Source organism: Mesorhizobium sp. CA7, assembly GCF_020165015.1.
GTDB lineage: Bacteria > Pseudomonadota > Alphaproteobacteria > Rhizobiales > Rhizobiaceae > Mesorhizobium.
In genome coordinates, this window is sequence record NZ_JAIUHH010000006.1 from 53647 (window position 1) to 108447 (window position 54801).

A 54801-nucleotide genomic window follows, 5' to 3' on the forward strand; every position below is an offset into this window, starting at 1 on the left:
GAACCCGACGCGCCTTATCTCGGGGCCGGCTTCCGCGCGCCAGCTCTCGCCGACGCCCAGCTGATCGAGCAAGGCAAGGCTGGTGCCCGACATGAATTCGCCGCAGACCTTGCGGCGAGGAAATACCACCTTCTCCACCATTGCCACCGACCAACCATGTTGGGCGAGTGCAATGGCGGTGGAACTTCCGGCAGGACCGGCACCGATGACAATTGCGTCGTGCATCATTTCGTGTCGAGCGTGCTCGCGCCGACAAAACCTTGCGTAAACAGGCCTCTGCGGCGCTCCATCACGGGCGTTCCACCTGACAGTTGCCACAATTGTGAAAGTTCCGTGCCGCGAAAACCGGCGCGCACACTTTGCGCTGCATCATTCAGCGTCACCGCGCAGGCGCCGATCAATCGCAGGAACCGTGTCGCCACAAGCGGCACCTTGGCTCTCAACGGCTCCGTGGCGACGAGCATCGGGGCCATCGTCATCATCCGAGAAAACAGCTCCTGCAGGCGCATGTCGTCGAAGTGGTGGAGGATAAGGTTGGCGCAAACAAGGTCGAAGGGCCTGTCCTGGGTCCAATCGAACAGATCCGCAGTCACGGGCTGCGCCCGCCAGCCCAATTCAGCGAAAGAGCTGCGCAAGTCCTCGCCTATCAAGCCGATCCTGTCGACCATGACGATCTCGACGTCGGGCCAATGGCGCGCCATCAGCCGCGCCACCGCCAGCATGAACTTTCCGTCGCCGGCGCCTATTTCGAGGATGCGCAGCGGCGGCTTTTGCACGTTTTGCCGCATCAGCGATGCCATGATCCTGGCCTGGAACATCAATGCATTGATGCGAACGAGATCGCGACGGGATGCAATCGCACGGGGATCGTCAGCCGGGAGGCCGTCAAGGAGTTCTGGCTCCAGATGCCGGACGTCTATGTCGGTCATGCGATGGATCGGAAATCTAGCTTCAGCCGACAATCCGGCAAATAGAATTCGGGTCGTATCTTCATGGCCGCGCGCTGCTGGTCGCGGAACCCGCATTTGAACCCAACCCGGATAGCGAAGAAAGTCGGTCCCTTCATGCGAGATCGGAGGCTGATATCACAGTTTGCTAATGAGAAATATCGGCACCGCGCAATAAAATGCTCTATGCAGGCGTTTACCTTAGGAACGCTTCTCCAATTCGCAGACCTTATGAGCCCGATTGCGCTCATGCTCGGAGCTATTTTGTCCCCTCAAGCGTATCTGAACGGCATTGCCACTTGTGTCCCCGAACATGACGTGCATCGGTTCTTCCTCGGCTATGGAGCCTCGCTGCTTGAAAACGACGCGCAGCGCCTTGCGCTCTTCGAGCGAATGGTCGCTCTGGCCGGGATCGAACATCGTTATTCCTGCTTTGCGCCTGCCGACGATCCGCGCGGCGGGGCAATCGACCGCGACGGCACCTCGGTCAGAGGCTCGTTCGCCAGCACCGCAATGCGTATGCGGATGTACGAAGCCGCCGCACCGGAGCTCGCGCAAAGGGCCGTCGACAGACTTCTGGCCAACGACGACCGCTCGCTGATCACGCATTTGATCGTGACGAGCTGCACCGGCTTTTCGGCGCCCGGCATCGACCTCGAGCTGGTGCAGCGATGCGGCCTGTCGACGTCGGTCGAGCGCACCATCATCGGCTTCATGGGATGCTATGCCGCCATCAACGCCTTGAAGCTGTCGCGCCACATCGTGCGATCGGATCCGAAGGCCCGCGTGCTGATCGTCAACATCGAATTGTGCACGCTGCATTTCAAGGAAGCCACGGAGCTCGAAAAGCTGATCTCGTTCTGTCTATGGGGCGACGGTTGCGCGGCCTCGCTGGTGACAGCCGAGCCGCACGGCATCCTGCTCGAAAGCTTCCACGCGATCGTGGCGGCGGAACGCAAGGAGCTGATGAGCTGGAATATCCGCGACGACGGCTTTGACATGGTGCTGTCCGGGCAGGTTCCCGGTGCCGTCCGTGAGACGCTGCGCAACGAGCATCCGGCCATCCTCGGCGGCAGGCCCGCCAAGGAGATCGATTTGTGGGCGGTCCATCCCGGCGGCCGCTCGGTGCTCGACGCGGTCGAGCGGGCACTCGAACTGAAGCCGGCCGCGCTCGCCGCATCGCGCGAAGTGCTCCGGCAATACGGCAACATGTCGTCGGCCACCGTAATGTTCGCGATGGCCGAAATGCTGAAGGAGCCGTCGGGCTTGCTCGGCTGCGGCATGGCGTTCGGGCCGGGATTGACCACCGAGACCATGATGTTCCGGACTGCCTGATGAAGTCGAACGCCATGCGGCACCGCGTCCGTGCTTTCGCAGCCCGTTGGCTGGTGCCCTACCTGCCGTATCCGCACTTCATGTGTGTGGCACCTCTTGACGCCGTGTTGCGGGTCCTATGGCGTGCGGAAGGCCGGCTGCCTCCCGTTTATTGGCCACGCCTGATGCTCCTGTTCCTGATTTCGGGCATCAACACGATCGCCTCCCTGCCGGAGCGCGTGATCCTTGGGGCATGGCTGCGGCTGCGACCTCCCCGGATGGAACCGGATAACGCGCCTGTGTTCGTTCTTGGCTACTTCCGCTCCGGGACGACTTTTTTGCAGAACCTGCTGTCGGCGGACCCGGACCTGAGATCGCCGGGCTGGCCGCAGGTCCTGGCGCCTCAGACATTCGTCCTTGGCTGGGCCCTGCTGCGCTATCTTTTCGTGCCCTTGCTGCCGTTGACGCGCCTCGACGCGGTCGTGCCGGTTGGCGCCAGGCTGCCGGCGGAGGACGACTTCGCATTGAACAATCTGGGTGGAATGTCGATCCTGGCGGGACGCGCCGTGCTTCCCCGCCGGCAAACCTTCTTCAATCGATATCAGGATCTCGACTCGCTTTCGGCGCAAGAGCTGAACCGCTGGCGCTCACATCAGCTCGCTTTCGTCCAGAAGCTCACGCTCGTTGCCGGAGGGCGGCGACTTCTGCTCAAGTCGCCGAGCCACACGGCGCGCGTCCGTCACCTTTTGGAGCTGTTCCCTGGCGCCAAGTTTGTCCACATCTCGCGTTCGCCGGAAGCGGTGTTCCGGTCCAACCTTGTTCTGACGCGCGAGTTGCAGCGTGCGTTCGCCCTGCAGCCGCCGCTGCCCGAGCACGAGCAGGAAGAGATCATCGCCAGCGAATATCTCGCGACGGAAATGCACTATCTGGCTGATAGAACCCGGATTCCAGCCGCCGACCTCGCCGAGGTGAGGCTACAGGATCTGATTGCCGATCCGACGGGCGAGATGAAGCGGATCTACCGCGAACTGGGCCTGCCATTCTCCCAAGGCTGCGAGGAGCGCATGCTGCAAGTCGCCGCGACGTTCGGCAAACAGCCGCGCAACCGCCATCCCGACCTGACGGAAGGGCAGAAAGCGCGCCTAGCCCGCCTCGAACCGCTCGCTTCCAATTTCGGGCATGTGCCTGCGCTGCCTCCCGGGACGGTCAATATTGACAGCCAACCGCGCATTGGATGACATGGCATCATGACGGCAGGCCTATTGTCATACGCAAGCTGGGCAGGTTTGGCCCGGCTGTTGCTCGTCCCTCTGTTGCTCAGCATCTGCGCCCCGCCGATCTCGGCGGTTGCCGACGAGCAAGGCGATGCGATCAAGCTGGTTGAGACCGTGCGCCAGGCGGCGCTCGTGCTCGGGCGCGGCGGGCCCGCCGAGGCGCAGCTCCGCTCGATCTCAGCGGCCTTCGACGGAAAGGGAATTGCCCAGGCCGTGCTCGGGACGCGTTGGCGCAGCGCGAGCGCCGACGACCGCGCCGCGGTGGTCGATGCGCTTCTTTATGCCATCGCACACGGGCTGGCCGACAAGCTGGAACGGACGCAGGACAAGACTTTCACCGTGCTCGGCACAAAGGCCCTGGCCAACGGCGACATACTGGTGCGCAGCGAATTCCGCCGGCAGCTCCGCGGCCCGACGTCCGTGGACTGGCGTGTCCGCCGCTGCCGCGGGCAACTGTGTATCGGCGATGTCCTTGTCGACGGCGGGTCGGTGACCGTGCGGCAGCGGGACCGCATCGGCCAGATCCTCGCCGGCAATGGCGGGTCGATCCCCGCGCTTGTCGTCGATCTCAGGAAAGGCCGGGTATGACTCCTCGCCGGCGCTCATGTCCCTCCTCGTCGAATTGAGCAATGTCGGCCGCGATTTTGACGGCGGCCGCATCGTCGCCGTCGACGACGTGTCGCTCGCGATCGGGAATGACGAGACCGTCGCGATTGTCGGACGCAGCGGCAGCGGCAAATCGACGATCCTGAACCTGGTCTGCGGGCTTGACCGGCCGACCCGCGGCGAAGTTCGGTTCGAAGGGCGGGCCGTCAATGGAAGCGCTGCGTGGGCAGCGGTCCGAGCCAGCAGGATCGGCATCGTCTTCCAGAATTTCTGCCTGCTCCCCTCTTTGTCGGCGCGCGAGAACATCGAGGTGGCCCTGCTGGGAAACCTCGGCGGAGCGCAGCAGCGTCGCGCTCGCGCGCTGGAACTTCTGGCGCATTTCGGTCTTGCCGATCGCGCTATGCTGCAGCCGGCCGAGCTTTCCGGCGGCGAGCGCCAGCGCCTTGCAATTGCGCGGGCGCTGGCCAACCGTCCGAAGCTTCTTCTTGCCGACGAGCCGACAGGAAGCCTCGACGTGCAGACAAGCCAATCCGTCATGGACATCATCGGCAATGCGCATCGCGAGTTCGGGACCGCAGTGATCGTGGTGACCCATGACGAGGACGTGGCCGCATTGTGCGGACGGCGGGTCGAGATCTCGGATGGCCGCATCCGCTCGGACAGCCGGGCGGCGGCAATCTCAGCGCCCGCACCGGTATCGGGGATCGGCTAGCCCATGACGGAGCTGACCCTGCCCTTGCGCGGTCTCATCGCACGTCCGCTGCGCACTTTGCTCACGGTGCTCGGCATCGCCTTGGCGGTCGCCGGCTTCGTGGCGCTTACCGGCCTGACCGCCGGCGTCCAGCGCTCATTTGCGTCGGGAATTGATGAGAACGGCGCGGATCTGGTGGTTAGCCAGCGCAGCACTTTCAATTTGGTGAGCAGCACCGTGCCCAGAGCGCTCGGCCCGGCGCTTTCGGCGGTGCCGAATGTCGACGCGGTGTCGGGCGTTCTCCTCAACATCACCACCGCCGACGAGGACGCCAATATCGTCATGGCCGGCTGGCCAAGCGGCAGCTTCCTGTGGAAAGACGTGCCGCTCGTGGCGGGGCGGCTCCCTGTGCCGGGGGACCAGTGGCCGGTGATCCTTGGCCAATCGATCGCCGGCGCATTGGGCAAGCGGGTCGGCGATACCGTCGAGCTGCAGTTCCAGCCCTATCGGATCGTCGGCATCGCGTCGTTCTCGTCCATGCTGAACCAGAACAGCGCCATCGTTCCGCTCGAGGGGCTGCAGCAGCTCCTGTCGCGGGAGGACGCCTTTACCTTGTTCGAGGTAAGACTGAAGCGCCCGCTCGACGCCGACGGCATCGCCGCTGCCCGAACCCGGCTCGTTGCAGCCGCGCCGGGATTCGTGGTCGTCGACACCGAGCAGTTCGCCAACAGCATCCGCATCTTCGATCTGCTTCGGGCGATCGCCCGCACGATTTCGCTGGTCGTCATGGCGATGGCCTCGGTTGCGGTCGCCAACACGCTGCTGATGGCCGTGAACGAACGGACGTTCGAGATTGGTGTTCTGGCGGCGCTTGGCTGGGCGCCGCGGCGGATTCTTCGGCTCATCCTCATCGAAGGCGTCTTCATGAGCGCAGCCGGCGGCGTTATCGGCATCGTTCTCGGCGCCCTGACCATGGAAGCGGCGGCGAAGACAAGGGTCGCGGCGGGGCTGATCGTGCCCTATCTGTCAGGCTGGTCGATCGCCCAGGCGCTGATCTTCGTCTTCATCGCCGGTCCGCTCGGCGCACTCTACCCGGCTTGGCGCGCCACGCGCCTTCTCCCCGCTGAAGCGCTCCGCAGGATCTGACTTGCCGTGTCGGCCGGGCAGCGCTCCGGTGCCAGCAAAAGCATCGATCTGTCGTGTAAACGAAACGGCCGGTTCGCAGGTCCGCGCAGGCCGGGACTTGCCTTCCTGGCGAATTGCTATATAGACCTGCGCAATCTGCCGGTCCTTGCTGGGGGCTGAACGGAGGGCCGTGGCCTTTTCGAAGGTCGCGACACGAAGCCGGAAGGGCTTCCAGCCTCCCGTGTCTCCGCTCTCGACCGTCTCGTGATGCTCCTTTCTTCCCCGCTCTTTCGCGATCGGGTCAGACAAGTTGCAGAGGCTTAGCCGCGAGGGCCGGTGAGAGAAACGAAGAAAGGCACTTAAACATAATGGCTCTTTACGAACATGTGTTTCTTGCCCGGCAGGACCTGTCGCAGCAGCAGGTTGATGCGCTTGTCGAACAGTACAAGGGCGTCATCACGGCGAATGGCGGCTCGGTCGGCCGGATCGAGAACTGGGGACTGAAGTCCCTCACCTACCGGGTCAAGAAGAACCGGAAGGCTTACTACACGCTGATGGACATCACCTGCCCGCCGGCCGCGCTCAACGAAATGGAGCGCCAGATGGGCCTGTCGGAAGACGTCCTTCGCTTCCTCACCATCAAGGTGGAAGCGCATGAGGAAGGCGCCTCGGCGATGATGCAGAAGCGCGAAGAGCGCTCCGAGCGCGGCGGCTTCGGCGACCGCGATCGTGGCGATCGCGGCCCACGTTCCTTCGGCGATCGTGACCGCGGCCCGCGTTCGTTCGGCGACCGTGACGGCGGCGACCGTGGTCCGCGCCGTCCGCGCGAAGGCGTTGAAGGAGGTGCAGAATAATGGTCGACATCAACCAGATCCCGACCCGGCGTCCGTTCCATCGCCGCCGCAAGACCTGCCCGTTCTCCGGCGCCAATGCTCCGAAGATCGACTACAAGGACGTGCGTCTCCTGCAGCGCTACATTTCCGAGCGCGGCAAGATCGTGCCCTCGCGCATCACCGCCGTCAGCCAGAAGAAGCAGCGCGAGCTCGCCAAGGCGATCAAGCGCGCCCGCTTCCTCGGCCTGCTGCCCTACGTGGTTCGCTGAGGCCTGAAACTTCGATGCGGGCGCTTGGCGCCCGCATCCCCACCTACGGCGACGGGCGCCGAGGTTTAAGTCAAATCCCGAGTTGGGGCCGGATGGCCTCTAACTGCCAGGACAGGCAGGACAGCGACAAGAGCGGCGAGCGCCGCAAAGAGCTTCCTGACCTGTTCCAGATCATTGCGCCAGCCTTCCGGCCGGCGCCAACCGAAGGAACGAAACCATGGAAGTCATTCTCCTCGAGCGCATTTCCCGCCTCGGCCAGATGGGCGAGACCGTCAAGGTCAAGGACGGGTTCGCCCGCAATTTCCTGCTGCCGCAGGGCAAGGCGCTGCGCGCCAACGAAGCCAACAAGAAGAAGTTCGAGGGCCAGCGCGCCCAGCTCGAAGCCCGCAACCTGGAGCGTAAGTCGGAGGCCGCGCAGGTCGCCGAGAAGCTCGACGGCAAGAGCTTCATCGTGGTGCGCTCGGCCGGCGAGACCGGTCAGCTCTACGGCTCAGTGTCGACCCGCGACATCGCCGATCTGCTGATCGCCGAAGGCTTCACCGTCAACCGCAACCAGGTCGAGCTCAACCAGCCGATCAAGACCATCGGCCTCTCCAACGTGGCGATTGCGCTGCACCCGGAAGTCGAGGTCACCGTGACGCTCAACGTCGCCCGTTCGGCCGACGAGGCGGAGCGCCAGGCCAAGGGCGAGACGCTGACCACCGCCGAAGCCATCTATGGCGAGGACATCAACGACAACGCCCGGCCGGAGAATTTCTTCGACCCGAACGCCGAATTCGAAGGCGGCGAAGAGAACGCCTGATCTCTGGGCCTGATTTGGCACATCCTCCGAAGCGTCGCTTCGGCTCGCAGACGTCCAGGATTTCTGGACCAACGCCCGGGTCTTCGACCCGGGCTTTTTTGTGCCAAAAGGAACTTTTCGACACCCCATATCTTGTGCACATTACAGCGTGGCGCGTCGATTGGACGCGGGCGAGGCGCCGTGGCATTTTCGATCTGGCATTCCAGTCCGATTACCGGGTGATCCGACTGAGGGGACATTTGGTCATGAATATCCTGTTGAAACACGTTCTCGAACGCCTGGTGCGCGCCGGCGACCTCAAGGTGACCGGACCGAAGGGCGCGACGCACAAGTTCGGCGACGGCAGCGGCGAGCCGGTGCATATCCACATCAAGACCACGCATGCCGAGCGCGCCATCACCTTCGATCCGATGCTGGCGGTGCCCGAAGCCTATATGGACGGCGAGCTCGACGTGATCGAGGGCGGCGTTCTCGGCCTGATGCGCATCGCGTTCCAGAACATGGGATCGAGCGGCATCGACGTAACCTGGTCGAAGGCGATCGAGGGGCTGCGCCACGCCTTCCGCAGGCTGCAGCAGATCAACACCGCCGCGCGCTCGCGCCGCAACGTCGAACGCCACTACGATCTCTCGGGCGAGCTCTACAAGCTCTTCCTCGACGAGGACATGCAGTATTCCTGCGCCTATTTCGAACAGCCCGACATGACGCTCGACGAGGCGCAGCTTGCCAAGAAGCGCCACATCGCCGCCAAGCTGAGGCTCAAGGCCGGCCAGACGGTGCTCGACATCGGCTCCGGCTGGGGCGGGCTGGGCCTCTATCTCGCCAAGGTCTTCGACGTCGACGTGCAGGGCGTCACCCTCTCCACCGAACAGCATGGCGTCGCCACCGACCGCGCGCATGCGCAGGGCCTGCAGGACCGCGTGCATTTCGAACTCAAGGATTATCGCCACATCAACGAACGTTTCGACCGCATCGTCTCGGTCGGCATGTTCGAGCATGTCGGCGTCAACCACTACCGCACCTTCTTCGACAAGGCCGCGACGCTGCTCAAGCCCGACGGCGTGATGCTGCTCCATACCATCGGCCGTTCCGGCGTGCCGTGGGCGACCAGCGCCTTCGTCCGCAAATACATTTTCCCTGGCGGCTACATCCCGGCGATGTCGGAGGTGATGCCGGCGATCGAGAAGTCGGGCCTCGTCGTCACCGATATCGAAATCCTGCGGCTGCATTACGCCGATACGCTCAAGCATTGGGGTGAGCGCTTCGCCGCCAACCGCGACAAGGCGAAAGCGATCTATGACGAGCGCTTCTGCCGCATGTGGGAGTTCTATCTCGCCGCTTCCGAGGCCGCCTTCCGCTGGCAGGACCTGGTGATCTTCCAGTTCCAGATCGCCAAGAAGAACGACACGCTGCCGATGACGCGCGACTACATGGCCAAATGCGAGAAGGCGCTGGAGCTGCGCGATATCGGCCACCAGGAGCCGACGGCGCAGGCGCCCTCCAAGCCGACCCGCCGCAAGAAGGTGGGGTAGCCGCGCAATGCCGCTTGCCATTGCGGCCTGACGCCACGAAAAAGGTCTCGTTCGCGAGACCTTTTTTCATGACCTACCTCATCTACACCGCAGCCGCTCTTGCCGAGATCGCCGGCTGCTTTTCATTCTGGGCGTGGTGGCGGCTGGAGAAGTCGGCGCTCTGGCTTCTCCCCGGCCTCGTCTCGCTGGCGCTGTTTGCCTTGCTGCTGTCGCTGGTCGGCACGGATGCGGCGGGCCGCGCCTACGCCACCTATGGCGGCATCTACATCGCCGCCTCGCTCGGCTGGCTGTGGCTGGTCGAGGGCGTGCGTCCCGACCGCTGGGATCTGGCCGGCGGTGCGCTCTGCATCGTCGGCGCCTCGGTCATCCTGCTCGCTCCAAGGGGAGCCTGAGATGGAACTGCCCGCCCCGCTCCGGCAAGGCGTCGACAGCCTCTTGGAGAAGGTACCATTGCCGGCGCTGAGGCAGGCGGCGCGGACGCTCTCGGAGCGCTACCGCGCCGAGCTGCGCGACGGCCGCCTGCATATGGGCGAGGACATGGCCGTCAAGGCCTATCTGGCGACGCGGCTGCCCGCCACCTATGCCGCCGTGCGCGCCAGCCTCGATGCCTTGATCGAGGCTCGCCCCGACTTCCGGCCGGCGAGCCTGCTCGATGTCGGCGCTGGACCTGGCACCATGCTTTGGGCCACGACCGACGCTTGGCCTGAGCTGGAACGGGCGGTGCTGGTCGAGGCAAGCGCTGCCGTGCGCAAGGTCGGCCAGGCGCTCGCGGAAGGGGCGATCACGGCCCGCGCCGACTGGATCGCCGGCGATGCGACCATCGATCTCGACGGCATCACGTCCGCCGACCTCGTCAGCGCCGCCTATGTGCTGGACGAGATCGTGCCTTTATCGCTGCCGAGGCTCATCGACGGCCTCTGGCGGCTCACGGCCGACACGCTGCTCATCGTCGAGCCCGGCACGCCCGCCGGCTGGCAGCGCATCCTCGCCGCGCGCCGGCAACTGATTGCGGCCGGCGCGCATGTTTCGGCGCCCTGTCCGCACGCGGCGCCCTGCCCGCTTGCGCCGCCCGACTGGTGCCATTTCGCGCGCCGCGTCGCCCGTTCGCGCCTGCATCGCCTGGTCAAGGAGGCCGAGGTGCCATGGGAGGACGAGAAGTTCATCTACTTGGCCGCCTCCCGGCAGCCGGCGCCCGCGCATCTGGCACGGGTGATCGCGCCACCAAAGGGCGGCTCCGGCAAGGTGGTGCTGAAACTCTGCCAACCGGACGGCAGCGCCGGCGAGCGCCTGCTCAGCAAGCGCGACGGCGCCGTCTTCAAGGTGGCGCGGCGGGCCGACTGGGGCGACACGCTGGACTGAGGGAGCGTAGGCCGATGACATCGGGAGAAGACGTATCGTCGATGCCCGTCGCTACTTTGGCGATCAGCCGACGCGCACGAACTTCGTCATCCACGGGCGGAGCGACGCGAAGCGGCGCGCGCAGACCCGAGGATCCATTCCGTGACGTTGCGCGAAGAATGAAGGCGGCGCAGAACGGAGCTCGTTCTGGCTCGCCGCGACGCTCACAGGTCACGGAATGGATCCTCGGGTCTGCGCGCGTCGCTTCGCTCCTTGCTCCGCCCGTGGATGACGACTTCACCAACGTTTCGGCTAATCTCGAAGGTGAACGCCCAAAAGAAGCAACTCGCTACTTTGGCGATCAGCCGAGGACGTCCGCGATTCTCTGCGCGAGCGGATGCGGCTGGTCGGTTGTGAGCGAGCGTCGGACGACAATCGGTCGCCCAAAATGTTCTTGCTTCGTTCCATAATTGCAAATAAGAATCGCCGCTTGCCGAGTCAACTGGAATCAGGCCCCCGGAATACTGTCCTGTGGATGGTTTGCCGATCCTGTGAACATTGGGGCGTCAAGCTGGTTGGACCGAGGGTGTTGCAGAAAGGTCAGCATCGAATCTTCCCGTTCTGATATCGAGGACAGCGGGATCGAAACCGGGGATATCATGGCAGAGGCGGCACTGAAATTCGGCGCGGCGGAAACGCCGCTCTATCGCGAAGCACCGAACAACATCGAGGCCGAGCAGGCGCTGCTCGGCGCCATCCTCGTCAACAACGACGCCTTCTATCGTGTCTCCGATTTCTTAAAGCCGGCGCATTTCTACGAGCCGCTGCACCGCCGCATCTTCGAGATCGCGGCCGAGCTCATCCGCATGGGCAAGATTGCGACGCCGATCACGCTCAAGACCTTCCTGCCGGCCGACGAGAAGGTCGGCGACATGACGGTGGCGCAATATGTCGTGCGCCTCGCCGTCGAGGCCGTCACCGTCGTCAACGCCACCGACTATGGCCGCGCCATCTACGACCTTGCGACGCGCCGCGCGCTGATCACCGTCGGCGAGGACATGGTCAACATCGCCTATGACGCGCCGGTCGACATGTCGCCCTCCGACCAAATCGAGGATGCCGAACGGCGGCTGTTCGAGCTTGCCGAAACGGGCCGCTATGACGGCGGCTTCGAGAGCTTCAACGATGCGGTCAAGACCGCCGTCGACATGGCCAACGCCGCCTATATGCGTGACGGCCACCTGTCGGGCATCGCCACCGGCTTGCGCGACCTCGATCGCCGCATGGGCGGCCTGCAGCCCTCCGACTTGATCGTGCTCGCGGGGCGCCCGGGCATGGGCAAGACCTCCTTGGCCACCAACATCGCCTTCAACATCGCCGAGGCTTACGTTCCGGCGCAGCAGGCCGATGGCAGCTTCAAGGCCGCCAACGGCGGCGTCGTCGGCTTCTTCTCGCTCGAAATGTCGTCGGAGCAGCTCGCCACCCGCATCATCTCCGAGCAGACCGAGATCTCGTCCTCGAAGATCCGCCGCGGCGAGATCACCGAGATGGATTTCGAAAAACTGGTCGCCTGCTCGCAGACGATGCAGAAGATCCCGCTGTTCATCGACCAGACCGGCGGTATCTCGATCGCGCAGCTTTCCGCCCGCGCGCGGCGTCTGAAGCGCCAGCGCGGCCTCGACCTCATCGTCATCGACTATATCCAGCTGATGCAGGGCTCCTCCGCGCGCGCCTCGCAGAACCGCGTGCAGGAAATCACCGAGATCACCACGGGCCTGAAGGCTCTGGCCAAGGAGCTCGGCGTGCCGATCATCGCGCTGTCGCAGCTGTCGCGTCAGGTCGAAAGCCGCGACGACAAGCGCCCGCAGCTCTCGGACCTGCGCGAATCCGGCTCGATCGAGCAGGACGCCGACGTGGTGCTGTTCGTCTATCGCGAGGAATATTACCTCAAGAACCGCGAGCCGAAGCTCGGCACCGAGGAATACATCAAGTGGGAAAACGAGATGAATGAAGCGCGCGGCAAGGCCGAGTGCATCATCGCCAAGCAGCGCCACGGGCCGACCGGCACCGTCAGCCTGGCCTTCCACGGCGAATTCACGCGGTTCTCGGATCTGGCGGAAGAGCATCATCTGCCGGAGAGGTTCGAGTAGCGTTTTGTTTGGGGGTAGCTGATTGGACTTCAGCGATATCTATCAACGGATGAAGTTTGAGGCGTACGAAATCTCTAAAGAGGAGCGCATTCAACTTACTGATTATCTGAAATCAGCTGGATCAACTTCTCAAGTGGAGTCGCACGCCGCTTTGCTGGTGTTCTGCTATTCGAGCGATCCGGTAGCCGAGAATGTGAAATTGGTGAGGAAATTCCTTGCCAAGCAAACTGACGACTACGCCCGCGCCGCGGCGGTGACCGGCCTATATCGGATCTGGCGCTTGGGAGCCCCCTCGGACATCGACGATCTACTAGGCGTTTTGGCGCTTTGGTCAGTGGAGTCTCGGTACGACACGTCTATCGCCGCGATCGGGTGTGCATTTCTTCTCATGCACCTGCTGCAGAATCAGCGTCTCTCCTTCGCACTTGGACGCTTGTTGGAAACATTGCACGAAGAAGTCAGGCGTGAGAACGATTTGGCGGTCGGTTTGTTCAGGTATGCATGTTTGTCGGCATACGACAATTGGGCTCAGAGCAACGGACAGCGCCGCACTCATTTCGACACGATTGAGGAGGCCTTGCCGGTTTATTGGGATCGCCAGAAATACTTGTTGGAATCGATGAATTAATGGCCAAATCACGGGTTCAGTTCATCTGCCAGAATTGCGGCTCGGTGCATCAGCGCTGGGCCGGCAAATGCGATGCCTGCGGCGAGTGGAACACGCTGGTCGAGGAAGGCACGTCCGGCGGCATCGGCTCGGGACCGGCCAACACGCGCAACGCCCGCAAAGGGCGTGCCGTGGTGCTGACCAGCCTGTCGGGCGACATCGAGGACGCGCCGCGCATCGTGTCGGGCATCGGCGAGCTCGACCGCGCCACCGGCGGCGGCTTCGTGCGCGGCTCGGCCCTTCTGGTCGGCGGCGATCCCGGCATCGGCAAGTCGACGCTTTTGACGCAGGCAGCCGCCGCGCTCGCCTCGAAAGGCCACCGCATCGTCTATGTCTCGGGCGAGGAAGCGGTGGCGCAGATCCGGCTGCGGGCACAACGCCTCGGCGTCGCCTCGACGCCGGTCGAGCTTGCGGCCGAAACCAATGTCGAGGACATCCTGGCGACCATCGCCGACGGCAAACGGCCGGACCTCGTCATCCTCGATTCCATCCAGACGCTGTGGACGGACCTTGCCGATTCGGCACCGGGCACCGTCACCCAGGTGCGCGCCGCCGCCCAGGCGATGATCCGCTACGCGAAATCCACAGGCGCGGCGATCGTGCTCGTCGGCCATGTCACCAAGGAAGGCCAGATCGCCGGCCCTCGCGTCGTCGAGCACATGGTCGACGGCGTGCTCTATTTCGAGGGCGAAGGCAATCACCACTTCCGCATCCTGCGCACGGTGAAGAACCGCTTTGGGCCGACCGATGAGATCGGCGTGTTCGAAATGTCGGACAAGGGGCTGCGCGAGGTTTCCAATCCATCCGAGCTTTTCCTCGGCGAGCGCCACGCAAAGTCCCCGGGCGCCGCGGTTTTCGCCGGCATGGAAGGCACGAGGCCGGTGCTGGTCGAGATCCAGGCGCTTGTCGCACCCTCCTCGCTCGGCACGCCGCGCCGCGCCGTCGTCGGCTGGGACGGCGCGCGGCTGTCGATGGTGCTCGCCGTGCTGGAGGCGCATTGCGGCGTCCGCTTCGGCCAGCACGACGTCTATCTCAACGTCGCCGGCGGCTATCGGATCTCGGAGCCGGCGGCCGATCTCGCGGTCGCCGCGGCGCTGGTTTCATCACTCACCGGTCTTGCCCTTCCCGCCGATTGCGTCTATTTCGGCGAAATCAGCCTATCGGGCGCCGTGAGGCCGGTTGCGCATGCGCAGCAGCGCCTCAAGGAAGCCGAAAAGCTGGGTTTTGGAAGCGCGGTGCTGCCGCTCGGCAGCGAGGAACTTGCCGGGGGGATCGGGGCCGGCGCTTTCCAGCCCACCGAGCTTGCCGACCTCGTGGCGCGCATAGCCGGCACACGGCGCGGTCGTGCCGACGACGGGGAGTGATGCGGCTCGTCGGGCCGTGAGACAGGAAGTGGGGCGAGAACCATGCCGATTACGCTGCTTGACGGAATCCTCGTCGGCTTCACCCTGGTCTCAGCAATGCTCGCCATGGTGCGCGGCTTCTCCCGCGAAGTGCTCTCGGTGGTTTCCTGGGCGGCGGCGGCGGCGGCGGCTTTCTTCTTCTACAAGCCGGTCCTGCCCTATGTTCAGCCCTATGTCGACAACGACAAGATCGCGATGGCGGCTTCGGCGGGCATCGTCTTCCTCATCGCGCTGATCGTCGTCTCCGTCATCACCATGAAGCTCGCCGACTGGATCATCGATTCGCGCATCGGCGCGCTCGACCGCACGCTCGGCTTCCTCTATGGCGCGGCCCGCGGCATCCTGGTGGTCGCAGTGGCGCTGCTGTTCTTCAACTGGCTGGCCGGCGCCAAGGCGCCTGCCTGGATCGCCAACGCCAAGTCGCGGCCTTTGCTGGAGACGATCGGCGCCAAGCTCGAAAGCGTGCTGCCGGAAAACACCGAGGAACTGGTCAACAAATACACCCATAAGGGCACGCCGCAGGCCGGCGCGCCGGCCACGACCGACCAGCCCGCGGCCGAGCCGCCAGCAGGCGACGAAAACGCGCCGGCGCCAGACGACAGCGAGGGCGAGGCGCCTGCCGACAACGAGCCGGCGCCTGCCACGCCAGCGCCCGCCCCGGCTCCAGCGCCGGCAAACTGATTGCTGGCCGGCCTGGCGCCGGTTGTGAATGCAAGAAAGCGTGCGTTGCGTTCGGCGAGAGATCGCCTTATATGGCGGCTTTAGCGGAGCTTGAGCACCAGATGGCAGACTCAACGGCAGATGAAGGCAAGGTCCTTTCCGCCGAGGCCGACGATCATTTTCATGACGAATGCGGCGTGTTCGGCATCTTCGGCCGGCAGGACGCGGCGGCCATCGTCACACTCGGCCTTCATGCCCTGCAGCATCGCGGCCAGGAAGCGGCCGGCATCGTCTCCTATGACGGCACCCAGTTCCATGTCGAACGCCATGTCGGCCTGATCGGCGATACCTTCACCAAACAGCGCGTCATCGACAGCCTGCAAGGCAACCGCGCCATCGGCCACACGCGCTACGCCACCACCGGCGGCGCCGGGCTGCGCAACATCCAGCCCTTCTTCGCCGAGCTCGCGGAAGGCGGTCTTGCCGTGGCTCACAACGGCAACCTCACCAACGCGCTCACCGTGCAGCGCGCGCTGCAGAAGCAGGGCTCGATCTTCTCCTCGACCTCCGACACAGAGACGCTGCTGCATCTGGTCGCGACCAGCAAGGAGCGCGATTTGAATTCGCGCTTCATCGATGCGATCCGCCAGGTCGAAGGCGCCTTCTCGCTGGTGGCGATGACCGCCAAGAAGATGATCGGCTGCCGCGATCCGCTGGGCATCCGCCCGCTGGTGCTTGGCGACCTCGACGGCGCCTGGATCCTCGCGTCCGAAACCTGCGCGCTCGACATCATCGGCGCCCGCTTCGTGCGCGACATCAAGCCCGGCGAGATGGTGGTGGTCACCGCGAAGGGCATCGAGAGCATCTTCCCGTTCGAGCCGCAGAAGACGCGCTTCTGCATCTTCGAATATGTCTATTTCGCGCGGCCGGATTCCTCGGTCGAAGGCCGCAACGTCTATGAGGTGAGGAAGCGCATTGGCGCGGAACTCGCGCAGGAAAGCCCGGTCGAGGCCGACATCGTCGTGCCGGTGCCGGATTCCGGCACGCCGGCCGCGATCGGCTTCTCCCAGGCCGCCGGCATTCCCTTCGAGCTCGGCATCATCCGCAATCACTATGTCGGCCGCACCTTCATCCAACCAGGCGATTCCATCCGCCACATGGGCGTGAAGCTCAAGCACAACGCCAACCGCCGCATGATCGAGGGCAAGCGCGTGGTGCTGGTCGACGATTCGATCGTGCGCGGCACCACCAGCCAGAAGATCGTGCAGATGGTGCGCGACGCCGGCGCCAGGGAAGTGCATATGCGCATCGCCTCGCCGCCGACAAGTGCCTCCTGCTTCTATGGCGTCGACACGCCGGAGAAGTCGAAGCTGCTTGCGTCGCGCATGTCGGTCGAGGAGATGGCGGAGTTCATCCGCGTCGATTCGCTCGGCTTCCTGTCGATCGACGGGCTCTACCGCGCCGTCGGCGAGGCACGCCGCGACAACGACCAGCCGCAATTCTGCGACGCCTGCTTCACGGGACAGTACCCCACCCGCCTGCTCGACTTCGAAGGCCACGACAATGTGCGCACGCTGTCGCTGCTGGCGAGCGGCGGGGCGTAGGGCGCCCGGACTATCAATTGCCTTCGCCGAGCTGTTTCGCGCCTTATGGAATCTCTCACATGACCCTCGACCTTTCCGGCCGCGTGGCGGTTGTAACCGGCGCCTCGCGCGGCATCGGCTATTTCATCGCCAGGGAGCTGGCGGCGGCAGGCGCGCATGTGATCGCGGTGGCGCGCACGGTCGGCGGGCTGGAAGAGCTCGACGACCAGATCAAGGCCGATGGCCGCGGCCAGGCGACGCTGGTGCCGCTCGATCTTGCCGACATGGCCGGCATCGACCGGCTGGGCGGCGCGATCCATGAGCGCTGGGGCAAGCTCGATATCCTGGTCGCCAATGCCGGCGTGCTCGGGGTCATCTCACCGATCGGCCATGTCGAGGCCAAGACCTTCGAGAAGGTGATGACGATCAATGTGACGGCGACCTGGCGGCTGATCCGCTCGGTCGATCCGCTGCTCAGGCTCTCCGACGCCGGCCGCGCCATCATCCTGTCGTCCAATGCGGCGCATTCGGCGCGCGCCTTCTGGGCGCCCTACGCGGCCTCGAAAGCGGCGGTCGAAACGATGATGCGTTCCTGGGCACATGAAACCGAGAGCCTGGCGCTCCGGGTCAATGCCGCCGATCCCGGTGCCACCCGCACCGCAATGCGCGCGCAGGCCATGCCCGGCGAAGACCCGGAGACGCTGCCGCATCCGTCCGAGATCGCCAGGCGCATCGTGCCGCTGGCGAGCCCGGAATTGAAGGAGACCGGCCTGATCTTCCAGGCCAAGCACAACCGCTTCGTCGCCTACCGGCAGCCGGAATAAAGCCTGGGTGCCTGAGGCGTCGCGACCCCTCTATTCACGGGTCTGTGAACGGGGCGGCGAAAGCGTGTGCCGCCTCGCTGCTTTCGCTGCTCCATGGGAGTTGCTAGGATCGGCCCGACTCCGACATTTCAAAGCGAGGAATTCCCATGGCTGCTACTCCCAGCGTAGCGTTGGTCTGGTATCTGGTGATCGCCGGCCCGCAGGGCGGCATGGTGGTGCTGCCCAGCACCTTCGATACCCGCGAACAATGCACCAACGCCATCACCGAATATCAGAAGCAGCCGACCCCTCAGGGCTGGGCCGTGCAATGCGTGCCGAGCGCCTCGCCGTTTACCGATGAAGGGGATGCGGAAACGCCCTCGGCGCAGTAGCGCGAGGCGTCGCCTCAGCGCTGTGCGCTCACGCTCAACGCCGGCTTGCTGTTGATCGTCTGGAACACCACGCAGTAGCGCTCGGTGAGCTTGAGGAGCGAATCGATGCGCTCCTGCGGCTCGTCGGTGTCGAGATCGAATTTCAGCCTTATCTCGCGGAAGCCGACCGGCGCGTCGCGGGCGACGCCGAGCGTGCCGCGAAAATCGAGGTCTCCCTCGGCCTCGACGGTAGCGTTGCCGAGCTTGAACTCCAAGGCGGTCGCCACCGCTTTCAGCGTCACGCCGGCGCAGGCGACCAGCGCTTCCAGCAGCATGTCTCCCGAGCACAGCTCGAGGCCCGAGCCGCCGGTGGCCGGATGAAGCCCGGCGACAGCAAGCGCCCTACCGGTCTCCACCTTGCAGGCGATCGACTGGTCGTCGAGCGTGCCGCGGGCCTTCAGCGTGATCAGCGCTCGCGCGGCGTCTTCGCGATAGGCGTCCTTCAACGGGGCCTGCACGGCCTTGAGCGCGGTTGCGTCCATTGTGTTGTCCTTCCGATCAGCCTTTGATGCTTTGATAGCACTGATATGCCAGCGGAACAGCGCCCCCCTCTGTCCTGCCGGACATCTCCCCCCTCTTGGGGGGAGATTGGCAGCTTCTCCGGCGGCGCCCTTTCCGCAGCGTGGGAGATTAGCGAGCGTGGGAGAATGGCGAACGCCGACGCGACATCTGATCTCCCCCCTTGAGGGGGAGATGCCCGGCAGGGCAGAGGGGGGCGCGAAGGATCGCAACGTTTGCGATTGTTGTTTTGACTTCACACGCCCAGGCCATACCTATTCCGAGACCATTTCCGGAGCCCACATGCGATCCAAGCTCGTCTCCCTCGTCCTGCTGGCGCTCGCCGCCTTCGCTCAGCCCACCTTCGCCGAAGCACCCGAGCGTCCAGCCCCGACCGGCGGCGTGCTGTCGCTGTTGCCGCCTCCGCAGGTGACAGAGCATTCGATCACGCTCGGCGGGCGCAAGCTGGATTACCAGGCCAAGGCCGGCACGCTGTCCCTCCTATCCGGCAAGGGCGAGGTGACGGCCGAGATCTTCTATGTCGCCTACTCGGAGCAATCGCCCGCCCCGGCGAAGGAGCGGCCGATCACCTTCGTCTTCAACGGCGGGCCCGGTGCCGCGTCTGCTTACCTGCATCTCGGCGCGATCGGACCGCGCATCGTCGAGACCGCCGCCGACGGCGAGTTCCTGCGGCCGCCGCAGAAGCTCATCGACAACCCCGACAGCTGGCTCGACATGAGCGATCTCGTCTTCGTCGATCCGGTCGGCACCGGCTACAGCCGCGAGGCGCCGGGTCACGAGCCGAAGGAATTCTGGAGCGTCGATGCCGACGCCAGCTCGGTCGGCGCCTTCATCCGCCTCTATCTGGCGCAGAACGGCCGCACCGGATCGCCGCTGTTCCTCGCCGGCGAGAGCTATGGCGGCTTTCGCGCCGCGCTGCTTGCCCGCACGCTGCAGGAGGATGTCGGCCTCAGCCCCAGCGGCATCGTGCTGATCTCGCCTGCGCTGGAATTCATGCTGGTGCGCCCCGACCAATTCGACCAGCTGCACTGGGCGCTGGAGCTGCCTTCGCTGGCGGCAACGCGGCTGAAGGGCGACGGCGTGAGCGGCGACGCGTTGCGCGACAGGCTGGCCGAGGTCGAGCATTATGCGCTCGGCGATTACCTGACGGCGCTGAACAGCGGACTGGAGCAAGGCAGCAAGCTCGCCAGCGGGCGCATTTCGGAGATCACCGGCCTGCCGCTGGAGCTCGTTCAGCGCAATTTCGCCCGCATCCCCATCGGGCTTTTCGCCAAGGAATTCCAGCGCGCCACCGGCAAGGTTCTGAGCCCTTACGACGCCACCATCGGCACTGCCGACATCGCGCCGCAAAGCGCCCGTGAGGCCGGCCCCGACCCGGTGCTCGACCGCAGCGTTCCGGTGCTGACCTCCGCCTTCGTCGCTTACGCCCGCGACGAGCTCAACTACCGCACCGACGTCAGCTACCGGCTGCTCAATGGCGAGGTCAGCCGCAGCTGGGATTACGGCACATCAGGCCAAGGCTATGCCGGTGTGATGAACGACCTGCAGCGCGCCCGCTCGCTCAACCCGGCGCTGGGTGTCGTCATCGTCAACGGCTATACCGACCTTGTCACCCCCTATCTCGCCTCGCGCTATCTGGTGAACCAGCTTCCTTCGCTATCGGACGCCAAGGCGATCCGGCTCGACGTCGTCGAGGGCGGCCATATGATGTATCTGCGGCCGGACGGACGGCGCGCGCTGAAGGATGCGGCATCGGAGCTCTATCAGGCGACGCAGTAATGGCAGGTCACGCGCGCAGGCGACCCGCGCCTGCATCAGGGCAAAGCCGGGCAGGTTCGTCGCGCGAATGCAGCGGATTGGCGGCGTTCTCGTCATGATGACCTCAGAAGAACAAAAAGCGCGGTCGAGATTTGGATCGGTAGGCTTGTCGTAGGTCATGCGAACACTTTATTTGCCGTTTGCCAGCGAGCGGCGCAGTTGCTCGTCCAGTTTCTGAAACTCATCGGCCAGCCTGTCGCAGACAGGGCTATCCGTCTCGCAGCGAAGTTCCCGGTTCGCAATCCAGTTGCCTTGCTGATCCTTGTCGAACCGCCTGCATGTCACGGCAGGATAGGCCTTCTCGGAGGGCTTTGTGAAAACCCACTGCGTCAGTCCATCATCCGAAACGAACAAGTCGAACCGCTCTGAAGCCGGGGCTTGATGGAGACTGCCCTGCGCCCGCACCTGCCTGAGAAAATCGCCGCTGTCGGCGCCGTGGATGCCGCACATCGTCGAGGGCCCGTGCTTGTAACGATAGACGGTCTCCGCTCCGGACGTCCCCGCGATCGCGCTCAGGATCGCGCCCGCCATAACGACTGCCTTCACCCGACGCTCCTCCGCCTTGCTTTCCCACGCTACCACCCCGTGCCTCGACTGCCATCCCTGCGCCAACGCAAGCGCTGCGCTGGAGCAGCGCAGTGCAAGCTTTCGCCCCTATAGCTGGAGCAACGGTCCCGACCGGGGCGGAACCGCCTCACGCAAACACGCTGAGCCCTTATGGCCGATGTCGTCATCCTGGAAAGCCGCGAAAGGGTGCTGGCCGGCATCCTGTTCACGGCCGCCGCCTATTTCCTGTTTTCGGCACAGGATGCCTCGATCAAGCTCCTGGTCGCTGGCATGACGGTCTGGCAGATCATGTTCGTCCGCTCGATCACCGTGCTCGTCGCCTGCGGCGCCGTCGGCGGCAGGCGGCTGTTCGCCGACACGATCGATTCGCCGATCGTCAGGCCGATGCTGTTGCGCAGCGCCTTCACGCTCGCCGCCTGGCTTTGCTACTACAACGCCGCGCGCTCGCTGCAGCTTGCCGAGCTCACCACCATCTATTACGCCGCGCCGATCATCGTCACCGTGCTGTCCGTGCTGATCCTGGGCGAGACGGTGCCGCTGCTGCGCTGGCTGGCGGTGTTCATCGGCTTCGTCGGCGTCTTCATCGCCTGCGATCCGACCCGGCTCGGCCTCTCCGTGCCGGTGCTCCTGGTGCTGGCAGCGGCCGTCCTTTGGGGGATCGCCGTGGTGCTGCTGCGCAAGACGGCGCTGCAGGAGCGCACGACGATCCAGCTCGTGCTCAACAATTTCTATTTCCTGCTCTTCTCGGCCGTGCCGGCGCTGCTTTGGTGGCGCATGGCCGATTGGCGGCAGCTTCTTTTGCTTGTCAGCGTCGGGGCACTCGGCGGGGTGGCGCAATATGCGCTGTTCGAAGGCATGAAGCGCGCGCCGGTGTCGATTATTGCGCCGTTCGAATACACCTCGCTGGTCTGGGCCTTCGCGCTGGGCTACGCCATCTGGGGCGACGTGCCGCGCACGGAAGTGTTCAAGGGCGCGGCGCTGATCATCGGCGCCGGCCTGCTCATCGTCGGCAACGAGCATTTCCGCAGACGGGAGCAGGCCTCATGACGGAAGGCTGTCAGGAGCAACCGGGTAGGCTGGCGCCATGACGGACACGCTCGACATGCCGGAAAAGCTTGCGCCTGCCGCCGCCGACGTGGCCGCCGAGCGCACGCTCGGCATCATCCTGGTGTCGGCATCGGCGATCGCCTTCGCGCTCACCGGCGTGCTGACCAAGTCGATCCATGCCGATCCGCTGACGATCACCTGCTGGCGCGGTTTTTTCGGCTCGATCCTGATCAGCTTCTACGTGCTGTGGCGACGGCGCCGCTCGGGCGGGCGCGAAAGCCTGAAACTCGGCTGGCGGGGCTGGCTGCTTGCGGTCGAGGGCGCCGCCGCCAGCATCGCCTTCATCTCGGCCTTCAAATTCACCTATGTCGCCAATGTCGCGGTCATCTACGCGACCTCGCCCTTCATCGCCGCACTGCTCGCCTTCCTTCTGGTGCGGGAAAAATTCCGGCTGCAGACGATGATCGCGGCGGCCGTATCGCTTTGCGGCGTCGCCATCATGGTGGGCGCCGGCCTCGGCAGCGGGCACCTGTTCGGCGACGCCCTGGCGCTGCTGATGACCGCCGGAAGCGCGCTCTACATGATCATGGTGCGCGCTTTTCGCGACTCGCCGGTCGTGTGGGCGGGCGCTGTCTCGGCCTTCCTGCTTTTCGTGCTCGGCTGGTTCGTCACCGATCCGCTGGCCGTGTCCGCCCGCGACGTGGCGCTGCTTGCCACCTTCGGTTGCTCTTTTGCGCTCGCCTCGATCCTGTGGACGGAAGGCTCGCGGCTGATCCCGTCGGCGGAAGCCGGCCTGCTCGGTTCCGCAGAGGTGCCGTTCGCCATCCTGTTTGCCCTGCTGTTTCTGGGCGAACTCCCACCGATGGCCAGCATCATCGGCGGCGCCATCGTGCTTTGCGCGGTCTTTGCGCATGCCGGACGCGACTGGCTGAAGGTGAAATCGGCGGGTTCATAAAAATATTTCGCCGGTCACGGAACCATCATCCGCGTGGAGCATTATTGGATCGACGGGTCACCCCCCAAGTCCCCCCAAACCCCTCGACCCGTCCGACTAGAAGCCGACCCTCAAAAAGGTCGGCTTTTTCTTTGGACGACCGGCCTCAGGACGGAAGTCAGGCCGCCGGCAAGCAGCTCCGCCAGATCCCGCGCCGGGCGGGCGGCTTCGCGGCCGAGCCGGATGGCGAAATCGGCCATCGGCAGCGGCGGGAGGTCGAAATCGGCAGATACCTCGACGATGCCGGAATGGGCGAAACGCCGGGTGCGCGGCGTCAACGCGATGCCGGCATCGACTGCGGCGCGCAGGCCGGCAAGACTGGCGCTGCCGGCGGCGATGCGATAGCGACGGCAGGCTGCGTCGAGCGCATTGAGCGCTGCCTCCCTGAAGCCGCAATAGGGATCGAGCAGGGCCAGCGGCACCACCTCCTGCCGTGCCGCCAAGCCTTTTTCCGAGCAGAGCCACAGCATCGGCTCGCTGATCAGGGCCGCTTCATCCGGCGACGGGGCATGGCGCATGGTGATCGCGAGGTCGAGCTGGCCTGCCTGCAGGGCCGACCCGAGTTCCATGGAACGGCCGACGCGCAGCTCGACCCTGACGCGCGGGTAGCTGGCAGCGAAGGCCCGGAGCAGGTCCGGCAGGCCCTGATCGGCGAAATCCTGCGTCGTGCCGATGGCGATGCGGCCGCCGGCGCGCGCGCCTTTCAGCGCCAGCCAGGCTTCGGTGTGGACGGTAAGGATGCGCCGCGCATGGCCGACAAGGTCCTCGCCGGCCGGCGTCAGCCCGCGTCCCCTGCCCTGCGGGATGAGCAGCGGCTCGCCGACGATCTCCTCCAGCCGCTGCATCTGCGCGGTCACCGCTGACGGTGTGCGGCCGACGGTGGATGCGGCCTTGGCGAGCGAGCCGCCGTCGACAAAGGCAAGGAAGGTTTTCAGAAGATCCGGATCGAGCGTTTCCATACTTCGACGATATCGAAGCTTTTGTCAAAAACAATTCGATTTTCTTGATGTATAGATGAGCGCATATCTCTCTCGTCGAAAGCGCGACGCGCGAAGCCAAAGGAGAGAGAAATGCCGATCATCAATGTGAGCGTCACCGGCAAGCCGGACGCCAAGCTGTCCGCGGCAATCGCCAGGGAGGCCACCGATATCACCGCGAAACTGTTGCACAAGGATCCGACGATCACCGCGGTCGCCGTCAACTACATCGATCCGCAGCACTGGTTCGCCGGCGGCAAGTCGCTGACCGAGCACGGCACCAACACGTTCTGGCTCGACATCAAAGTCGTCGACGGCACCAACACAAAGCTCGAGCTCGAAGCCTATCTCAAGGCGATCTTCGGGGCCTTCGGCCGGCTGCTGGGCGGAGTGCATGAGGAAAGCTACGCCTTGGTGCACGAAGTGCCGGCGGCGGCCTATGGCTATGGCGGCAAAAGCCAAGAGTTCCGGTTCATCAGCGGGAGGTTGAAGGCGGCGTAGCGCCGTCTTCCCCTTCTCCCCTTGTAGCTCGGTCGGATGAGGGGTGTTGGACGGAGCGCGGCGTCGCAAGCTAAGCGCCTCAAGAGCTGGATTTTCCAGCGCCTCATTTCTTCCAACACCCCTCATCCGTCTCGGCGCCGCGCGCCGATCCACCTTCTCCCACAAGGGGAGAAGGTGGAAGCTCTCCGACCCCGCATTGACCTTGCCCGCACTTCCGCTACCCTCTGCCACCGAAGCGGTCGCTCAAGAGCCGCGCCCTGGAGGAGACTGGGAGAGAGCGGCATGATCCTGACCCTGGCGCTGCTGGCGGGCCTTGTCTTTGCCTGGCTGCTGATTGCCGTGATCGAGCGGTTCCGGCTCGACCTGCGCTTCACCCAGGCGCTGCTCTATGTGCCGTTCAAGCTCGCCTACCGCATCGCCGACAATCGCATGCGCATCGCCCGCAGCGCCAAGACGCCGGTCATCTATGTCGTCTGGCACCAGTCGCGCATCGAGCCGGCGCTGATGCTGTCGCTGCTTCCCGACGACACGCTGCATATCCTGGACGAGGCTTCGGCGCGCTCGCCCTGGCTGGAGCCGTGGCGCGAGCTTGCGCGTACCATCGCCTTCAACGCCGAGCATATCTTCGTCAGCCGCCGGCTGGTGCGCGTGCTGAAGGGCAAGGGGCGGCTCGCCGTCTACCTGCCGGACAATGTCGAGCCGGACGTCAAATCGTTCCGGCTGTTTCGCGCCATCACCCGCATCGCCATGCAGGCCGATGCACGCATCGTGCCGATCTTCGTTGCCGGCACGCGTGACCTGCCGGTGTCGCTGACGCCGAAGGAAAAAGCGCCGCGCCACTGGTTCCCGCGGCTTTCGATGAGTGTGCTGGAGCCGATGACCATCGCCGAGCTGGTGGCGCGCAACCCCGACATGGCATCCAACACCAACGCACTGTTCGACCGGTTCGCCGAGGCACGGCTTTACGGCACCAATCTCGATCGCGGGCTCTTCCTCGCCATGCGCGACGCCGCCGACCGCATCGGACCTTCGCGCCCGATCATCGAGGATGTGATTTCCGGTTCGCTCAGCTACCGTAAGCTGTTCATCGGCGCTCGCGTGCTCGGCCGCCATTTCGAGGCGGTGACCGCGCCCGGCGAAGCGGTCGGCGTGCTGTTGCCCAACGCCAATGGCGTGGTGCTTACCTTCGTCGGCCTGGTCTCAGCTGCCCGCGTGGCGGCGATGATCAACTACACCGCCGGCCCGGCGAGCGTGACCGCGGCGATCCGCACTGCTGTCATCAGGACGGTGGTTTCCTCCCGCGCGTTCATCGAAAAGGCCGGCATCGACGACATCGTCGCCGCGGTCGAGGCGGGTGGCGCCAAGATGCTGTGGCTGGAGGATGTGCGCGCCAATGTGACGACCCTGGACAAGGTTGCCGCAGCGCTTCTGTGGCGTTTGCCGCTGCAGCGGCAGCAAGCCTCGAAACCCGCTGTCATCCTGTTCACCTCCGGCTCGGAAGGCACGCCAAAGGCGGTGGTGCTGTCGAACCGCAACCTGCTTGCCAATGTCATGCAGGCTGAGGCGCGCGTCTCCGTCTCGCCGGCCGACATCCTGCTCAACGTTCTGCCGGTGTTCCATTCCTTCGGATTGACCGGCGGCACCATCCTGCCGCTGGTGCTGGGCGTAAAGCTGTTCCTCTACCCCTCGCCGCTGCACTACAAGATCATCCCAGAGATCGCCCGCAAGGTGAAGCCGACCGTGATGTTCGGCACCGACACTTTTCTGGCCAACTACGCCCGCACCGCCAAGGACGGCGACTTCTCCAGCTTGCGCTTTGTCGTGGCCGGCGCCGAAGCGGTGAAGCCGGAAACGCGGCGCACCTACCGCGACCGTTTCCAGGCCTCGATCGTGGAAGGCTTCGGGCTGACCGAGGCCGCGCCCGTGGTGGCGGTGAACACCGCCATCCACAGCCGCGACGGCACAGTCGGGCGGCCGCTGCCGGCGATCCGCATGAAGCTGGAGCCGGTCGAAGGCATCGCCGAGGGCGGCCGGCTGTGGCTCGACGGGCCGAACATGATGATGGGCTATATGACCGCCGACCGTCCCGGCGAATTGCAGCGGCTGGAAGGCTGGCACGATACCGGCGATATCGTCTCGGTCGACCGCGAGGGCTTCATCACCATACGCGGGCGGGCCAAGCGCTTCGCCAAGATCGCCGGCGAGATGGTGTCGCTGGGCGCCGTCGAGATGCTGGTGCAGTCGCTATGGCCGGAAGAGCGCCACGCGGCGGTGGCAGTGCCCGACAAGAGGCGCGGCGAGCGCATCGTGCTGGTCACCACCGCCGACGAAGCCAATGCCGAGGAGCTGCGCCAGTTCGGCAAGAAGGCTGGCGCGGCCGAGCTGATGGTGCCCAACGACATCATCAAGGTGGAAGAGATCCCGGTGCTGGGCTCGGGCAAGACGGATTACATCTCGGCGCGCAAGCTGGCGATCGACCGGCTGGGGCTGAGTGCGGCGGCCTAGGGCGCAGCGCTACCCGATATCCGACGGCGGCACCTTCTCGCCTTCGCGCATGGCCCGCTTGGAATAGGCGCGCACCGACAACGGCAGGAAAAGCAGGTACCCAGCGACGGAAGCCGTCAGCGTGTACCAGGGATAGGTCATCAGCAAGAGGATGTAGAGCACGACGCCGAGGATGACCGGCAGCACCCTGTCGCCCGGCACCTTGACGCTCTTGCCCGAATAGACCGGCAGGCGGCTGACCAGAAGGAAAGCGACCAGCACGGTGAAGCCGGTGGCGACGAAGGCGGCCGGCCGGCTGGGCTCCAGCCCGAGCCGCAGGAAATAAAGATAGAGCGGCAGCATGACCAGCACAGCACCCGCCGGGGCCGGCACGCCGACGAAATATTCGGTCTGCCAAGCCGGCTGCTCGGCGTCATCGGCCAGAACGTTGAAGCGGGCCAGCCGCATGCCGCAAGCGATGGTAAAGAGAAGTGCGGCGATCCAGCCTGGCGAGCCGGCGCGGTCGAGCAGGAAGGCATAGAGCACCAAGGCCGGCGCCACGCCGAAATTGACGATATCGGCCAGCGAATCCATCTGGGCGCCGAATTTCGAGGTCGCCTTCAGCATGCGCGCCAGTCGCCCGTCGATGCCGTCGAGGAAGGCGGCAAGTAACACCATGACCACAGCGATCTCGAAGCGGTTCTCGAAGGCGAAGCGGATGCCGGATAGGCCGGCGCAGATGGCGAGCACGGTGACCAGATTGGGCAGCACCATGCGCATCGGGATCTCGCGGATGCGCGGACCGCCACTGGCATGGGCTTCGAATTTCTTGAACGGCGCGCCCAACGCTCAGGAAACCCTGACCAAGGGCGTGACCGCGGTGCCACCGAATTCGGCAAGCACGGTCTCGCCGCCGACCGCCGTCTGGCCGACCGCGACGCGCGGCACGGCGCCCGACGGGAGGAAGACGTCGACGCGCGAGCCGAAGCGGATCAGGCCGAAACGCTCGCCTATCGCGATCGTACCGCCGGCCTCGGCCCAGCAGACGATGCGGCGCGCCACAAGGCCGGCGATCTGGACGGCGGCGATGGTGCCGTTCGGGCTGTCGATGACCAGGCCGTTGCGCTCATTCTCGGCGCTTGCCTTGTCGAGCTCGGCATTGAGGAATTTGCCGGGCTTGTGCTCGATGCGCGTGATCCGGCCGCGCACCGGAGCGCGGTTGATGTGGCAGGAAAACACATTCATGAACACCGAGATCCGGGTCATCTCGCCGGAGCCCAGCCCGAGCTCGCTCGGCGGCACGGCGGGGCCGACCGCCGAGACCACGCCATCGGCCGGGCTCACCACCAGCCGGTCGTCGACCGGGGTGACGCGCTCGGGGTCGCGGTAGAAATAGACGCACCATGCGGTGAGGATCAGTCCGATCCAGAACAGGACCGAGGAGAAATAGCCGAGGAAGAGGGTGGCCGCGGCGAAGGCGGCGATGAAGGGGTAGCCTTCGCGATGGATCGGAACGAACGTATTCTTGACCGAGTCGAGAAGCGTCATAGGGCTGGGGGCGGTCCCTGTTTCAGGTAGCGCCTCAATAGCGGAAAGCCCCCCTCCCTGCAACGCAACAATGGGGAGGATAGGCGGGGCCTGGACGGCAGCGCCGGCGCGCAAGCCTCATTTTGCTCCTGTTGTCGGAACTCGGCTCCGTCACGCGTCCTTGCGAGAGGATACCCAGGGAGCCCGCCAATGCCTTCGCAGAAATCGTCTGCAATGAGTGCCAAGGTCATCACAACAGGCCTAGCCTTCGGCGAGTCGCCGCGCTGGCATGACGGCCGGATCTGGCTTTGCAACTGGGGCACCGGCGAGATCGTCGCGGTGGACGAAAATGGCCGGTGCGAGGTGATGCTTACCGTCCCGGTTGTCCTGCCCTATTCGATCGACTGGCTGCCGGATGGGAGGCTTCTGGTGGTCTCGGGCCGGGAAGGCCTGCTGCTGAGGCAGGAGGCAGGCGGGACGCTCGTCACCCATGCCGATCTGAGGCATCTGTCGAAGAACCCCTGGAACGAAATCGTCGTCGATGGGCGCGGCAACATCTATGTCAATGGCGGCGGGCCGGCACCGGCGCCGGGCGAGCATTTCGCGCCGGGCACCATCGTGCTGATCACGCCGGACGGCACGATGCGGCAGGTCGCCGAGGATATCGCCTTCGCCAACGGCATGGCCGTGACGCCGGACAATCGGACACTGATCATCGCCGAGTCCCACGCAAGACGGCTGACAGCCTTCGATATTGGCGAAGACGGGAGCCTTTCCAAGCGGCGCGTCTGGGCCGATCTCGGCAACGACTATCCCGACGGGATCTGCATCGAGGCCGAAGGCTGCGTCTGGTATGCCGACGTGCCGAACCGCCACTGTATCAGGGTTCGCGAAGGCGGTGAGAAGATCGACAGGGTCGAGGTCGATCGCGGCTGTTTTGCCTGCATGCTGGGCGGAGCCGACGGCAAGACGCTGTTCATCCTCGCCGCCGAATGGAGGGGCTTCGAAAACATGATCAGCGATGCCCGCACCGGACAGGTGCTGAGCATCGCCGTTCCCGCGCCCGGAGCGGGGTGGCCTTCCTATAGTTCGGGCACGCGCCGATAGTTGGCTATGTCGGCCTTGACGCCGAGGCGAGCGATCGTTTCCTGCGCGCTGAAGGCGATGCGCTCGTGCGCTGCCTTGACGATCGGCACCGCCTTGTCGACCGCGGCCTGGCTTTCCCATTCGACTATGGTGACAAGGTTGAACTCGCCGGGGCCGGAAAATTGCTCGAGCAGGAAGTCCTGCACAAAACCCTCCTGCTGGCGCAGCAGTTCATGCGTCATCCTGGCCTTGCTGAGGATTTCGTCGCGCGCTTGCGCCGGCACGACGAATTTGTCGACGCGGAAGACGCTGCCGGTGCGTTGATTGTTGGTGCTCATTTCGTCCATCTCCGATTTGGAAGGTTTGCCTGGCAGGTGGCTCGGAGATTGGTTTGCAAGCTCAAGATAGGTTGAGGTCAAGGGGGAATTTGGCGCCTTTCCCTTCTCCCCTTGTGGGAGAAGGTGGATCGGCGCGAAGCGCCGAGACGGATGAGGGGTGCTGGCAGGAATGAGGCGAGAAAAGAATAGATGCTTCAAGCGCTTAGTCTTGTCGTGCGGCGATCCTTCCAACACCCCTCATCCGACCTCGCTTCGCGAGGCCACCTTCTCCCACAGGGGGAGAAGGGGAAGAGGCGCTAGCTCACCTCCGACGTCCTTCTCCTCACAATCACCCCAAGCTCGTCGCCCTCGCGCGCGATGCGCAGGCGCTCCTCGGCTTCGGTTGCCTCGCGCTGGCGGTCCCACATCGAGGCGTAGAGGCCGTGCTTGGCAAGCAGCGCCGCATGGGTGCCGCGCTCGGCGATCTGGCCGTCCTTCAGCACGATGATCTCGTCGGCCGAAATCACCGTGGACAGCCGGTGGGCAATCACGATCGTCGTACGGCCCTTGCTGACCAGGTCGAGCGCTGCCTGGATCTCCTGCTCGGTCTGGGTGTCCAGCGCTGAGGTCGCCTCGTCCAGCATCAGGATCGGCGGCGCCTTGAGGATGGTGCGGGCGATCGCCACGCGCTGCTTCTCGCCGCCCGATAATTTCAGCCCGCGCTCACCGACCATCGACTTGTAGCCCTCGGGCAGCTTCTGGATGAACGGGCCGATCTGGGCGAGCTCGGCCGCCTTGCGCACCTCCTCCTCGCCGGCGCCGACACGACCGTAGCGTATGTTGTAGGCGATGGTGTCGTTGAACAGCACGGTGTCCTGCGGCACCATGCCGAGCACCGCCCGCAGGCTCTCCTGCGTGACGTCGCGGATGTCCTGGCCGTCGATCAGCACCTGGCCGCCCTGAACGTCGTAGAAACGGAACAGCAGCCGGGAGATGGTCGACTTGCCGGCGCCGGACGGGCCGACGATGGCCACGGTCTTGCCGGCCGGCACCTCGAAGGAGACGCCTTTCAGGATCTTGCGGCTGGGATCATAGGAGAAATGGACGTCGCGGAATTCGACCTTGCCGGGCCCGACCTTCAAAGGCCTGGCATCCGGCTTGTCGACGATCTCCTGGGGCACGTCGAGCAGGTCGAACATATGCTCGATATCGGTCAACCCTTGCCTTATTTCGCGGTAGATGAAGCCGATGAAGTTGAGCGGCACCGAAAGCTGGATCAGCATGGCGTTGATGAAGACGAAGTCGCCAACCGTCTGCCTGCCGGCCTGCACCTCCAGCGCCGACATGCACATGACGATGACCGTGCCGAGGCCGAAGATGAGGCCCTGGCCGAAATTCAGCCAGCCGAGCGATGTCCAGGTTTTCGTCGCGGCGAGCTCGTAGCGTGCCATCGAGCGGTCGAAGCGCTCGGCCTCCATGCGCTCATTGGTGAAATATTTGACCGTCTCGAAGTTGAGCAGCGAGTCGATCGCCTTGGTGTTGGCGTCGGTGTCGCTGTCGTTCATGTCGCGGCGGATCGAGATGCGCCAGTCGCTCGCCTTGACGGTGAACCAGACATAGAGGCTCACGGTGACGGCGACCACGGCGACGTATTTCCAGCCATAGGTGAAGGCAAATATGCCGGCCGTCAGCGCGAATTCGAGGATGGTCGGCGCCGTGTTCAGCATGATGAAGCGCACGATGGTCTCGATGCCCTTGGTGCCGCGCTCGATGATGCGCGACAGGCCGCCGGTGCGGCGCTCGAGATGGAAGCGCAGCGACAGCTGATGCATGTGGACGAAGGTGCGGAAGGCAAGCTGGCGCACCGCATACTGGCCGACACGGGCGAACAGCGCGTCGCGCAGCTGGTTGAAGCCGAGCTGGATCAGGCGCAGCACGTTATAGGCGATGACCAGCGCCACCGGCGCCAGTAGGAAGGATGGCAGAGGCGGCGGTGTCTTCGAGCCATAGGCCAGCGCATCGGTCGCCCATTTGAAGAAATAGGGGCCGGCGACCAATGTGACCTTGGCGACGACCAGAAGCAGCGTCGCCCAGGTGACGCGGGCTCTGAGATCGGCGCGGTCGGCCGGCCACATATAGGGCCACAGATTGCGCAAAGTGGTGAGGGTGCCGGCTTCGGCGGATACGGTCTTTTCGGCCACTAGTCTTGCCTTATGGGTGAGAGGCTGGGGCAGCAGGAGTTGACGAGCTGGGTGAGCGAAGCGGAGACGCCCGCGAGGGCGTCGTGGTCGACCGCGTAGCGCGAGCGCTGGCGGTCGGCCTCGAAGCGGACGAGTCCGGCCTCGACCAGTATCTTCAGATGCTGCGAAACGGTCGACTGTGCGAGATCGAGGTGATCGACCACCTCACGGCAGGAGCAGCAGCGGCTGGCCGAGAGATGTTTCAGGATCTCGATGCGCGCCGGATGCGACAGCGCCGCCAGCCGCGCGGCAATGGCACGGCTTTCGGTGCAGCGGGTCTCGGGGGATTCGGACATCGTTCATCGGCGATAGACGATGAACGGTGAGAGGGCAAGCTAGGCGCATGGGTAGCAGCGTAATCTCCCCTTGTGGGGGAGATCAGCTAATCGCCTACTCCGTCTTCGCCGGCGCGGCTGTCATCTGCTCGCCCATGGCCTTCATGTCGGCGGCCTCGCCTTCCTTCGAAGTCGAGGGCACCTTGAACACCTGGCCTGGCCAGATGCGATCGGGATCGCGGATCTGGTCCTTGTTGGCCAGATAGATCGTCGAGAAGCGCGTGCCATGGCCGTAGACGCGGCGCGAGATGCGCCACAGCGTGTCGTTGCGGCGGATGATGACGGAGCTGTCGGCATGTTCGAGCTTTGGCGCGACCGTTTCGGGCACGTCGGTCGAGGGCGTCGCCTCGGCAACCTTGGCAGCGCCCCCGGCGGCCGGGGCCGGCTTGGCCGCTTCGGCCGTTGCTGTGTCGGTCGTGGTTTCGGCGGTCTTGGTCTCGGCCGGCTTGGCCTGGGCGGGCTTTGTCTTGCTTGGGGCGACGGCGGCGACCGACGCGCCGGCCTCGCGCTCGAATGGGACGGCAGCGCGGGCGACGACCTTGACACCGTCATTGTCCAGGCCGTCGACATGGATAGTGTAGCTGCCGACCGGAATGTCGCGCGTCGCTTCGATCAGGAAATGCCCGTCGGCCGAAGTCTTGGCGTCGCCGAGCAGGATGGCGTCGGCATAGGCGCGCACCTTGCGGCCGGGATCGGCCGTGCCGGCGACGAAGATCTTGCTGCCGTCGATTTCGACCGCTTCGACCGCGATCTTGGGCTCCGCCGCGGCGGCCGCAGCTGGCGCGGTCGCCTGGTCTGTGGCGGCCGGCGCGGTCGCGGCCGGCGCCGAGGCCGTGCCCGATACCGCCGGCGCGGTCGTTGCCGGAGCTTGGGTCGCAGGCGCCGCTGCCTGATCGGTCGCCGCCGGCGCCGCCGGCTTGCTCTCGGTCTCAGGAACGGTGATCAGTTGCGAGGCCTTGCCCGGCTCCTCGATCATGGCCAGCACCTGGCCGGTCGGGCTCTGCGGCACCGACACGACGGCGGTCTGGGCCGAGGCAACGGCAATGCCGCCAACCGTCTGGCGCAGCGTGATCGTATAGTCGCCGGGCTTCAGCGGATCGTCGAGCACGATGGCGAAGGCGCCGTCGGGTCCGGACTCGGTCGAGCCGAGCACCGTGCCGCCATTCAAGATCTCGACCTTGGCGTTGGGCGCGGCGCTGCCGGCGACGACGATCGAGCCATTGCCCTCGACGCGCACGACATCGAAGGTCGGCAATGTCGGGCCGGCGGCGGGCGCCTGGGCGGCCGGCGCCATCTTATTGGCGGGTGCCATGGTGTTGGCTGGCGCCATCGTGTTCGCCGGAGCCATTGTGTTTGCCGGAGCCTGGGGCACGCGCGCCTCTGTGCCGGTGCTCGAGGATTCAGCCGGTTTCGCATTGGTCTGCGGCAGCACCGCGACCTGCGCCGGCTTCTGGTCGTTGATATAAGGGTCGAGCGCGCCCGAGCCGTAGGCGACTGCCGCGACGGCGACAACGCCACCCGCCGCGAACAAAAACGCCTTAGAAGGATTGATCGCCATAATTCCGTATTGCCCCCTTAGCCACCTAACGCCCGGTCTAGCGTGTTTTCCCGAGTCCGACAAGAAAAAGCCCGTCCGCGGGCTTGACCCGGCCGACCGTCCCCATCACCAATCATCGCCATGAACACGATTCGATCCGTCTGCGTCTATTGCGGCTCGTCTCCGGGCCGCGACGAGGCCTATATCAAGGCCGGCCACACACTTGGCCGCTCGCTTGCCAAATCCGGGTTGCGCCTCATCTATGGCGGCGGCACCAAGGGCATCATGGGCGCTGTCGCCGACGGCGCGCTCAAGGCCGGCGGCAAGGTCACCGGCATCATCCCGCGCTTCCTGATCAACAAGGAGGCGACCGAGACCGCGCTCGACAAGCTCGACGAACTCTTGATCACCGACAACATGCACGAGCGCAAGCATAGCATGTTCGAGAAATCCGACGCCTTTGTGGCGCTGCCGGGCGGCATCGGCACGGTTGAGGAGATCGTCGAGATCATGACCTGGGCGCAGCTCGGCCACCACCGCAAGCCTATCGTCTTCGCCAACGTCAAAGGTTTCTGGGACCCGATGCTGACACTGATCGAGCATATGTCCGAGGAAGGCTTCATCCACACCGCGCATAAGGTGAAGCCGCTGGTGGTCGACGACCCGGAAGCGATCGTCGCCGCCATCATGGTGGCGGGCTCGTCGGTCGACGCGCCGACGGAAGGGGTGCAGTCGGTGATCGACAAAATGTAGGAAATAGGAATTGGGCAGTAGGCAATAGGGAAAGACGACCCCTACTGCCTACTGCCTACTGCCTACTGCCTACTGCCTACTGCCTACTGCCTACTGCCTACTGCCTACTGCCCTCCTCAAATCGGCAATCGCCGCCCTCCGATCATTGCGCCGCCAGGCAAGGTGGATCTCAACGCTGCGCTTGAACCAGAACAGGTCCCGGAAGACGATGCCGGGAGGCGCGGTCGAGCGCAGGCTTTCCTGTACCGTCGCCAGGCCCAGCCCGGCGCTGACAAGGCCAAGCGAAGTCAAGGGATCGGCGGTCTCATAGGCGATATCGGGCATGAAACCGGATTCGGCGCAGGCCGCCAGGAACTGCGCGCGGTTGGTGTCGCCAGGCTGGCGCACGACTGTGATCCAAACGCGGCCGTCGAGATGGCCGGGCGCGATGTCGGCGACATCGGCGAGCGGATCGCCTTCCGGGATTGCCAGCACCAACGGCTCGCGCCGCACCAATATGCTCTCGATATCCGGATCGCGTTGCGGCGCCGGCGTATAGACGAAACCGAGGTCGAGGACGCGCTGCCTCAGATCTTCGAACTGCGCAGCCGTCCGCCGGCTGCGCAACTGTAAATGAAAATCCGGCCGCGCGCGGCGGAAATCCCGCAGCATGTCCGCGATCAGCCCCGCATGCACCGCGCCTTCGACATAGCCGATGGCGAGGCTGCCAGCGGCGCCGCTGGCAAGGTTGCGGCCGAGCTCTTCCAGGCGCGCAGCATTGGCAAGCAGCGCTCGGGCTTCGGCAAGAAAGGCCCTGCCTTCGGCATTGAGGTGGACACGCTGCCTCGCCCGCTCGAACAAGGCGACACCGAGCTGTTCCTCGAGTTGGATGATCTGCCGGCTCAAGGGCGATTGCGAGATGTGCAACTGCTCGGCGGCACGGCCGACATTGCCGGCCTCAGCCACGGCCACGAAATATCTGATCTGGCGCAGGTCGAGCATCTTCACCTCCAAGACCAGTCCTGAGAAGTCTCAACTATATCCTAATCAGTCTTAGACAGTCTAATCATGTGGCGCGATACCTTCCAGCATCAACCGGCCACAAAGGAGATCGCCATGCAGTTCTTTGCCCTGCTCACCCGCAACACCCAGAAGTTCGGCGATGCCGATTTCGCGCCGCTGCTGCCGCCCGAGTCCGAGCAGCGCAAGACGCTCTATGCGCAAGGCGCCGTGCGCCAGATCTGGAACCGCGGCGACGTTCCCGGCACTGGCATAATGTTCGAGGCGGCCGACGAGAAGGAAGTGCGCGGCCATCTCGCCACGCTGCCGTTGATCGAGGCCGGGATGATGGACATCGCGGCCATCGTGCCGCTCAACCCCTATCCCGGTTTCGGGCCGAAGCGGTAAAGCAGCTGCGGCGGCCCACCTGTCAGCCTACCCGCGACCGAAAAGACGACTGAAAAACCCGGGGCGCGCGCCGCTGTAGCGCTCGGGCAGAGGGCGGGTGAGCAGGAACTGTTCGTGGCCTTCGACGGTCTCGGTACCGCGATAGCTGCATTGCAGCGACCTTGCCAGCGGAACGATTTCCTTCAGCACGGAGCCGAAACCCTCGCCGTCGATCGGCACGTCCTTCGCCATCCTTAGCTCACGCGAGACTATCTCCAGACTCAAGAAGCGGTAGCCGCGCTTTTCAAGTTCGGCGCGCAGCTTCGCCAGAGAAGGCTCGGCACCCCAGAACTCGAAGCGTGTCGGCCGGATGCGGGCATCCGCGGCGACGTCCAGCCGGAGGTCGCCTATCGCCTCGGCGGGAAGGATGAGCGGCGCCAGCGCGGCAAGCGAATGCTGTTCCAGCGTGAGCGGAAAGGCCAGCGCCTCAGCGGTCTTGCCAGCTATCCGTTCGAAACCGGCAATGTCTTCGGTCGTAAAATAGAAATCGCGGCCGCCCTCGCCATGCTGTTCGGCGATATAACAGGCTGGGCAGTTTGCGGCAGCCAGATCCTGGCAAAGCTTTTCGAGGAAAGCGTAGTTTCGCTGCGATCCCTCGGGCGTCAGCAGAGCGTCTCGCGCCGTCAACTCGTCTGCGCGTGGCGCGAGCTTCAGGCGCAGGATCGGCAGCGAGGCGGCGGCCCGCAGCAGCGCCATGTTCACCCGCGTATGGATGAAGAGCTCGCCGCCATCGGGGCGGTAGCGTACCAGGGCGCGATGCGGTTCGGCCTCGCGGATGACCTCTTCCGTCTCATCGTTCGAGACCTGTTCGCCGGTGACCGGAAATTGAAGCAAAGTCATGCGATTGCCCCCAAATCGCGTTGATCGAGCCATCCTGCCAGTTTGTTGCGACCTAGCCTAGATGCCTCACGGCCAGGCGTCCTGCATCGCATTCAGAGACAGCCACGCCATCGCGGGAAGCGCGACGAGCAGCGCCAGCCGCATCCCCGCGGATCGCGCTTGGTCCGGCTCGTGGCGCTGAAACCGGCGCCAGATCTGGAATGCCGCGGCGAGAATGAGCAGCGCATAGAAGCCGGCGAGCACCCAAAGGGCTGTCTGGCCGGATATCGCAATGCCGTTTTTCTCGAGCAGCTTGCCGATCAGCATCACCGGCCCGGCAACGAAGAAGGCAATGGCAATGCCGAACAGGAAGCCGATCATGGCGCCCAGGAACGATGTGGCCGACATTGCCACAAGCACCGCCATCAGGATGAGCAGAGTGATGAACGCGCGCTGGCTCATGGCCGCACTCCCCGATCGAATGCCCCGGAATCTATCAGTCTGGCCTTAATTGCGCGTAACAGTTGGAATCCTTGCCAGCGCGGTCGGACCGGGCCTCCCCTTGCCGGCAACGGAACCGTCGCTATTGTCGGCGGCGATCCGAAAACAGAGGCGAAAACTTCCATGAAACTTGGCTTTGTCGGCACGGGCGCGTTGAGCTCGGCCATTGTCGCGGGGCTGAAATCGCTGCCGGGGGAGACGACGCCGGTGGTGGTCTCGCCGCGCAACGAGGCGATCGCCGCCGAGCTTGCCGCGCGTTATCCGGACGTGCGCATCGCTACCGACAACCAGGCCGTGCTCGACGATTGCGACACCGTGATGCTGGCGGTGCGGCCGCAGATCGCGCGCGAGGTGCTGAAGGAACTGCGGTTCCGGCCGGACCATCACGTCGTTAGCCTGATCGCCACCGTGTCGCGCGAGGAGATCGCCGCGCTTGTCGCGCCAGCGGTACAGGTGACGAAAGCCCTGCCCATGCCGATGATCGCCCGGCTGCAGGGCGCGACGATCATCTGCCCGCCGGACGCGATGGCGGCGGCGTTCTTCGGCAGGCTTGGCGGCGTGATCGAGGTCGAGGACCAAAGCGAGTTCGATGCGCTGAGCGTCGTCACCGCGACCTATGCCAGCTATTTCAAATATCTCGACACGATCCACGCCTGGGTGCGCAGCCAGGGTGTTTCGGGCGACAGGGCACGCGACTACATCACCAGCATCTTCAAGGCGCTGGCCAATGCGCCGGATACGGCGCCGGACGAAGATTTTATGCATCTTGCGCAGGACTATGCGACGCGCGGCGGCATCAACGAGCAGGTGCTGCGCGAGCTGACCGAGCGCGGAACATTCGATGCCTTCGCGGAAAGCCTGGAGCGGGTGCATCGGCGCATTGCGGGGAAGTAGCCGGAGGACCCAAGCGGCGATTGCCGATCACTCTGTCGGCAGCATCCGCGGCGACGGCCTCGGCGCGCTGAGCCGGTCGCCAAGCCCGACCGCTCGAACAACGCCAACTCTGCCGCGGCTTGTCATCGCGCATGCGCTTCTCCACGATTGCGGCACACGGCTCCCAAGAACCGCTAGGATCATGAGATGAGTGACACTATCCCCGCCATCGACATCGCGCCGCTGTTCGGCCCGACTTCGCCCGCACGCGACGAGGCCGACCGCCAGATCTTCACTGCTGCCTCCGGCATCGGCTTCATGACTGCGCGCGGCTTTCCGGGCGCGGAGCTTCTGACGCGCGAGCGGCGCGGCGAGCTCCTGAAGATCTTCGATTTGCCGGATGCGGAAAAGCGGAAGCTGCTGCGCTGGAATTTCGACCCCTCGAAATCGAACTATTATCGCGGCTGGTTCCCGCTGCAGCCGACTGCGGTGTCCTACAAGGAAGGCATCGACATGGGGCCGGACATCGCCCATGCCGACGCCGGGTTCGCGCCCGACGATCCGCTGCTCGAGCGCACGCCGCTTCCCGCCGAGGCCGATGTTCCAGGATGGAAGGCGGCCGCCGCGCATTACTACCGCTCGATGGAGAAGGTCGGCGCGGCGCTGATGGGCTCGATCGCGCGCAGCCTCGGGCTTGAGGACGGTATTTTCGACGGCCATTTCCGGGGCGGCATCTCGACGCTTAGGCTGATCCGCTATCCGCTGCGCAGCGAGGACGGCGCGGTCGACCTGTCGAAGCCTGAATATTGGGTCATGCACAAGGGCGAGCGGCGGCTGGTCATCGGCCGTGAGCATGCCGATTCCGGCTTCGTGACACTTTTAGCGCAGGACGGCGTCGAAGGCCTGCAGGCCAGGAGCCATGCCGGCGAATGGATCGACGTACCGCCCGCCGACGGCTCGCTGGCGGTGAATTTCGGCCAGCTGCTGGAACGCTGGACCGGCGGCGTGGTGCAGGCGACGCGCCACCGGGTGATCGCGCCGAAGACGGCGCGTTACTCCATTCCCTTCTTCTATGAGCCGCGCGTCGACGCCGAGATCGCGCCGCTGCCGATCAAAGGCGCCAGCGACTTCGCGCCGTTCCTCTATGGCGATTACCTGTGGGAGTCGGCGACCAACTTCGTCGAGATGGCCGGCGTCAAGACTTTGCGCAAGCCAAGGCGGCCGGCCGCCACCTGAATGCCAATGCCTGCCGAGAGCGCGGCAGAAGCTCGATGATGAATGGCGCGGGGTGGCACTGGCGCGCAACCAGCCCAGTACCGAAGGGTCCAAGAAATTCCAGTCCTTCAGCGGGGCGGATGCGAGCCGCGCCGCGGGCGGGTGAGCGGCAGACCCTTGGCCGACAGGATCTTCACCGCTTCGCGCGCGGCCCTTCGGCTGGCGCCGAAGCGGGCGCAGATCTCTTCCTCGCCAAGCAGCGTCGCGCCGGACGAAAACAGCCCGCCGAGTATCTCGCGGCCGAGGCTGTTGGGTATGTCATCCGTCACCGATGAGGTCTGGTTGCCCGCCATTTGTCCCGGCCCGTTCGAGTCTGCCGCCGAGTGTTACACGTGCGGGATCGACCGCACCGACTAATTGCCAGGGCGGCACAGCCCGCTTGTTAGTCCGATTTATCAGATGAATCGGTTGAATGGAGCCGGGCTTTGCTGCTAGCTGTGCGAGGAACAATCCCGGCACCCCTGCTCAGCAACACTTTGCTGCTCGCCGAGGCCCGCAAGGTCAAACTGGCCAGCGACAAATCGCAATCGATGAAGGTGCAAATTGCGTTCGACTGATTATCTCGGCCGTCTCTTCGGCCTTGAAGGCCGGCATGCCTTCGTCACCGGCGCCAGTCGCGGGCTGGGGCTCGCCTTCGCGGAGGCATTGGCTGCCGCGGGCGCACGCGTCACAATCGGCGGCCGCAAGGCGGACGAGTTGAAGGCCGCCGGCGACCGTTTGCGCGCCGAAGGCTACACGGTGGCGGAAGCGGTTATCGACGTCACCGACACGCAGTCGGTCGACGCGGCGATCGCGGCTTCGGAAGCCGGCACCGCGCCGATCGACATCCTCGTCAACAATGCCGGCATCCAGCGCCGCGCGCCGCTCGAGACCTTTTCCGACGCCGACTGGGACGCGCTGATGGCGACCAATCTCGACGGTGTCTTCAAGGTGAGCCGGGCGACGGTCAAAGGGATGATTGCGCGCGGCAAGGGCGTGATCATCAACGTGTCGTCGGTGCAGAGCGCGCTCGCCCGGCCCTCGATCGCGCCTTACGCGGCGAGCAAGGGCGCCATTACCATGCTGACCAAGTCGATGGCCGGCGAATGGGGCCAGCACGGCGTGCGCGTCAACGCCATCGCGCCCGGCTATTTCAAGACCGAGCTCAACGCAGCATTGGTCGCCGACGAGAAATTCTCCACCTGGCTCGCCGGCCGCACCCCGATGCGGCGCTGGGGCGATGTCGAAGAGTTGGCGGGCGCGGCGGTTTTCCTGGCGTCGGATGCGGCAAGCTTCGTGACGGGACAGACGCTGCTGGTGGATGGCGGGATCACGAGCGTGTTGTGAGAGGCCGCCCTCACCTCACGCGGACCCGCGTCTCAAACCGGCAAGCTCGTCTCGCCCACCGACGGATGCTGCTCGACGGGCGGATCGATCTTGGTGTCCTTCGCGAACCCAGTCAGCACCCAGTCCATCGACAGCCTGCCGGAACCGGCGAGCGCCAGGATGAACATGCCGCCGGCAATGGCGAGGTCCTTCTCGAAATGCAGCAATTCGTTCTGGCTGGCGAAGTTGGTGTGGAAGAGGCCGGCCGTCATCAGGCAGAACAGGCCGAGCCCGACCGCGCCCAGCCGCGCCAGGATGCCGAGCGCCACCGACAGACCGGCGCCAAGCTGCAACGCGATGGTGGCGAAAAGCAGCGGCGTGCCGACGCCGAGCGCGGCCATCGCCTTCTCAGCGCCCTCGAAATGGGTCGCCAGCTGCAGGCCTTCATGCACGAAGATCAGCGACAGCAGCAGCCGGCCGGCAAGCAGGACGACGTCGCTGGCGTGAAGTTTTTCGGCAAGTTCGATCGGTGTCATGGTCGGCTCCAGTCTTTGGAAACAGGCATCTGGTATGAGCGGGGGCGCCACGCCGATGGACGTGCGCCTGCAAGTGCTCGAGGTTGAAAGGTCGGAGTCGGCGCGAGGGAGAGGAACGCCGGCTCCGGTTTTCGGGCGCGCTACCGCCGTGGCGCCCAAAAGTCGGCACCGGGGGCAAGGTCAGTGCCTGCTCCCTCTCCGGCCGCTCCGCGGCAGTTCTCCGCCACCTTGTGGGGGCGAGGATCAGGGCGTGCGGCCTTACTTCGTCACCTTGGTGTCGATGGCCTGCTTGAGGTCGGAGAGCTCCTCGCAGCCTGCCGGGCAGAGCTTTTGCAGCGAGGCGAGCTGCTCGTTGGCCTTGGCCATGTCGCCGGTCTCGACATAGAGCTCGCCCAGATATTCATGCGCGGCCTTGTGGTCGGGCTGCAGCTCCAGCGCCTTGGTGTAATAGGTCAGCGAGGTCTGGTAGTCGCCGGTCTTGCGCAGCGTGAAGCCGAGCAGATTGTAGACGTCGGCCTGTTGGTTGTCCTGCGCAAGGTCGCGCAGATCGGCCAGCGCGCCCTTATAGTCCTTGGCCTCGATCTTGGCTTTCACCGCCGTCAGGTCCGGCGCGTCGGCGCCTTCGATGTCGTCCACGGCATAAGCCGGACCGGCGATGGCGATCGGGGCCGCGGTCAAGACCGCAATGGCACCGAGCACCGCGAAAAGTGCGTGTTTCATTGTAGCTGTCGCTTTCTGTTCAGGATCCGATTCAAATCAGATCTGGGTTGGGGTGAAGGCGTAGGCATTGCCGTCCTTGACGAAGCTGCCTGTGCCGGGGAACGGGAAGTGGGAGCCGCAGATGCGGACATTGTCGGCAATCACCTGGTCGATGATCCGGTGGCGCGTGGCGATCGCCATCGGCCCGTCCTGGTCGTAGGCGCCCTGCCATTCGGGATGCGGGGCGAGCAGCGCCGGCACGTACATGGTGTCGGCCGAGACGAGGAACTGCTCGGAGCCGGCATCGACATGGTAGACGGAATGGCCGGGCGTGTGGCCGGGCGCCGCCATGATGCGGATGCCGGGCACCACTTCAGTGCCGTCGTCGACCAGCTTCCAGTTCTTCCATTTCGGGAAGTTCTCGGCGATGCGCTTGCCCGCGGGCTTGCGGCCCTCGGGCAGCTTGGCCAGACGGCTCGGATCGGCCCACCAATTATACTCGGTGGCGTTGACGATCAGCTCGGCATTCGGGAACACCGGATCGTTGGTGCCCTTTTCCATCAGGCCCCAGACATGGTCGGGATGGAAATGCGAGATCATGATGGTGTCGATCGCCTTGTAGTCGATGCCGGCCGCCTTCATGTTGGCCGGCAGATGCGTGGCGTTGGCCTGCCATTGGCCGACGCCGGAGCCGGCGTCCATCATGATGGTGCGGCCGTTCATCTTGAGCACCACGACGGTGAGCGGGATCGGCATGAATTCCGTCGTCAGTCCCGCCTTGGCGAGTGCCGCCTTGGTGTCGTCGATCGACACGTCCTTTATGAAGGCCGGGTCGTGCGGCTTGCGCCAGATGCCGTCATAGACCGCGGTGACTTCGAGTGACCCGACCTTGTATTTGTAGAAGCCGACCAGCGGCTCGACCGGGGTTTCGGCGTAAGCCGCGGGCGCGAATTCCAGCTTGCCGGCAATGCCGAAGGCGGCAGCGGCGGCGGCGGATCCCAGCACCATGCGACGCGTCATGTTGAACATCGGAAATCTCCTCTAATGGCTGCGGGTTGTTTCAGGTTTCAGGCGGTAGTCCATTGGTTTGCCGCATGTCGTTGTCCCAAAACCGCTGCGCACTTTTGGGCGACATGCAGGGAATGGCGGAGGGCCCGGTGCTGCCCTCCGCCAAGACTGCGGAAACCGGCGCCGACCGGTCCGACTGAAGACCGACCGGCGCCGAGGAGATCAGGACTTGTGGTTTTCCGACCCGGCGAGGCGTGCCTTCCCCGCCGCGATCAGAACCCTTCGCCCCGAGCTCCGGAGCGAGGACCTTTCGGTTCCCGCCGGCTCAGTGACCCCAAATGCCCTGGCCGGGCTCTTCCGCAGCAATCCTGGCCGCCGGCTTCGTGACGTGGCGGGCCATTTCGGGCCTCGCGATGGAGGCGGTGGTGGTGGTGTCGACGACGGCAGCCTGCTGGCCGCCATTCGTCCAGGAGAAGTGATCGCTGCCGGCAAAGGCGCTGCCGGTGACAACCAGGATGGCGACTGCGGCAAAGGCGGTTCTGTTCATGTGCGTATTCCTTCCGGGTTGGTTGATGCGTGCCTAGGGAGGATGGCCTCGCTACAGCCAAGACCCGGAAGGCCCGGGCTTTATTCCCCGGGGGCGGAAAGAATTTTTTGGAGGCAACGGAAGATCACGATTTTTGCGCGATGAACGGCCCGGTTAGCCGGCGTTAATCATGGCTTGAGTTTGTTGGCTCAAGGCAAGCCTCCAGGCCGCGAATGGCGCAACTTGAGGCGGGCATGGAAGTTCTAATTTAAGCACTTTCCTTTAACTCCGATCGATGGCGCATCGTCCTCCGATCGACGGAGCGTCGCCCAGGAAAGCTATTCGGGTTGAATTGACCGCGACAAATTTCAACATCGGTCGTATCAGGCAGGCCGTTTTCTCTTCCGCCAACGTGCCGGCGGCGATTGCCTTCGTCGTGCTCATGATCTGCGCGATCTTCGTCGACCAGCAGAACAAAACGGTTTCCGATCAACTCACGCGCGCCGACGTCCTCTACAAGGTCAACATCATCCGCGCCAAGCTGGAAGGAAACATCAACGGCAATCTCCAGCTGGTTCAGGGCCTCGTCTCGGCCATCGTCACCGAGCCCTATATGGGGCAGCAGAGATTTGCCTCCCTCGCTGCCAATCTCTTCAAGCAGAAATCGCAGCTGCGCAACATTGGCGGCGCGCCGGATCTCGTCATTTCGCTGATGTATCCGATGGAGGGCAACGAGAAGGCGATCGGGCTCGACTACCGCAAGAACGAGGCGCAACGCTTGGCGGCGCTTAGGGCGCGCGACCAGCGCATATCGGTACTTGCCGGTCCCGTCGACCTCAGGCAGGGCGGGCGCGCCTTCATCGGCCGGATTCCTGTCTTCGTGCCGACAGCGGGGGGCGGCGATCGCTTCTGGGGCCTTGTCTCGGCGGCTATCGACATCGATCGGCTCTACGCCGCAAGCGGCCTCACCGACCCCGGTCTCGACATAGATGTGGCGCTTACCGGAAAGGATGCGCTTGGCGGTGGCGGCCAGCGCTTCTTTGGTGGCGCCGACATCGTCAAGAACAATCCGGTGACGGCAGAAGTGCAGCTGCCGTTCGGTTCCTGGCAGATATCGGCAATCCCAAAGGGCGGTTGGCCGACCGTGCCGAAGAACGAGCGGGTCTTGCAGGCGCTCATGGCGCTCGCCGCCGTGCTGGTGGTGCTGCCTATCCTGGTGGCCGGACGGCTGTTCGGCGAAAGGCAGAAAAACTATGCCGAATTGAGGCGCCTGTCCGGGAGGCTGGAACTGGCTCTGGAGGCTTCAGGCATCGGCGTGTGGGAGCAAGACCTCGTCACCGACGAGCTGCTGTGGGACGATCGCGTCAATGAGATCTACAGCAAGCCCGCGGATGGGAAGCCGCGCGGCTACGACGACTGGGCACTGGCGATCCACCCCGAGGATATCGCGCGGGCACAGCGCGAGTTCGACCTTGCCGTGGCTGCAAAAGGTCCCTACTCGTCGCAGTATCGACTGCTTCGCCCAGACGGCACCGTCCGCCATGTTCGGGCGCGTGCAAGCTACTTCCAGGACAGCGACGGCACGCCGAAGATGGTCGGGGCCGAATGGGACGTGACCAGCGACGTTCTGCTCAACGAGAATCTGGTGCGTGAACGGCAATTGTCGGAATCGAAGAATGCCGAACTCAAGACCGCCAAGGCGCGCATCGAGCATGTTGCGCTGCACGATTCGCTAACAGGCCTGCCCAATCGCCGTTACCTCGACGAGATGCTGGCCAATTCGCCCGAGGATCGCACTGCGCTGCTGCATCTCGACCTCGACCGCTTCAAGCACATCAACGACACGCTCGGCCATGCGGCGGGCGACGCCATGCTCATGCATGCCTCGAAGGTCATCAAAGCCAACGTCCGGGCAGGCGACTTCGTGGCGCGCATCGGCGGAGACGAGTTCGTTGTGGTGTGCCAGGGGCGCGATGACAATGAACTCGCCGCGCTGGCGGACCGTATTATCGAAGAAATGCGCCAGCCCGTCGACTATAAAGGCCACCAATGCCGGTTCGGGGTCAGCATCGGGATTGCGGCGCTTAGCGGCGTCGATGCAAAGCAGCTGCTGGTCAACGCCGATCTCGCGCTCTATCGAGCCAAGAGCCGCGGTCGCAATCGTTATGAGTTCTTCAATGAAGAGCTGCAGAGCGAGATCGTCAGGACCAAGCAGACCGCGGACGAGATCCTGGGCGGGCTGGAGCGCAACGAATTCATCGCTTACTACCAACCACAGTTCGATGCGAAGACCCTCGAGATCGTCGGCGTCGAGGCGCTGGCTCGCTGGCGCCATCCAAGACGCGGCATCCTCGCCCCCGACATCTTCCTCAAAGTGGCCGAGGAATTGAATGTGGTCTCGCTGATCGACCGCACGATTCTCGAACAAACGCTGCAGAATTTCCAGCGCTGGTCGCGCGACGGTCTCAACATCCCGCGCTTTTCCGTCAACGTCTCGGCACGAAGGCTGGAGGACAAAGACCTGATCAACGGCCTGCGCAAGCTGCCGATCAAGGAGGGAACCGTCTCATTCGAGCTCGTGGAATCGATTTTCCTGGACGAAAATGACGAGCTTGTCGCCTGGAACATCGAGCACATCAAGGAACTCGGGATCGACATCGAGATCGACGATTTTGGCACGGGCCATGCATCCGTCGTCAGCCTGCTCAAACTGCAACCGAGCCGTCTCAAGATCGACCGGCAGCTCGTCACGCCGATAACCGGCTCGGCGCCGCAGCGGCGGCTGGTGTCGTCAATCATCGAGATCGGCAAATCGCTCGGCATCGGCGTCGTGGCGGAAGGCGTCGAGACGATGGAACATGCGCGCATCCTGAAGGACCTCGGCTGCGACATCCTGCAAGGCTACGCATTCGGGCGCCCGATGGACGCAAAATCCTTTAGGACCTTCGCCATATCGCGCAAATGGCTGGCCACGGCATAGCGGACGATGCGAGCTGCCGTTGACAGCACCGCCGCCGGCCGCGCGGGTTGTCCAGCAACGATAGGACAGCCTTGTCGAGAGTGACAGCGGCTGCAGTCATCGAACTGTCACACCAGGCGGCAACCTCCATGGTAGGTTTGCCGTGGCCGCCCCCGCGACCCCGACCGCATCAAGAGCCGGCGAAGCCGCCATGAACATCGCCCTCCCCGCCGAAGGCACCGACCTCTCGCCCTATTTGCCGGACGAGCACGGGCTGTTCTTCATCTACCATTTCAAGGCCGATGGAAGCCGCACCAAGGATCCAGCGGAGGCGCATTGGAGCTGGCGCAGCTACCAGATCACCGACATGCGCGCCCGCCAGGAGATCGGCGCCGAGCAGGCCCTGCCGGCGCCGGTGCGCGATGCCTTCCTGTCACCCAGCCATGGCTGCCAGATCGATTTCGAAGACGACTTCCTCTATGGCGACCTGCCCGACCTCAGGCACGATTTCGCCGAGGCGCGCGGGCTCACGCATTTCCGCTTCGCCTTCAACGACAGGATGCTGATCGGCGCCCGCAAGCAGCCGCTGGAATCGGTCGACAAGATCCGCAAGCTGGTGGAGAGCGGCACGCGAAAATTCCGCACGCCGGCCGAGCTGATCGAGGCGGTGATGGGCCAGTCGCTCGACGGCATGGCGGCCGAGCTCGACAAGATGGGCGACAGGCTCGACGGCATCGAGGACCGCATCGTGTGCGATGCATGGCACAATGAGCGCCAGGCGCTGGTCGACGCGCGCCGGCAGCTGGTGCTGATCCACCGGCAGATGGCGACGCTCACCAGTCTCTTTCGCCATCTCGACCATTCGCATCGCAACGAACTGCCCGACCCCATCAACGACATGGCGACCAGGCTCTCGCACCGGGCGCACACGCTGCATCACGACGGCGAGCAGTTGCAGGCGCGCACGCGCCTGTTGCAGGACGAGCTGATGGCCAAGCTGACCGAGCAGTCGAACCAGCTGCTCTATATCCTCTCCGTCATGACGGCGGTGCTGTTGCCGATGACCATCATCTCCGGCCTGTTCGGCATGAATGTCGGCGGATTGCCGCTGGTCGGCACGCCGCTGGGATTCTGGGTGGTGACGGCGATCTCGGTCGTCATCGCCGGCATCATCTATATGTTCGTGCGACGGCTGGGGCGCGTGTAGCGCTTCAGGCGGTCGCCCGCAAATCCTCGACGATCGTGCCGGCGGCACGGACTTCGGCTTCGTGGTCGGGCTCGCGCCACGTCTCGGCAAGTCCGGCCGCGTACCATTCGCGCATGGCCGGCAGGTCGAGCAGCCGCCGCGGATAGTTAGCCGCTTCGCCTTCGAAAGTCAGGCCATAGGACTGCGCCCTGAACGCGATGGGGGCGAAGAAGGCATCGACGGCACCAAAACGGTCGCCGGCCAGGAAAGGTCCGCCGAAACGCGCAAGGCCGTCGTTCCACAAATCTCCCATGCGGAAGATGTCGTGCTTCAGCGCGCCGGACATCGGCAATGGCGCGACGCGCACGCCGCAGCTCATCGGGCAGTCATTGCGCATCGCGGTGAAGCTCGAATGCATCTCGGCGGCGGCCGAGCGCGCCCACGCGCGCGCCTTCGCCTCCGCCGGCCAGACGCCCTGATGGCGTTCGGCCAGATATTCGACGATCGAGAGCGAATCCCAGACCGCCCAGCCGTCATCGACAAGGCAGGGCACCCGGCCGTTAGGCGAGAATTGTCGGTAGAGGTCGAAACTCGATCCGCTCGGGAACGGCGTCAACCGCTCCTCGAAGGGAATGTCGAGGACACGCATCAGCAGCCACGGCCGCAGCGACCAGGACGAATAGTTCTTGTTGCCGATATGCAGAACGTACATCAGTCCCCTGCCCTGTTTGATCCAACCCTAGACGGTTACTTTATCGCGGGCTCCGGCTGGCGGACCTCGCGGCCCCTGAACATCGACCATGAATACATCGCCAGCGCCGTCCAGATCAGCGCGAAGGCGATGGCTTGGGTGGTGCCGAACGGTTCATCGAAGATCAGCACGGCGATCAGGAACACCATGGTCGGCGCGATATATTGCATGATGCCGATGGTGGACAGGCGCAGCAGCCTGGCGCCGAAGGCAAACAGCAGCAACGGCACTGCGGTGACGGGACCGCAGCCGATCAACAAGGCCGTGTCGGAACCGGTGCTGGAGATGAAATGATCCTGGCCGGTGGCGATCAGGTAGACGATGTAGCAAAGCGCCGGCACCGAAAGCAAAAGCACTTCGAGCAGGAAGCCCTGGCTCGGGCCGATCGGCAGCGTCTTGCGGAAGAAACCGTAGGCGGCGAAGGAGAAGGCGAGCGCCAGCGATACCCATGGCAATTTGCCGGCCTCGACTGTGAGCACCGTCACCGCGATCGTGGCGAGCGCCACCGCGGCTATCTGCAGCCTGTCGAGCCGTTCGCCGAGCAGCACGGCGCCGACGACGACGCTGACCAGCGGGTTGATGTAATAGCCGAGCGCCGTCTCGACGGTGCGATCGACCGCGATCGCCCAGACATAGATGCCCCAGTTGATCGAGATCAGCACCGCCGTCAGCGCCGCCATGGCAAGACTTTTCGGCGAGCGGATCGCCGCCTTGAAGTCGGCGGTGCGGCCGGCCCAGATGAGCACCGCCGCGGCGATCGGCACCGACCAGACGACGCGGTTGGCGATCACCTCGGCAAGCGGCAGATGCGCCACCGCCTTCATGTAGAAGGGCAAGAGCCCCCAAAGGAAATAGGCGCCAAGCGCCAGGAGGAAGCCGCGGCGGCCTTTGGCATCCTGATCGAGATCGGCTGTAGCGGTGACCATGGCCTAACGCTATGGCCCAGCGGAGCGCCCAAGACCATCACAAAATTATGATGGATCAACGGAGTTTTGGTGATGGTTCGCAGTTCCTCGCCCCACGGAGTGGGGAGAGGTGGCCCGGCGAAGCCGGGACGGAGAGGGGTCGGCGCGGCGGCTGACAATCACCGCTTCGGGATAGGTATTCTGATGACCAGCCTCGCGCCCTGTCTTGCATCGACTCTGGCTTCGCGGGGGCTTCCCCCTCTCCGTCCCGGCTGCGCCGGGACACCTCTCCCCCACTTTGTGGGGGCGAGGAAGGGCGGCGGCCTACTCCGCCGCCACCAGTCCCGCCATCTCGCGGTTCTTCATCAGCTTGTAGACGATCGAATCCATCAGCGCCTGGAAGGAGGCGTCGATGATGTTTTCCGACACGCCGACCGTCCACCAGCGGGCGCCGGTGGAATCGTGCGATTCGACGAGAACGCGGGTGATGGCCTCGGTGCCGCCGTTAAGGATACGCACCTTGAAGTCGGCGAGCTCCAGGTCGACGATCTCGCTCTGGTATTTGCCGAGGTCCTTGCGCAGCGCGATGTCGAGCGCGTTGACCGGGCCGTGGCCTTCGGCCACCGACATCTTCTCTTCGCCATCGACCTCCACCTTCACGATCGCCTCGGAGACGGTCTTCAGATTGCCGTTGGCGTCGAAGCGGCGCTCGACCATGCAGCGGAACGAGGTGACGTTGAAGAACTCCGGCAGGCCGTGCAGCATTTTTCGGGCAAGCAGCTCGAAGGACGCGTCGGCTCCTTCATAGGCGTAGCCTTCGGCCTCGCGCTCCTTGACCACCGCGATCAGCGCGTCGAGCCGGTGGTCGTCCTTCGGCACATCGATGCCGCGCCGCTTCAGCTCGGCGAGGAAATTGGCCTTGCCGCCCTGGTCGGAGACCATGACGCGGCGGCGGTTGCCGACGGCTTCCGGCGGCACATGCTCATAGGTCGCCGGCTCCTTGGCCAAAGCGGAGGCATGGATGCCGGCCTTGGTGGCGAAGGCGGAGGAGCCGACATAGGGCGCCTGGGCTTCCGGCGCGCGGTTGAGCAATTCGTCGAAGGCGCGGGAGAGCCTGGAGATTCCGGTCAGCGCCTCGGTCGAAATGCCGGTTTCGAAACGATCGGCGAAGGCGGGCTTCAGCGAAAGCGTCGGGATGATGGAGATGAGATTGGCGTTGCCGCAGCGCTCGCCGATGCCGTTCAGCGTGCCCTGGATCTGACGCACGCCGGCTTCGATGGCGGCGAGTGAATTCGCCACCGCCTGGCCGGTGTCGTCATGGGCATGGATGCCGAGATGATCGCCCGGGATGCCGCCGGCGATGACCTTTTCGACGATGGCACGTACTTCCGAAGGCTGCGTGCCGCCATTGGTGTCGCACAGCACCACCCAGCGCGCACCGGCATCGTAGGCGGTTTTGGCGCAGGCCAGCGCGTAATCGGGATTGGCCTTGAAGCCGTCGAAGAAATGCTCGCAGTCGACCATGGCCTCCTTGGCCGAAGCGACCGCCGCCTCGACCGAGGTCTTGATCGATTCCAGATTCTCTTCATTGGTGCAGCCGAGCGCGACGCGCACATGATAGTCCCAGCTCTTGGCAACGAAGCAGATGGCATCCGACTTCGACTGCACCAGCGCCGCCAGCCCCGGGTCGTTGGAAGCCGAGACCCCCGGCCGCTTGGTCATGCCGAAGGCGACGAATTTCGCGCTCTCAGTCCGTTTCTTCTGGAAGAACGTCGTATCGGTCGGGTTGGCGCCCGGATAGCCGCCCTCGACATAGTCGATGCCGAAGTCGTCGAGCAGCCTGGCGATCGCGATCTTGTCCTCGACGGAAAAGTCGATGCCCGGTGTCTGCTGGCCATCGCGGAGGGTCGTGTCGAAGAGGTAAAGGCGTTGCTTGGTCATGGCTGTAGCTCGAAAGGCTGCGATCCTTCGCCGTGGAGAGCGACGTGCATCACTATTTCCCCGCGAACCGATCGGTCGCCTGGATCAGCCGGTCCAGTATCCCGGGCTCCGAATAGGCGTGGCCTGCCCCCTCGATGAGGTGGAAATCGGCCTTCGGCCAGGCCTTGTGCAGCGCCCAGGCATATTTCGCCGGGCACGGCATGTCATAGCGGCCGTGGACGATGGTGCCGGGGATGTCCTTCAACTTCCAGGCGTCGCGCAGCAGCTGCCCCTCCTCCAGCCAGCCGGCGTGGACGAAATAGTGGTTCTCGATACGGGCGAAGGCAATCGCATAGTCGTCCTGGGCGAACGGGTCGCTGGTCTCGGGCTCGGGAAGCAGCGTGATCGTCTCGCCTTCCCAGATGCTCCAGGCGCGGGCAGCTTCCACTTGCGCCTTGCGGTCGGACCCGACCAACCGCCTGCGATAGGCGGCCATCATGTCGCCGCGCTCGGCCTCCGGGATCGGCGCCAGGAAGCGCTCCCATTTGTCGGGAAACATCTCTGAGACGCCGAACTGATAATACCATTCGAGCTCGGCGCGGGTCAGCGTGTAGATGCCGCGCACGACGAGCTCGCTGACACGCTCGGGATGCGTCTCGGCATAGGCGAGCGCCAGCGTCGAACCCCAGGAGCCGCCGAACACCAACCATTTGTCGAAGCCGGCCATCTCGCGCAGGCGCTCGATATCGGCGACGAGGTGCCAGGTGGTGTTGGCCTCCAGCGAGGCGTTGGGTGTCGACTTGCCGCAACCGCGCTGGTCGAACAGGATGACGTCGTAGAGTTTCGGGTCGAACAGGCGCCGGTGTTTCGGCGAGATGGTGCCGCCCGGGCCGCCATGCAGGAACACGGCGGGTTTGGCGCCCTTGGTGCCGCAGCGCTCCCAATAGACGGTGTGGCCGTCGCCGACGTCGAGCATGCCGGAATCGAACGGCTCGATCTCGGGGTAGAGCGTACGCAAGGAACCGCTGTGGATCGTCATAGTTTCAAGCCCTGCTGCGGCCAGTTGGCCGTCTCGTGGTCGGGATGCTGGAAAGAGATGATCTGTTCCTGCCGCCGATAGAAGTCGGGGTCGTCAAGGATCGGCGCCTCGAAGATCTTTTCCACCCAAGGCAGGCGAACCGCGTAATTCACCTGGATCTGCGGCGCGAGGTCGGAGCGGTCGTCGAAAGCGCCGATGGCGATCTCCAGCGAGCCGGGCTGGCGATAGGTCAGCGGCGTGCCGCAGCGGGCGCAGAAGCCGCGGTCGATGTTGACCGAGGACTGAAAGTAGCTCGGCTCCTCATGGGTCCACTCGACGCCGTCCTTCGGCACCGTCACCAGCGCGCCGAAGAAATTGCCGAACTGTTTCTGGCACATGCGGCAATGGCAGATGGACGGGCGCCCGAGCTTGCCGTGGACGCGGAAACGTACGGCGCCGCACTGGCAGCCGCCTGTTCGAACTTGATCGGTCATGGTCTTTCCTCCGGCGGCCATTGGTCGGTGTCGTGATCGGGATGCTGATAGGAGACGAGCTCGGCCAGGTAAGGCGCAGACGCGATATCGGCCATCGTGTCCTCGGACGGCAGTTTGGGGATGGCGTCGACATAGGGAAGCTTTGCTTCGATGCCCCACTGGATGGTGGGCGCGATGCCGGTCGGATCATCGAAGGCGGCGATCGCCAGTGCTGTGCCATCCGGTGCCTCGAAAGTCAGCGGCGTTCCGCATTCGGCGCAGAAGCCGCGCCAGACGGCATTGGACGAGCGGAAGCGCTTCGGCTCGCCGCGCGTCCAGTCGAGCGTGGCGCCGCGCACCGAGACCAGCGGCAGATAGAAATTGCCGCTCGCCTTCTGGCACATGCGGCAATGGCAGACCGAAGCGTCACCTAGCGCGCCCTCGACGCGGAAGCGCACGGCGCCGCACTGGCAGCCGCCTGTATAGACCGGCCGGTTGTCGAGGCTCATCGCTCACCCCTGATCATCGGCTTACTCCGCATCATGGCAGACCGCCTCGACATTGTTGCCGTCGGGATCGAAGACGAAGGCGCCGTAATAATTGGGGTGGTAGTGCGGCCTCAGGCCCGGCCCACCATTGTCCTTGCCACCAGCGGCAAGCGCTGCCGCATGGAAAGCGTCAACCTCGGCGCGGCTGCGCGCGGTAAAGGCGACATGCTGAGTGGATTTGGGCTTGTCCGCGCTATCGCTCAGCCAGAACACCGGCCGGTCGCGGCCGTAGCCGCCAACCTTGGCGCCGCCGGTATATTCTTCCGGCACCATGTAAAGCAGCGAAGCCCCCAGCGGTGCCATCGCCTTGTCGTAGAAAGACTTGGATTTATCGAAGTCGGATACATTGACGCCGAGATGATCGATCACGGGACGAGCTCCTCCGTTTGTGGCGCGGGCGCATCGGCCAGGCCGGCCACGATGACGATGTGCTGGCAGGCATTGTCGATATCGCGGATCACGTCGTCGTTCCAGAAGCGCAGGATGGTCCAGCCGCTTGCGCTTAGATATGCACTTCTTGCCTCGTCATATCGTGAGTGTTCCGCATCGGCATGCTGGCTGCCGTCTACCTCGACTATGAGTCGATGCGCTGAACATGCGAAGTCAACAATGTAAGGTCCAATCGGCACCTGCCGTCGAAAGCTCATGCCCATCAAGCGATGCGCGCGCAACTCGTTCCAGAGTTTCAGCTCGGCATCAGTCATCGCGCGGCGCATGGACTTGGCGTTCTTGCGCTGACCAAGGGGAACGCGGTCGTGGCCCATGTTCAGACCGCCTTCCGCTGGAGATTAGCGAAACCGGACGCGCCGGCTAATCTCCCCCCTTGCGGGGGAGATTTCCGGCAGGACAGAGGGGGGTGCTGTCCCGCCAGCGTGGCCGCAACTCGGGAGTGCTGCGCTCTCAGAAGATGGTTATCGCCAAAGTGGGCAAGCTCGGACGCTGGC

59 protein-coding genes (1 of these 59 only partly in view) are annotated in these 54801 nt (G+C 64.6%); 32 read left to right on the plus strand and 27 right to left on the minus strand.

Features of this window, described 5'->3' with window-relative positions; genetic code table 11:
* Together LB552_RS14175 and LB552_RS14180 are read right to left on the minus strand one after the other, a co-directional pair.
* On the minus strand, positions 1-228 hold the 5' end (the start) of the coding sequence (locus LB552_RS14175) for an NAD(P)/FAD-dependent oxidoreductase (protein ID WP_224607124.1). The gene continues 945 nt to the left of window position 1, outside the view; only the first 228 of its 1173 coding nucleotides appear in the window; the start codon lies at positions 226-228; the stop codon falls past the left edge of the window.
* Positions 225-1025, minus strand: coding sequence for a class I SAM-dependent methyltransferase (locus LB552_RS14180; RefSeq protein WP_224607127.1), 801 nt, complete (start codon positions 1023-1025; stop codon positions 225-227). Before LB552_RS14180 ends, LB552_RS14175 begins: the two co-directional genes overlap by 4 nt.
* On the opposite strand from LB552_RS14180, the gene LB552_RS14185 reads away from it, so the two are divergent.
* From LB552_RS14185 to LB552_RS14270, 18 genes are all read left to right on the plus strand, one after another.
* Positions 993-2282 carry a type III polyketide synthase gene (locus LB552_RS14185; protein ID WP_318012038.1) on the plus strand — a complete coding sequence of 430 codons (1290 nt, stop codon included), beginning with the start codon at positions 993-995 and terminating at the stop codon, positions 2280-2282. The two genes, LB552_RS14180 and LB552_RS14185, sit on opposite strands and share 33 nt — an antisense overlap.
* Positions 2282-3499 carry a sulfotransferase family protein gene (locus LB552_RS14190; RefSeq protein ID WP_224607146.1) on the plus strand — a complete coding sequence of 406 codons (1218 nt, stop codon included), beginning with the start codon at positions 2282-2284 and terminating at the stop codon, positions 3497-3499. The genes LB552_RS14185 and LB552_RS14190 overlap by 1 nt, the downstream gene beginning before the upstream one ends.
* A gap of 9 nt (positions 3500-3508) precedes the next feature.
* Positions 3509-4123, plus strand: coding sequence for an ABC transporter substrate-binding protein (locus tag LB552_RS14195; protein ID WP_224607149.1), 615 nt, complete (start codon positions 3509-3511; stop codon positions 4121-4123).
* Between the two features lie 16 nt (positions 4124-4139).
* Positions 4140-4853: an ABC transporter ATP-binding protein gene (locus LB552_RS14200; protein ID WP_224607152.1), complete on the plus strand. Its 714-nt coding sequence runs from the start codon at positions 4140-4142 to the stop codon at positions 4851-4853.
* Positions 4854-4856: 3 nt separating this feature from the next.
* Positions 4857-5978, plus strand: a complete 1122-nt coding sequence (locus LB552_RS14205) for an ABC transporter permease (RefSeq protein ID WP_224607155.1) — start codon at positions 4857-4859, stop codon at positions 5976-5978.
* Positions 5979-6325: 347 nt separating this feature from the next.
* On the plus strand, positions 6326-6811 hold the full coding sequence (gene rpsF, locus LB552_RS14210; RefSeq protein ID WP_224607158.1) for a 30S ribosomal protein S6: 486 nt from the start codon (positions 6326-6328) through the stop codon (positions 6809-6811).
* A complete protein-coding gene (gene rpsR, locus LB552_RS14215) occupies positions 6811-7059 on the plus strand; it encodes a 30S ribosomal protein S18 (RefSeq protein WP_006203718.1) in 249 nt (82 codons plus the stop codon). The genes rpsF and rpsR overlap by 1 nt, the downstream gene beginning before the upstream one ends.
* A gap of 217 nt (positions 7060-7276) precedes the next feature.
* Complete coding sequence (gene rplI, locus LB552_RS14220; protein WP_095767000.1) at positions 7277-7861, plus strand: 50S ribosomal protein L9; 585 nt, start codon at positions 7277-7279, stop codon at positions 7859-7861.
* A 245-nt stretch (positions 7862-8106) separates the two neighbouring features.
* Complete coding sequence (locus LB552_RS14225; RefSeq protein WP_224607192.1) at positions 8107-9393, plus strand: SAM-dependent methyltransferase; 1287 nt, start codon at positions 8107-8109, stop codon at positions 9391-9393.
* Positions 9394-9461: 68 nt separating this feature from the next.
* Positions 9462-9785 (plus strand): YnfA family protein, encoded by a 324-nt coding sequence (locus tag LB552_RS14230; protein WP_224607207.1) that lies wholly within the window; start codon positions 9462-9464, stop codon positions 9783-9785.
* A 1-nt stretch (position 9786) separates the two neighbouring features.
* Positions 9787-10752, plus strand: a complete 966-nt coding sequence (locus tag LB552_RS14235; protein WP_224607211.1) for a small ribosomal subunit Rsm22 family protein — start codon at positions 9787-9789, stop codon at positions 10750-10752.
* Between the two features lie 638 nt (positions 10753-11390).
* The gene (locus LB552_RS14240; protein WP_095766996.1) at positions 11391-12881 is read left to right on the plus strand and encodes a replicative DNA helicase; all 1491 of its coding nucleotides are present in this window, start codon (positions 11391-11393) and stop codon (positions 12879-12881) included.
* Between the two features lie 22 nt (positions 12882-12903).
* Complete coding sequence (locus LB552_RS14245; protein WP_140842386.1) at positions 12904-13509, plus strand: hypothetical protein; 606 nt, start codon at positions 12904-12906, stop codon at positions 13507-13509.
* Positions 13509-14912: a DNA repair protein RadA gene (gene radA / locus LB552_RS14250; RefSeq protein ID WP_224607212.1), complete on the plus strand. Its 1404-nt coding sequence runs from the start codon at positions 13509-13511 to the stop codon at positions 14910-14912. Before LB552_RS14245 ends, radA begins: the two co-directional genes overlap by 1 nt.
* Before the next feature lie 42 nt (positions 14913-14954).
* Positions 14955-15632, plus strand: coding sequence for a CvpA family protein (locus tag LB552_RS14255; protein ID WP_224607228.1), 678 nt, complete (start codon positions 14955-14957; stop codon positions 15630-15632).
* 101 nt (positions 15633-15733) lie between these two features.
* Positions 15734-17215 carry an amidophosphoribosyltransferase gene (gene purF, locus LB552_RS14260; protein WP_224607231.1) on the plus strand — a complete coding sequence of 494 codons (1482 nt, stop codon included), beginning with the start codon at positions 15734-15736 and terminating at the stop codon, positions 17213-17215.
* Positions 17216-17274: 59 nt separating this feature from the next.
* Positions 17275-18018 carry an SDR family NAD(P)-dependent oxidoreductase gene (locus LB552_RS14265; RefSeq protein ID WP_224607234.1) on the plus strand — a complete coding sequence of 248 codons (744 nt, stop codon included), beginning with the start codon at positions 17275-17277 and terminating at the stop codon, positions 18016-18018.
* 146 nt (positions 18019-18164) lie between these two features.
* A complete protein-coding gene (locus LB552_RS14270; protein WP_041008353.1) occupies positions 18165-18389 on the plus strand; it encodes a hypothetical protein in 225 nt (74 codons plus the stop codon).
* A gap of 14 nt (positions 18390-18403) precedes the next feature.
* Here LB552_RS14270 and LB552_RS14275 read toward each other — a convergent pair whose 3' ends face one another.
* A complete protein-coding gene (locus LB552_RS14275; protein WP_224607236.1) occupies positions 18404-18910 on the minus strand; it encodes an OsmC family protein in 507 nt (168 codons plus the stop codon).
* Between the two features lie 319 nt (positions 18911-19229).
* Between LB552_RS14275 and LB552_RS14280 the strand changes: the two genes are divergently transcribed.
* On the plus strand, positions 19230-20726 hold the full coding sequence (locus LB552_RS14280; protein WP_224607239.1) for a S10 family peptidase: 1497 nt from the start codon (positions 19230-19232) through the stop codon (positions 20724-20726).
* 168 nt (positions 20727-20894) lie between these two features.
* On the opposite strand, the gene LB552_RS14285 is transcribed toward LB552_RS14280, so the two are convergent.
* Positions 20895-21311 carry a hypothetical protein gene (locus LB552_RS14285; RefSeq protein ID WP_224607242.1) on the minus strand — a complete coding sequence of 139 codons (417 nt, stop codon included), beginning with the start codon at positions 21309-21311 and terminating at the stop codon, positions 20895-20897.
* Positions 21312-21482: 171 nt separating this feature from the next.
* Here LB552_RS14285 and LB552_RS14290 point away from each other — a divergent pair, with 171 nt between their 5' ends.
* Together LB552_RS14290 and LB552_RS14295 are read left to right on the plus strand one after the other, a co-directional pair.
* Positions 21483-22379 carry a DMT family transporter gene (locus tag LB552_RS14290; RefSeq protein WP_224607244.1) on the plus strand — a complete coding sequence of 299 codons (897 nt, stop codon included), beginning with the start codon at positions 21483-21485 and terminating at the stop codon, positions 22377-22379.
* A 37-nt stretch (positions 22380-22416) separates the two neighbouring features.
* Complete coding sequence (locus LB552_RS14295; RefSeq protein WP_224607247.1) at positions 22417-23334, plus strand: DMT family transporter; 918 nt, start codon at positions 22417-22419, stop codon at positions 23332-23334.
* A 110-nt stretch (positions 23335-23444) separates the two neighbouring features.
* On the opposite strand, the gene LB552_RS14300 is transcribed toward LB552_RS14295, so the two are convergent.
* On the minus strand, positions 23445-24332 hold the full coding sequence (locus tag LB552_RS14300) for a LysR substrate-binding domain-containing protein (RefSeq protein ID WP_224607265.1): 888 nt from the start codon (positions 24330-24332) through the stop codon (positions 23445-23447).
* A gap of 111 nt (positions 24333-24443) precedes the next feature.
* Between LB552_RS14300 and LB552_RS14305 the strand changes: the two genes are divergently transcribed.
* Positions 24444-24851 (plus strand): tautomerase family protein, encoded by a 408-nt coding sequence (locus tag LB552_RS14305; protein WP_224607268.1) that lies wholly within the window; start codon positions 24444-24446, stop codon positions 24849-24851.
* A 282-nt stretch (positions 24852-25133) separates the two neighbouring features.
* On the plus strand, positions 25134-27356 hold the full coding sequence (locus LB552_RS14310; RefSeq protein ID WP_224607270.1) for an AMP-binding protein: 2223 nt from the start codon (positions 25134-25136) through the stop codon (positions 27354-27356).
* A gap of 9 nt (positions 27357-27365) precedes the next feature.
* Here the strand turns inward: LB552_RS14310 and LB552_RS14315 are convergent, their stop codons facing one another.
* Both LB552_RS14315 and LB552_RS14320 read right to left on the minus strand, forming a co-directional pair.
* Positions 27366-28181, minus strand: coding sequence for a CDP-alcohol phosphatidyltransferase family protein (locus LB552_RS14315; protein ID WP_095766986.1), 816 nt, complete (start codon positions 28179-28181; stop codon positions 27366-27368).
* Between the two features lie 3 nt (positions 28182-28184).
* Positions 28185-28922: a phosphatidylserine decarboxylase gene (locus LB552_RS14320; RefSeq protein ID WP_318012040.1), complete on the minus strand. Its 738-nt coding sequence runs from the start codon at positions 28920-28922 to the stop codon at positions 28185-28187.
* Positions 28923-29096: 174 nt separating this feature from the next.
* On the opposite strand from LB552_RS14320, the gene LB552_RS14325 reads away from it, so the two are divergent.
* A complete protein-coding gene (locus LB552_RS14325) occupies positions 29097-29969 on the plus strand; it encodes an SMP-30/gluconolactonase/LRE family protein (protein ID WP_224607273.1) in 873 nt (290 codons plus the stop codon).
* On the opposite strand, the gene LB552_RS14330 is transcribed toward LB552_RS14325, so the two are convergent.
* The 4 genes from LB552_RS14330 to LB552_RS14345 all read right to left on the minus strand — a co-directional run bounded on the left by LB552_RS14330 (position 29945) and on the right by LB552_RS14345 (position 34398).
* Positions 29945-30286 (minus strand): antibiotic biosynthesis monooxygenase, encoded by a 342-nt coding sequence (locus LB552_RS14330; protein WP_411966040.1) that lies wholly within the window; start codon positions 30284-30286, stop codon positions 29945-29947. The genes LB552_RS14325 and LB552_RS14330 overlap by 25 nt on opposite strands.
* Before the next feature lie 296 nt (positions 30287-30582).
* Positions 30583-32466, minus strand: a complete 1884-nt coding sequence (locus tag LB552_RS14335) for an ABCB family ABC transporter ATP-binding protein/permease (RefSeq protein WP_224607276.1) — start codon at positions 32464-32466, stop codon at positions 30583-30585.
* Complete coding sequence (locus tag LB552_RS14340) at positions 32466-32801, minus strand: ArsR/SmtB family transcription factor (protein ID WP_224607291.1); 336 nt, start codon at positions 32799-32801, stop codon at positions 32466-32468. The genes LB552_RS14335 and LB552_RS14340 overlap by 1 nt, the downstream gene beginning before the upstream one ends.
* A 94-nt stretch (positions 32802-32895) precedes the next feature.
* On the minus strand, positions 32896-34398 hold the full coding sequence (locus LB552_RS14345) for a LysM peptidoglycan-binding domain-containing protein (RefSeq protein WP_224607294.1): 1503 nt from the start codon (positions 34396-34398) through the stop codon (positions 32896-32898).
* 120 nt (positions 34399-34518) lie between these two features.
* On the opposite strand from LB552_RS14345, the gene LB552_RS14350 reads away from it, so the two are divergent.
* A complete protein-coding gene (locus LB552_RS14350) occupies positions 34519-35130 on the plus strand; it encodes a TIGR00730 family Rossman fold protein (protein WP_095766979.1) in 612 nt (203 codons plus the stop codon).
* Between the two features lie 90 nt (positions 35131-35220).
* Here LB552_RS14350 and LB552_RS14355 read toward each other — a convergent pair whose 3' ends face one another.
* A complete protein-coding gene (locus LB552_RS14355) occupies positions 35221-36111 on the minus strand; it encodes a LysR family transcriptional regulator (protein ID WP_224607297.1) in 891 nt (296 codons plus the stop codon).
* 114 nt (positions 36112-36225) lie between these two features.
* On the opposite strand from LB552_RS14355, the gene LB552_RS14360 reads away from it, so the two are divergent.
* A complete protein-coding gene (locus LB552_RS14360) occupies positions 36226-36516 on the plus strand; it encodes a muconolactone Delta-isomerase family protein (protein ID WP_224607300.1) in 291 nt (96 codons plus the stop codon).
* A gap of 27 nt (positions 36517-36543) precedes the next feature.
* Here LB552_RS14360 and LB552_RS14365 read toward each other — a convergent pair whose 3' ends face one another.
* Both LB552_RS14365 and LB552_RS14370 read right to left on the minus strand, forming a co-directional pair.
* Complete coding sequence (locus LB552_RS14365; protein WP_224607303.1) at positions 36544-37395, minus strand: hypothetical protein; 852 nt, start codon at positions 37393-37395, stop codon at positions 36544-36546.
* A gap of 66 nt (positions 37396-37461) precedes the next feature.
* The gene (locus tag LB552_RS14370; protein WP_224607306.1) at positions 37462-37836 is read right to left on the minus strand and encodes a hypothetical protein; all 375 of its coding nucleotides are present in this window, start codon (positions 37834-37836) and stop codon (positions 37462-37464) included.
* Positions 37837-37998: 162 nt separating this feature from the next.
* Between LB552_RS14370 and LB552_RS14375 the strand changes: the two genes are divergently transcribed.
* Together LB552_RS14375 and LB552_RS14380 are read left to right on the plus strand one after the other, a co-directional pair.
* Entirely contained in the window at positions 37999-38769 is a 771-nt protein-coding gene (locus LB552_RS14375; protein ID WP_224607309.1) for a pyrroline-5-carboxylate reductase, read from the plus strand.
* A 186-nt stretch (positions 38770-38955) separates the two neighbouring features.
* Positions 38956-39984: an isopenicillin N synthase family dioxygenase gene (locus LB552_RS14380; RefSeq protein ID WP_224607312.1), complete on the plus strand. Its 1029-nt coding sequence runs from the start codon at positions 38956-38958 to the stop codon at positions 39982-39984.
* A 107-nt stretch (positions 39985-40091) separates the two neighbouring features.
* Here the strand turns inward: LB552_RS14380 and LB552_RS14385 are convergent, their stop codons facing one another.
* A complete protein-coding gene (locus LB552_RS14385; RefSeq protein ID WP_224607343.1) occupies positions 40092-40316 on the minus strand; it encodes a GntR family transcriptional regulator in 225 nt (74 codons plus the stop codon).
* Positions 40317-40448: 132 nt separating this feature from the next.
* Here LB552_RS14385 and LB552_RS29630 point away from each other — a divergent pair, with 132 nt between their 5' ends.
* Together LB552_RS29630 and LB552_RS14390 are read left to right on the plus strand one after the other, a co-directional pair.
* Positions 40449-40580, plus strand: a complete 132-nt coding sequence (locus LB552_RS29630) for a hypothetical protein (RefSeq protein WP_263481625.1) — start codon at positions 40449-40451, stop codon at positions 40578-40580.
* Complete coding sequence (locus LB552_RS14390) at positions 40567-41349, plus strand: glucose 1-dehydrogenase (RefSeq protein ID WP_224607346.1); 783 nt, start codon at positions 40567-40569, stop codon at positions 41347-41349. The genes LB552_RS29630 and LB552_RS14390 overlap by 14 nt, the downstream gene beginning before the upstream one ends.
* 32 nt (positions 41350-41381) lie before the next feature.
* Here the strand turns inward: LB552_RS14390 and LB552_RS14395 are convergent, their stop codons facing one another.
* The 4 genes from LB552_RS14395 to LB552_RS14410 all read right to left on the minus strand — a co-directional run bounded on the left by LB552_RS14395 (position 41382) and on the right by LB552_RS14410 (position 44118).
* Positions 41382-41864 carry a DoxX family protein gene (locus LB552_RS14395; protein ID WP_224607349.1) on the minus strand — a complete coding sequence of 161 codons (483 nt, stop codon included), beginning with the start codon at positions 41862-41864 and terminating at the stop codon, positions 41382-41384.
* A gap of 258 nt (positions 41865-42122) precedes the next feature.
* Positions 42123-42584, minus strand: coding sequence for a tetratricopeptide repeat protein (locus LB552_RS14400; RefSeq protein ID WP_224607352.1), 462 nt, complete (start codon positions 42582-42584; stop codon positions 42123-42125).
* A 36-nt stretch (positions 42585-42620) separates the two neighbouring features.
* Complete coding sequence (locus LB552_RS14405; protein ID WP_224607369.1) at positions 42621-43592, minus strand: MBL fold metallo-hydrolase; 972 nt, start codon at positions 43590-43592, stop codon at positions 42621-42623.
* A 304-nt stretch (positions 43593-43896) separates the two neighbouring features.
* The gene (locus LB552_RS14410) at positions 43897-44118 is read right to left on the minus strand and encodes a DUF680 domain-containing protein (protein ID WP_224525096.1); all 222 of its coding nucleotides are present in this window, start codon (positions 44116-44118) and stop codon (positions 43897-43899) included.
* A gap of 421 nt (positions 44119-44539) precedes the next feature.
* Here LB552_RS14410 and LB552_RS14415 point away from each other — a divergent pair, with 421 nt between their 5' ends.
* Positions 44540-47077, plus strand: coding sequence for an EAL domain-containing protein (locus LB552_RS14415; RefSeq protein ID WP_224607701.1), 2538 nt, complete (start codon positions 44540-44542; stop codon positions 47075-47077).
* Positions 47078-47267: 190 nt separating this feature from the next.
* Positions 47268-48263, plus strand: a complete 996-nt coding sequence (locus LB552_RS14420; protein ID WP_224607372.1) for a transporter — start codon at positions 47268-47270, stop codon at positions 48261-48263.
* A gap of 4 nt (positions 48264-48267) precedes the next feature.
* Here the strand turns inward: LB552_RS14420 and LB552_RS14425 are convergent, their stop codons facing one another.
* The 8 genes from LB552_RS14425 to LB552_RS14460 form a co-directional block, all read right to left on the minus strand.
* Entirely contained in the window at positions 48268-48954 is a 687-nt protein-coding gene (locus tag LB552_RS14425) for a glutathione S-transferase (protein WP_224607375.1), read from the minus strand.
* 35 nt (positions 48955-48989) lie between these two features.
* A complete protein-coding gene (gene rarD, locus LB552_RS14430; RefSeq protein ID WP_224607378.1) occupies positions 48990-49919 on the minus strand; it encodes an EamA family transporter RarD in 930 nt (309 codons plus the stop codon).
* Between the two features lie 303 nt (positions 49920-50222).
* A complete protein-coding gene (gene cimA / locus LB552_RS14435; protein WP_224607381.1) occupies positions 50223-51839 on the minus strand; it encodes a citramalate synthase in 1617 nt (538 codons plus the stop codon).
* Positions 51840-51891: 52 nt separating this feature from the next.
* A complete protein-coding gene (pip, locus tag LB552_RS14440; RefSeq protein ID WP_224607400.1) occupies positions 51892-52857 on the minus strand; it encodes a prolyl aminopeptidase in 966 nt (321 codons plus the stop codon).
* A complete protein-coding gene (locus LB552_RS14445; protein WP_095767181.1) occupies positions 52854-53330 on the minus strand; it encodes a GFA family protein in 477 nt (158 codons plus the stop codon). Before LB552_RS14445 ends, pip begins: the two co-directional genes overlap by 4 nt.
* Positions 53327-53818 (minus strand): GFA family protein, encoded by a 492-nt coding sequence (locus LB552_RS14450; protein WP_095766961.1) that lies wholly within the window; start codon positions 53816-53818, stop codon positions 53327-53329. The genes LB552_RS14445 and LB552_RS14450 overlap by 4 nt, the downstream gene beginning before the upstream one ends.
* A 21-nt stretch (positions 53819-53839) precedes the next feature.
* On the minus strand, positions 53840-54226 hold the full coding sequence (locus LB552_RS14455; protein WP_224607403.1) for a VOC family protein: 387 nt from the start codon (positions 54224-54226) through the stop codon (positions 53840-53842).
* Positions 54223-54621, minus strand: a complete 399-nt coding sequence (locus LB552_RS14460; protein ID WP_224607406.1) for an endonuclease domain-containing protein — start codon at positions 54619-54621, stop codon at positions 54223-54225. Before LB552_RS14460 ends, LB552_RS14455 begins: the two co-directional genes overlap by 4 nt.
* Between the last annotated feature and the right edge of the window lie 180 nt (positions 54622-54801).

Coding starts and splice junctions, on each gene's coding strand:
- LB552_RS14185 (WP_318012038.1), top strand. CDS start 993: ATGGCCGCGCGCTGCTGGTCGCGGAACCCGCATTTGAACCCAACCCGG.
- LB552_RS14180 (WP_224607127.1), bottom strand. CDS start 1,025: ATGCGGGTTCCGCGACCAGCAGCGCGCGGCCATGAAGATACGACCCGA.
- LB552_RS14190 (WP_224607146.1), top strand. CDS start 2,282: ATGAAGTCGAACGCCATGCGGCACCGCGTCCGTGCTTTCGCAGCCCGT.
- LB552_RS14195 (WP_224607149.1), top strand. CDS start 3,509: ATGACGGCAGGCCTATTGTCATACGCAAGCTGGGCAGGTTTGGCCCGG.
- LB552_RS14200 (WP_224607152.1), top strand. CDS start 4,140: ATGTCCCTCCTCGTCGAATTGAGCAATGTCGGCCGCGATTTTGACGGC.
- LB552_RS14205 (WP_224607155.1), top strand. CDS start 4,857: ATGACGGAGCTGACCCTGCCCTTGCGCGGTCTCATCGCACGTCCGCTG.
- rpsF (WP_224607158.1), top strand. CDS start 6,326: ATGGCTCTTTACGAACATGTGTTTCTTGCCCGGCAGGACCTGTCGCAG.
- rpsR (WP_006203718.1), top strand. CDS start 6,811: ATGGTCGACATCAACCAGATCCCGACCCGGCGTCCGTTCCATCGCCGC.
- rplI (WP_095767000.1), top strand. CDS start 7,277: ATGGAAGTCATTCTCCTCGAGCGCATTTCCCGCCTCGGCCAGATGGGC.
- LB552_RS14225 (WP_224607192.1), top strand. CDS start 8,107: ATGAATATCCTGTTGAAACACGTTCTCGAACGCCTGGTGCGCGCCGGC.
- LB552_RS14230 (WP_224607207.1), top strand. CDS start 9,462: ATGACCTACCTCATCTACACCGCAGCCGCTCTTGCCGAGATCGCCGGC.
- LB552_RS14235 (WP_224607211.1), top strand. CDS start 9,787: ATGGAACTGCCCGCCCCGCTCCGGCAAGGCGTCGACAGCCTCTTGGAG.
- LB552_RS14240 (WP_095766996.1), top strand. CDS start 11,391: ATGGCAGAGGCGGCACTGAAATTCGGCGCGGCGGAAACGCCGCTCTAT.
- radA (WP_224607212.1), top strand. CDS start 13,509: ATGGCCAAATCACGGGTTCAGTTCATCTGCCAGAATTGCGGCTCGGTG.
- LB552_RS14255 (WP_224607228.1), top strand. CDS start 14,955: ATGCCGATTACGCTGCTTGACGGAATCCTCGTCGGCTTCACCCTGGTC.
- purF (WP_224607231.1), top strand. CDS start 15,734: ATGGCAGACTCAACGGCAGATGAAGGCAAGGTCCTTTCCGCCGAGGCC.
- LB552_RS14265 (WP_224607234.1), top strand. CDS start 17,275: ATGACCCTCGACCTTTCCGGCCGCGTGGCGGTTGTAACCGGCGCCTCG.
- LB552_RS14270 (WP_041008353.1), top strand. CDS start 18,165: ATGGCTGCTACTCCCAGCGTAGCGTTGGTCTGGTATCTGGTGATCGCC.
- LB552_RS14275 (WP_224607236.1), bottom strand. CDS start 18,910: ATGGACGCAACCGCGCTCAAGGCCGTGCAGGCCCCGTTGAAGGACGCC.
- LB552_RS14280 (WP_224607239.1), top strand. CDS start 19,230: ATGCGATCCAAGCTCGTCTCCCTCGTCCTGCTGGCGCTCGCCGCCTTC.
- LB552_RS14290 (WP_224607244.1), top strand. CDS start 21,483: ATGGCCGATGTCGTCATCCTGGAAAGCCGCGAAAGGGTGCTGGCCGGC.
- LB552_RS14295 (WP_224607247.1), top strand. CDS start 22,417: ATGACGGACACGCTCGACATGCCGGAAAAGCTTGCGCCTGCCGCCGCC.
- LB552_RS14300 (WP_224607265.1), bottom strand. CDS start 24,332: ATGGAAACGCTCGATCCGGATCTTCTGAAAACCTTCCTTGCCTTTGTC.
- LB552_RS14305 (WP_224607268.1), top strand. CDS start 24,444: ATGCCGATCATCAATGTGAGCGTCACCGGCAAGCCGGACGCCAAGCTG.
- LB552_RS14310 (WP_224607270.1), top strand. CDS start 25,134: ATGATCCTGACCCTGGCGCTGCTGGCGGGCCTTGTCTTTGCCTGGCTG.
- LB552_RS14325 (WP_224607273.1), top strand. CDS start 29,097: ATGAGTGCCAAGGTCATCACAACAGGCCTAGCCTTCGGCGAGTCGCCG.
- LB552_RS14330 (WP_411966040.1), bottom strand. CDS start 30,286: ATGAGCACCAACAATCAACGCACCGGCAGCGTCTTCCGCGTCGACAAA.
- LB552_RS14340 (WP_224607291.1), bottom strand. CDS start 32,801: ATGTCCGAATCCCCCGAGACCCGCTGCACCGAAAGCCGTGCCATTGCC.
- LB552_RS14345 (WP_224607294.1), bottom strand. CDS start 34,398: ATGGCGATCAATCCTTCTAAGGCGTTTTTGTTCGCGGCGGGTGGCGTT.
- LB552_RS14350 (WP_095766979.1), top strand. CDS start 34,519: ATGAACACGATTCGATCCGTCTGCGTCTATTGCGGCTCGTCTCCGGGC.
- LB552_RS14355 (WP_224607297.1), bottom strand. CDS start 36,111: ATGCTCGACCTGCGCCAGATCAGATATTTCGTGGCCGTGGCTGAGGCC.
- LB552_RS14360 (WP_224607300.1), top strand. CDS start 36,226: ATGCAGTTCTTTGCCCTGCTCACCCGCAACACCCAGAAGTTCGGCGAT.
- LB552_RS14365 (WP_224607303.1), bottom strand. CDS start 37,395: ATGACTTTGCTTCAATTTCCGGTCACCGGCGAACAGGTCTCGAACGAT.
- LB552_RS14370 (WP_224607306.1), bottom strand. CDS start 37,836: ATGAGCCAGCGCGCGTTCATCACTCTGCTCATCCTGATGGCGGTGCTT.
- LB552_RS14375 (WP_224607309.1), top strand. CDS start 37,999: ATGAAACTTGGCTTTGTCGGCACGGGCGCGTTGAGCTCGGCCATTGTC.
- LB552_RS14380 (WP_224607312.1), top strand. CDS start 38,956: ATGAGTGACACTATCCCCGCCATCGACATCGCGCCGCTGTTCGGCCCG.
- LB552_RS14385 (WP_224607343.1), bottom strand. CDS start 40,316: ATGGCGGGCAACCAGACCTCATCGGTGACGGATGACATACCCAACAGC.
- LB552_RS14395 (WP_224607349.1), bottom strand. CDS start 41,864: ATGACACCGATCGAACTTGCCGAAAAACTTCACGCCAGCGACGTCGTC.
- LB552_RS14400 (WP_224607352.1), bottom strand. CDS start 42,584: ATGAAACACGCACTTTTCGCGGTGCTCGGTGCCATTGCGGTCTTGACC.
- LB552_RS14405 (WP_224607369.1), bottom strand. CDS start 43,592: ATGTTCAACATGACGCGTCGCATGGTGCTGGGATCCGCCGCCGCCGCT.
- LB552_RS14410 (WP_224525096.1), bottom strand. CDS start 44,118: ATGAACAGAACCGCCTTTGCCGCAGTCGCCATCCTGGTTGTCACCGGC.
- LB552_RS14415 (WP_224607701.1), top strand. CDS start 44,540: ATGATCTGCGCGATCTTCGTCGACCAGCAGAACAAAACGGTTTCCGAT.
- LB552_RS14420 (WP_224607372.1), top strand. CDS start 47,268: ATGAACATCGCCCTCCCCGCCGAAGGCACCGACCTCTCGCCCTATTTG.
- LB552_RS14425 (WP_224607375.1), bottom strand. CDS start 48,954: ATGTACGTTCTGCATATCGGCAACAAGAACTATTCGTCCTGGTCGCTG.
- rarD (WP_224607378.1), bottom strand. CDS start 49,919: ATGGTCACCGCTACAGCCGATCTCGATCAGGATGCCAAAGGCCGCCGC.
- cimA (WP_224607381.1), bottom strand. CDS start 51,839: ATGACCAAGCAACGCCTTTACCTCTTCGACACGACCCTCCGCGATGGC.
- pip (WP_224607400.1), bottom strand. CDS start 52,857: ATGACGATCCACAGCGGTTCCTTGCGTACGCTCTACCCCGAGATCGAG.
- LB552_RS14445 (WP_095767181.1), bottom strand. CDS start 53,330: ATGACCGATCAAGTTCGAACAGGCGGCTGCCAGTGCGGCGCCGTACGT.
- LB552_RS14450 (WP_095766961.1), bottom strand. CDS start 53,818: ATGAGCCTCGACAACCGGCCGGTCTATACAGGCGGCTGCCAGTGCGGC.
- LB552_RS14460 (WP_224607406.1), bottom strand. CDS start 54,621: ATGGGCCACGACCGCGTTCCCCTTGGTCAGCGCAAGAACGCCAAGTCC.